Here is a 54,133-nt window from a genome sequence, read left to right as displayed (position 1 = left end):
CTTCGAGACAACAGTTCGTGACGCGTTCACCGACCGCTTCGGCGCCGACGAGGAGACGGCCGCGGCCGCCGCCGAGAAAGCCGCCGCCTACCGCAACGAGGAAGACGAGGACCTGACCGCCGAGGCGTTCCTCGACGCCGTCGAGGCGACGGACGACTACGATGGCTTCGCGCACCGCTACGACCTGGCCATCGGCGACCTGGCGGCCGAAAACGAGGACTGCACGGACTCGCGCGCCTACCGCCTCGCTGGCTTCGACGACTTGGCCGCCGACCCCGACATCGGCGCCTGAAAGAAACCGACCGCACGGGCACGGGGTAGCCCACTGTTTTTCGTCCCGTCACATCCCGTGGAGCCGCGCTACTCCGCGATGTGGTCGAGGATGGCCTCGGTGTCGTTCGGGACGCTCTCCGGTTTGTTGCCCGCAGCGAAGGCGGCGTCGGGGTCCTTGAGGAGGTGCCCCGTGGTGAGACAGACGACCTGTTCGTCGTCGTCGACGACGCCCTGTTCGCGGAGCTTTCGGAGGCCGGCGATTGAGGTTGCGGAAGCGGGTTCGACGCCCACGCCCTCGCTCGCGAGGGAGCGCTGGGCGTCGGTGATGGCCTCGTCGGTGACGGAGACGGCGGTGCCGCCGGTTTGTCGAATCCCCGGGAGCGCCTTCGGCGCGTTGACCGGGTTGCCGATGCGGATGGCGGTGGCGATGGTCTCCACGTCGGGCCAGCGACGCACCTCGTCGTTGCCCTCCTCGATTGCCTCGACCATCGGCGCGGCGCCCTCGGCCTGCACGCCCGTGAGCTTCGGCACGTCGTCGGCGTCGAGCGCGCCGCTCTGGACGAGTTCGCGGAAGCACTTGTAGAGCGCCGAGGTGTTGCCCGCGTTGCCCACGGGGAGGACGATGCGGTCCGGATACGTGCCGTGGTCGGCGTGGAACTCCTCTAAGATTTCGAGGCCGATGGTCTTCTGGCCCTCGAGGCGGAACGGGTTGAGCGAGTTGAGGAGGTACACCTCGCCGCGGGCGGCGAGGTCCTGCACGATGTCGAGACAGTCGTCGAAGTTGCCGTCGACTTCGAGGATGCGGGCGTCGTGAAGCGCCGCCTGCGCGATTTTGCCGGCGGCGACTTTCCCCGCAGGGAGCAAGACGAGCGTCGGCATGCCGCCACGGGCACCGTAAGCCGCGAGGGCGGCGCTCGTGTTCCCCGTGGACGCGCAGGCGAGGCGGTCGACGCCGAGTTCCTCCGCGACGCGGACGCCGACGGTCATGCCGCGGTCTTTGAAACTCCCGGTCGGGTTCATCCCCTCGTGTTTGACGCGGAGACGCTCGATGCCAATCTCCTCTTCGAGACGGGGGACGTGATGAAGCGGCGTGTCGCCTTCGGGGAGCGAGACGCCCATCTCGAAGGGGAGTGCGGCGGAATAGCGCCAGACGCCGCGACCCTCGAAGTCGTCGAAGGTGGGCGGGTCGTCGTACCGGACTTCGAGCAGTCCGTCGCAGTGGTCGCAGGTGTAGCGAATCGCCGAGAAGGGGGCGAACGTCTCACCGCACTCGATACACGCGAGCCAGACGCCGTCGTCGGCGACGGCCGGTGCCGAGGGAGTGTCCGCAGTCAGGTCGAGACTCATTAGCGGAGGGAGGGCCTACGGCGTGAAAAACGGGGGGGTTCCGCGTCACTCGGTACCGAAGTCGTCGATGGCGTCGTGGACGCGAACGACCCACGCGTCGAGGGTCTGGTGGAGCATCTCCTTGGCCTCGGGAAGCGGCGTCGCGGTGTACTGGTAGACGTAGCCGCCGGGGTCGAGTAGGCGGCGTTCGCGCTCGGCCAACCCCTTGTCGAGGAGCGTCGTCAGCGAGCGGTTGACGTTGCTCCGGTCGCGGTCGAGGGCGTCGGCGAGTTCGGCGACGGTACTGTCCGGCGCGTCGAGCAAGGCGAGATAGGCCCGACTCTCGTGGTCCTCGATACCGAAGACACAGCTGAGGACGTGCTGAAAGCTGGGTTCCTCGACACCGACGAGGTCCTCGATGTCAGGGGCGTCGGGGTCGGTCTCTGACATGCGTATCCGTTACCGCCGGGCGGGGTTAAACCCGCGGCTCGGCCGACCCCGACCCGACAGGTTAAACGCCGGGACGCGCCAAGGTTCGGTAGACGAAATGAACCCCGTGGACATCCCCGGCCTGCCGGCGGGCGTCCCCGACTTCCTCCGCGAGTCGGGCATCGAGGCGCTCTATCCGCCACAGGCCGAAGCGGTCGACGCCGGCGTCACCGAGGGCGAGAGCCTCGTCGCCAGCGTGCCGACCGCCAGCGGCAAGACGCTGATTTCGGAACTCGCCATGCTGTCGAGCGTCGAACGCGGCGGCAAGGCGCTCTACGTCGTCCCACTTCGCGCCCTCGCCAGCGAGAAGAAGGCCGAATTCGAGCGCTGGAACGAGTTCGGCATCGACGTGGGCATCTCCACCGGCAACTACGAGTCGAGCGAGGAGTGGCTGGCGTCCCGCGACATCGTCGTCGCGACCAGCGAGAAGGTGGACTCGCTGGTTCGCAACGGCGCGCCGTGGATAGAGGACCTCACCTGTGTCGTCGCCGACGAAGTCCACCTCGTCGACGACCCGAACCGCGGCCCGACGCTGGAGGTGACGCTCGCGAAACTCCGGCGCATCGCCGCCGACCTGCAGGTGGTCGCGCTCTCGGCCACCGTCGACAACGCCGACGAGGTGGCCGACTGGCTGGACGCCGAGTTGGTGAAATCGGACTGGCGCCCGGTCGACCTCCGGACCGGCGTCCACTACGGCGACGCCATCACCTTCGACGACGACAGCCAACGCGAGGTGCCGGTGGGGCGAGGCGAGCGACCGACCGCGGCGCTCGTGGACGACACCCTCGACGAAGACGGCTCCTCGCTCGTGTTCGTCAACTCGCGGCGGAACGCCGAGGCCGCGGCGCGCCGACTGAGCGACGTGACGGAGGCGCACCTGACCGACGACGAACGCGCCGAACTCGCGGACATCGCCGACGAGGTGGCGGCCGTCTCCGACACCGAGACGAGCGACGACCTCGCCGCAGTCGTACGAAAGGGGGCCGCGTTCCACCACGCCGGCCTCGCCGCCGACCACCGTTCGCTCGTCGAGGACGCGTTCCGCGACCGCCTGTTGAAGGCCATCTGCGCGACGCCGACGCTCGCCGCCGGCGTCAACACGCCGAGCCGACGGGTCATCGTCCGCGACTGGCGGCGCTACGACGGCGAGTTCGGGGGGATGAAACCGCTCGACACGCTCGAAGTCCACCAGATGTTCGGGCGCGCGGGGCGTCCCGGCCTCGACCCGTACGGCGAGGCCGTCCTCCTCGCGGACGACCACGACACGATGGACGAACTGTTCGACCGCTACGTCGAGGCCGACCCGGAGCCGGTCTCCTCGAAGCTGGCGCGCGAACCCGCGATGCGGACCCACCTGCTCGCGACGGTCGCCTCCGGGTTCGCCCGCACCCGCGAGGGCTTGCTCGAATTCCTCGACCGGACGCTGTACGCGACGCAAGCGAGCGACGACTCGGGGCAGCTGGCCTCGGTCGTCGATTCGACCATCGAGTATCTCGTCGCCAACGACTTCGTGGAGCGAGATGGCGAGACCATCACGGCAACCAACCTCGGTCACACCGTCTCGCGACTCTACCTCGACCCGATGAGCGCGGCGGAAATCGTCGACGGCCTCCAGGACGCCGACGACCCAACCCCCCTCGGCCTCTATCACCTCGTCTGCCGCACCCCGGACATGTACGAACTCTACCTGAAGTCGGGGGACCGCGAGACGTACACCGAACTCTGTTACGAACGCGAGACGGAGTTTCTCGGTCGTGTCCCCTCCGAGTTCGAGGACGTGCGCTTCGAGGAGTGGCTCTCGGCGCTGAAGACGGCGAAGTTGCTCGAAGACTGGACGCGCGAGGTGGACGAGGACCGCCTCACCGACCGCTACGGCGTCGGTCCCGGCGACATCCGGGGGAAAGTCGACACCGCGGAGTGGTTGCTCGGCGCGGCGGAGCGTCTGGCGACCGACCTTGACCTAGATTGCGTGGTCGCCGTCCGCGAGGCGAAAAAGCGCGTCGAGTACGGCGTCCGCGACGAACTCCTCGACTTGGCGGGGGTTCGCGGTATCGGCCGAAAGCGCGCTCGTCGGCTGTTCGAAGCAGGCGTGGAGAGCCGCGCGGACCTCCGAGAGGCAGAAAAGTCGACCGTCCTCGGGGCGCTCCGGGGGCGCGAGCGGACGGCCGAGCGAATCCTCGAAAACGCGGGGCGGCGCGACCCGTCGATGGACGACGTGGACGCGGACGGGGGCGTTGCGCCCGACGACGAGGCGGACGAGGCGACCGACGCCGACGCGCCAGCGGCGTCGGCGAGCGACCAGCAGGCCAGTCTGGGTGATTTCGAATGAGAGTCGTCGAGGGCGTCGCGGACATCGAGGACGTGGACGACTTCCTGTCGCGACTGGGGCAGGTCGCCGACGACCACGGCGTGACGATACAGGCGTTCGACGCCCGCTACGTCGTGGGGCGCGGACATTTGGAGCGCGCGGTCGAACTCGCGGACCGCGCCATCGCGCGCGGGGAGAACGTCGCCCGCGACCGCGGGGTCGAAATCATGCTGTACGCGGCGGGGCGTCGCCAAATCGACGACGCGCTGACGATGGGCGTCGGTGAGGGGCGGACGCCACTCGCCGTCGTCGTGAGCGGCGAGGGCGACGAGGACGCCGCGGCGGCGACCGTCGAGGGATGGCTCGACCCGGCGTCGACGCTCGACGACACCGACGCCGAGCGAGTGCGGGCGTTTTTCGACGTGACCGACGCGGAACTCGGCGTCACCGACGGTGACCTCGCCGACCTCGTGGCGGAACGCGTCGCGCTTCTGGATGTCGAAAAATGATGTGAAAATCGCCAGCGTCGGGGCTTACATATGCAGTGGTGGTGTAGCATCCGTAGATGACCTCGGACGACGCGGATAGCGAGGACGTACCGACGGACATGGAGATCGCGCAGGCGGCGGAGACGCGGCCCATCGAGGACGTAGCGGGCGACCTCGGCCTCGAACCGGACGACCTCGATCCGCAAGGGAACGGCATCGCGAAGATCGAACAGGACGCCATCCAGCGAACGCTCAGCGACGCCGACGAGGGGAAACTCATCCTCGTGACGGGGACGACGGCGACGCCCAAGGGCGCGGGGAAGACGGTCACGACCGTCGGCCTCGGGCAGGGACTCAACCACCTCGGCGAGCAGAGCGTCGTCGCGGTTCGCGAACCGTCGCTCGGGCCGGTGTTCGGCATCAAGGGCGGCGCCGCGGGCGGCGGCCACTCGCAGGTGCTCCCGATGGAGGACATCAACCTCCACTTCACGGGTGACCTCCATGCGCTGACGACGGCGCACAACCTCGTCTCGGCGACGCTCGACACCAAGGTCCACTACGGCAACGAACTCGACGTGGACGTGGACAACGTGAGTTGGAAGCGCGCGCTCGACATGAACGACCGGGCGCTCCGCGACGTAGTCGTGGGCCTCGGCGGCCAGACCAACGGCCCGCCGCGCGAGGAGGGCTTCCAGATCACCGCCGCCTCCGAAGTGATGGCGGTCCTCTGTCTCTCCGACTCGCTCGCAGACCTGAAAGAGCGCCTCGCGCGCATGATCGTCGCGTACGACCCGGACGGCAATCCGGTCACCGTCGACGACCTGGGCATCGAGGGTGCGATGGCGATGCTCCTCAAGGACGCACTCCGCCCCAACCTCGTCCAGACTATCGAGGGGTCGCCCGCGTTCGTCCACGGCGGTCCGTTCGCCAACATCGCCCACGGGACGAACTCCCTGCTCGCGGATAAACTCGGCCTCTCGCTCGGCGATTATCTGGTGACCGAAGCCGGCTTCGCCGCGGACCTCGGCTTCGAGAAGTTCGGCGATATTGTCTCGCGCCGTGGCGTCTCGCCCGATTCCGTCGTCCTGACGACGGCCGTTCGGTCGATGAAATACCACGGGCTGGACATGTGGCCGACCGACTACGAGAAGCTGAAAGAGCCGAACCCCGAGGCCGTCAGCGACGGGATGGTCAACCTCGACCACCACGCCGGCATCATCGAGAAGTTCAACGTCCCCTTCGTCGTCGCCATCAACCGCTTCCCGACGGACACGGACGCGGAGATTCAAGCGATTATCGACCACTGCGAAGAACAGGGATACCCGGTCGTCGTCAGCGAGGCGTTCGACAAGGGCGGCGAGGGTGCCGCGGAACTCGCGGAGACGGCAAAAGACCTCGCCGACAGCGACGAGGGCGGGTTCGAACCGCTCTACGACCTCGACGCGAGCCTGGAGGAGAAGATTCGAACCGTCGCGACGGAGGTGTACGGCGCCGAGGACGCCCACATCACCGATGACGCGCAGGACGACCTGGAGCGCCTCGAGGAACAGGGCTACGGCGACATGCCCGTCTGTCTCTCGAAGACCCAGCACTCGACGACAGACGACCCGACGCGGAAGGGCGCGCCGAAAGACGACTGGACGCTCACGGTTCGGGAGTGTTACCCGGACGCGGGCGCTGGCTTCGTCGTCGTCCTCACCGGCGACGTGCTGACGATGCCGGGCCTCCCCGCCGAACCCGCCGCGGAGGGGATGGACGTCGACGACGACGGTAATATCACCGGGCTGTTCTAACTCCCAGCCCACCGTCCGTCGATTACAGTCGTCTCGGCCCAGCGAAGACTGCGGCAGCGAATGAAAAACATTACCACGGGCGGATTCGAGTATTACCCCGTCCGCCGGTTAGTGGAGGCACCCCACACGTCGATTATCGTCGTGCCGGTGGACGATTAATCGCCGATTTCCGGGCCGTGGCTTCCCCCCCCTGCCATGGCCCACCCCCCTTTCGAGGTGGCACGTTCAAGAGCGTCGCGACCGTACCCCCGCGCGTGTCAGATACCGACCCAATCGTCACCTGTGAGCGGTGTGGACGCGAGTGGGAGCTCTCGTACGAACTCGACGAGTTGATGGCGGGGAATCGCGCCGTCGAACAGTTCGCTCTCGACCACGAACGCCACACGGGCCACTACCCCGACGACGTGTCGACGTGGCGCGCGACGTGTCGGAACTGCCCGGACGGCGTCGAGCGACTGTCGGAGAGCGCGGTGCGCCGGTGGGCGAAGACACACGCCCGCCACACGCGCCACGACGTGACGCTTCGCCACGCCGAGAGCGACGAGACGACGCTAATCGAGGGTTAACGCCGCGGGTCGCTCTCCCACCGGTAGTCGCAGGTCGAACACGCGGCGTGCTCCGTGTCGCGGCGTGTCTCGGGGTAGAAGGAGATATCGTCCATCCGCGAGCCACAGTCCGGACAGACCGCGGCGTCGGGCACGAGGACGCCCTTGAACGCCGTCTCGCAGGCCGGACAGGTCACTTGCTCGTCGGGGCCGGTGCCCTCGATGGTCGCCGAGCACTCCGGGCACGTGTAGCGTCGAGTGGGACCGTCCCCGCCGTATTCGACGTCGGGGTCGGCCCAGTCGAGGTCGGGGTCCGAATCGGCGTCGTCACCGACGCCGAACCACGCGAGCACGCGGCGGAACATACGTCCGGATACGGAGTCCACGACAAAACGATTCGGGAACGACCGACGGTTTTTCACGGCAGCCAGCGAGGTGTGGGTGTGTGATTCCGCTCGTTCACGACTTCGAGGGCGAAACGGTGCTTGTGTTCGGCGGCGGGAGCGTCGGCGCCCGGAAAGCCCGCCGGTTCGCCCGCGAGGCGCGCGTCGTCGTCGTCAGTCCGACCTTCGCGGACGCCGACTTCGGCGCGAGCGAGTTCGTCCGCGCGGCGCCGACGCCCGAAGACATCGAGGCGTGGGTCAACGCCGCGGACCCGATGCTCGTCGTCGCCGCCACGGACGACACGGCGCTCAACGCGGCCATCGAACGCGCCGCGACCGAGGCCGGGATTCTCGTCAACCGCGCCGACCAGAGCGGCGCGCGCGACCGGCGGAGCGTCGTCGTCCCCGCCACCGTCGAGGACGACCCCGTGAGCGTCGCCGTCACGACGGGCGGGTCCAGTCCGGCAGTGAGTCGCCACCTCCGCCGGGAACTGGAGTCCGTCGTCGCGGGCGCGGGCCTCGTCGCGACGGCGGTGAGTGAGGCACGGGAAGCCATGAAAGCCGAGGGCGTCGACCCCGAACGCCGCCGCGACGCGATTCGGGCCGCCGCCGAGGCAGAAGAGGTGTGGACGGCCGCGCAGACGGGCGACGAGGAGGCCGTCCGCGACGCCGTCGCGGCCGTCGTCGACGCCGAGCGCTGACTACCAGTCGACGCTCAGCGTGCCGTCGCCCTCGGGGTCGGGGGCGATTTCCTCGTCGGTCCGGCGGTCGATGACGTGGATGACGCCTTTTCCTTTCTTGGCGGGACAGATTTCCGCCGCGCGGACGTTGTGGTCGAGGTCGTCCTCGCCGACGTAGTACGTCTTCGGGCGGGCGAGCCCCGTCGAGAGGTCGAGGTCCCAGTTCGAAGAGACTTCGGCGCATTTCCCCGCTCCGAAGCACTTGTTCGCCTCGAAGATTATCTTGTAGGGCTTGTCCTCGACCGGCGGTGCATCGGAATCGCCGATGTCGCTCGGTCGGAGTACGTCGTCGCTCATGGACGAGAGTTGGGGCGGGCGAGTAAAAGGCGTGCGCTCAGCGCGTTCTCAGAACGACTGGAGGTCGTCGAGGACGGCGGCGGCGGAGCCGTCGTCGATGGCCGTCCGCGCGGCGTCGAGGCCGGCGTCAAGGGAGTCGGCGTCGCCGCCGGCGTAGATGCGGAACGCGGCGTTGAGCGCGACGGCGTCGCGCCAGTGGTCAGTCCGGTCGCCGTCGAGTACCTCGCGCGTGTAGCGCGCGCTGTCGGCGGCCACGCTGTCGACGTGGAGGTCCGCCTCCTCGAAGTCCATGCCGTACTCGGCCGTCTCGATTTCGAAGTCGTCGAAGGTGCCGTCGGCGGACCAGTCGGCGACCTTGGTGTAGCCGGGGCGGATGTCGTCGTACCCCTCCATCCCCTGGAACATGATGACGCGGTCAAGGTCGTGCGTCTCGCTCGCCTCGAACGTATCGACCACCTTCTTCGCGAAGGAGAGGTGGTAGAACGAGCCGAGGTGGACGCTCGCGCCGGCGGGGTTGGCGAGCGTCTCGACCGTGTTGACGAACGTTCGCACGCCCATCTGGTCGCGGCGGTCGAACAGGTCGGCGACGGCCGGGTTGAAGGCTGGCTGGTAGTAGAAGCCGAAGCCAGTCTCGTCGACCATCTCCGCGGAGTCCTGGGGCGTGAGTTCGGTCGCCACGTCGAGTTCGTCGAGGACGTGCTTGTACGCGTCCTGTTTCTGCGTGGGGACGCGGTCGCCCGAGTGGACGACGACGGGCGTGCCGGCCGCGGCGGCGACGACGCCGGCGGCGACGCCCAGGATTGCGGAGCGACCCTTGCCGTCGTAGTTGGCGCCGCAGTCGACGGGGTCGGCGTCGGGCGTGGCGTACTCCACCCGGTCACACATCTCGTCGGTGAAGGCGGCGAGTTCCTCGGCGGTGTTGTGCTTCCAGCGGTTAGCCAGCCAGAAGGCGCCCAGCGTCGTCGGGTCGGGGTCGTCGTCGAAGATGCGGCGCATGGCCTCGGCGGCCTGTTCGCGGGTCATGTCCTCCGCGGACTTGGTGCCGGAACCGACCACCTCGGTCATCAGGCGCTTGAGCGGCCACTCCTCGCTCATTGGCGATTCACCTCCACGACGCCCTCGGGGCTGGCGGAAACGGACACGTCCGCCAGCGCGTCGGACCCGCCGAGACAGTGCGCGACCGTCTCGCGGACGCCGACGACTCGTCCGACGACGGTGACGGCGGGCGGGTCGACGCTCGCTTCGTCCGCTCGCTCGACGATTGTGTCGAGGGTGCCGGTGACGACGCGTTCGTCCGAGAGCGTCGCGCGTTCGACCATCGCGACGGGCGTGTCGGCGGCGACGCCGTGTTCGCTGAGGGCGTCGACGTTGTCCGGAAGTCGACCCACGCCCATCAGGATGACGAGCGTTCCGCCGGCGGTGACGAGGTCAGACAGCGCACCCCAGTCGAGGGCGCTGTCAGCCTTCGTGGGGTCTTCGTGACCCGTCACGACGGCGAGCGTCGAGGCGTGGTCGCGGTGGGTCGCGGGGATGCCCGCGACGCCCGGCGCGGCGATGGCGCTGGTGATGCCGGGGACGACTTCGAAGGCGACGCCGTGGTTGGCGAGGTGTTCGGCTTCCTCGCCCCCGCGGGCGAAGATGGTGGGGTCGCCACCCTTCAGGCGCACCACGTCGCGCCCGGCGCGGGCCTCCTGCACGAGGCGGTCGTTTATCTCTGCCTGCGGCGTGCGTTCGCCGTCGGCGCGCTTGCCGACGTTCTCGACGCGCGTGCCGTCAGGAATCGATTCGACGACGCCGTCGCCCACGAGCGAATCGTGGAGGACGACGTCGGCTTCGTCGAGCAAGCGCCGGGCCTTGACCGTCAGCAGGTCGGGGTCACCCGGGCCGGCGCCGACGAGGTAGACGGTTCCGGTGGTGGTCGTACTCATCAGTGGGTTGGTTCGGGAGCGTCGCGTGCCTGCCGGTAGCGGACCCGATAGCGGTTGGCCGGGTCGGTCAGGTCGCCCGGCGGCACGTCGGAATCGGGGTGGTCGGGAGCCTGTTCGTCTGTGGGTTCGTCCACGAGGACTTCGCGGGCCGCGGCCACGAGGAACGAACACGGTTCGCGACAGGGGAGCTCGCCCTCGCCGCGTTCGACGGGGAGCGAGTCGTCGTCGGACTCGTCCCAGTCGCGGCGCTTGGCGCAGTTTCCACACACCGCAGTCGTCACGTCGACCAGTTCCTCGCGAGAGAGGTTCGAGACTCGCTCGTAGATGCCGGTCTGACGGGCCGCCGTCTCGCGGTAGGGGACGGCCTCGGGGTCGTCGTGCCACGTCTCGACGGCGGCCGGGTAGACGGTCGATACGGCGCGCAGGAGACCGGACGCGTCGAGGTCGGTGAGCACCCACCCGGTCGGGAGCGATTGCTCGCCCGCGAAGGGTCGGTATCGGCCGTCGTCGTCGGTGCGGACGAACTCGCGGAAGCCGTCGGGGGCGCGCCGTTCGAGTGCCGCGCGTCCGGCGTCGCGGTCGGTGCGGTGTCGGAGCTCGTAGCCCGCGTCCGTGTGGCGAATCGAGAGGTCGCCCCACGCCCGAGTCGGCGCGTCGTCGACCCACGAGCGGAACGCCTCACCGGCGTCGGGGCGAACGGGCGTCTCCGTCTCGACGGTGTGGTCGATATCCGCCCCGGCATCGGCGGCGCGTTCGAGGAGTACCTCGGGCATGAGGGGGTCGGTGCCCACCGCCGAGGTGTACCAGATTCGCCGCCCGGACACCTCGCCGGGGACGGGGTAGCCGGAGCGGGGGTCGTCGGTGATGCCGAGGAGTTCCGGAATCTCGTCTTGGGTGTGAAAACCGTCGGCGATGAAGAGGGGGACGACGGCGATGTCGTCGGCGTCGAAGACATCCAGTACGTCGTCGACGTACGGCGCTTCGTCCATGAAGAGCGCGTCGACCTCCGCGAAGTCAGTCGTCTCGCGGAGCGCGTCGACGTGATTGTAGATGGCGTCGGCGCTGTTAGGGTTGCGCTCGGTGCCGTGGCCGATGACGGCGAGTGCCGTCTCGGACTCGTCCACGTCGTCGTCGAGATAGCGACGGGCGCGCGCCGCGACCACGTCGGTCATCTCCGGGTGGGTTCCGACGGGGTCGGTGTAGATGATTTCGGACTCGTGGTCGGTGCCGGCGGCGTCGGTGATGCCGAGGGCGAACTCCCGGGGGAGCACCTGGTCGACGAAGTAGCCCTCGCTCACGAACAGCGGGACGATGTAGGTTTCGTCGGCGTCGACAGTGCGGAGCACGTCCCGGAACGCGGGTGCCTCCTTCCAGAACGCTTCGCGAACTTGTGAAAAACAGCCCCGTTCCCGGATGGCATCGACGTGGGCGTACGTCGGCGTCGCCGAATCGGGGTTGCGGTGGGAGCCGTGCGCCGCGACGATCAGCGCCTGATCGGTCATTGGTCGGTGTCGTCTACGCGCTCTGCGGCCTTCTGTAGTTCGGTCGCGAAGGTGCGCGCCTCGTCGGCCGAGAGCGTCACGCGGTCGGCGTGGGCCGGCACGTTCTCGAGTTGGGTGTTGTCGAGTTCGAGTTCGAGGGTAATCTCCTCGGGGTCTTCGCGGGCCGTGCGCACGTTGAGCGTGGCGAAGGCCTCCTCCTCGAAGCCGTGCCCCTCGACGCTGGCGTCGAGGAGGTCGAACGTCGTGAAGGCGTTGACCTTCATCACGCGGTCGGCCATGTTAGTCGTCCGAGGGGAGGGATTCGCCCGTCCCGTCCGTCGGGGCGGGGGAGGCGTCCATCGACGTGTCCTCGGCGTAGGGGTACCACGTCATCTTCGTGTTGCCGAGGTACGGGTCCTCGTAGCTCGTCTCCTCGCCGTCGGCGAGGGCCGCGAGTTCGTCCTCGTCGCGAGCGGCGACGAAGTCACGGAAGGACTCCTCGGGACTCTCACGCTCTGCCTCGTAGGTTTCGAGCAGGTTGGCGATATAGCCCGGAATCTCGTCGGCCGGGATGCGCATCTTCACCCAGTCGGCGAACTGCGGGTTCTCGCCGAGGCCACCGCCGAGGCCGACGTCGAACGCCTCGACTGCGTCGCCGTCCTTGCGCGTCTTCATGCCGCGCAGGCTGATGTCGGCAATCTGGGGCTGGGCACACGAGGCGGTACAGCCCGAGAGGTGGATGTGGAAATCGTTGACGCCCTCGGGGACGGGCACGTTGTCTCGGAGCCAGCGCCCGTAGCGAACCATCCGATTTTTCGTCTCGACGATAGAGAGCGAGCAGTACTCGGTGCCCGTACAGGCGATAGAGCCGCGCATGAACGGGTGCGGGTCGGGCGAGTAGTCGTCGAGGAGGTCCTCGCCGAGGAAATTGTCCAGGTCCTCGTCGGCGATGTCGCCGACAATGACGTTCTGACGCTGGGTCAGACCGATCATCTCGGAGCCGTACTCGTCGGCAAGGTCGGCGAGTTCGATGACGTCGTCGGCGCCCATGCGCCCGACGAGGACGGAGAGACCGACGAAGTTCTGGCCGTCGCTCTGGTCGTGGACGCCCACGTAGTCGCCGGGGGCGTCCGAGCGGCCGGCGTTGTAGTCGTACTCGTCGCGCAGGTCCTCGCCCGCGGTGGGGAGTTCGTAGTCCACGTACTCCTCCTGCAGGACCGAGCGGAGCTTCTCGGGACCCCACTCGTCGACGAGGAACTTGATGCGGGCGTTGAAGCGGTCTTCGCGGTCACCGTAGTCACGGAAGAGTGCAGAGAGACCGCCAGCAATGTCGGCGGCGTTCTCGGGACGGCAGAAGACGTCGATATCGCGAGCGAAACGCGGCTCTTTGCGGGCGAGGCCGCCGCCGACGTGGACGTTGAAGCCGACGACTTCCTCGCCGTCGATTTCCTTGGTCGCAGGCTCGAAGGCGAGGTCGTTGATGTCACCCTGTCCGGAGCCGCGGCGGTCGCCGGTCATGGCGACCTTCCACTTCCGGGGCAGGTTGGCGTAGAGGTCGTTGCCCTTGAACGTCTCGTGGAGTTCCTGGACGATGGGCCAGACGTCGATGAGTTCGTCGGCGTCGCGCCCGGCGACGGGCGAGCCGACGATGTTGCGCCACGAGTCACCACACGCCTGCATCGTGGAGAGGCCGACCGATTCGAGTTCCTCCCAGATGTCGGCGATGTCCTCGACTTTGATCCAGTGGAGCTGAATCGACTGGCGAGTGGTGAAGTCGGCGTACGCCTCGCCGAACTCGGGGTTGTCGACGGGGCCGGTGGCGTATTTCTTCGCGACTTCGCCCACGGTTCGAAGCTGTTCGGGGGTCATGCGGCCCATCGGCGTCCCGATGCGCATCATGAAGTAGCTCTCCTGACCCTTCCGCTGGTGGTACAGTCCCCACCATTTGAACCGCTCGAACCAGGCGTCGTGTTCGTCCTCGGGGATGGCGTCCCAGCCTTCCTCGGCGAATCGGAGGAGGTGGTCACGTACCTCCATCCCGTAGGCTTCGTCTTTCCAGCGCTCGACCTTAGACGGCATAACTAGCTAGTGCAGGCCTGCACATATACGGTCCGGCACCTCGTCAACCTTCCCCGGCTCTCCGGATAGGTGGCAATATTTGTCGCTATGTACGAGCCGTCAGGGCGGCGTCGCCAGACGGGAGCGTCGACCGGGGACGTGAACGCTCTCGGGGACGACAGGCCGGAACTCGTCGGTCTCCGGATCGACGCGGCCGAGCGTCAGCCAGTCGGTGACGCCGCTCGCACCGCACTGGATGCACCGCCCGGCGACCCGCGCCTCGACGTCGGCGCCGTCGGGCGCGACTTCGACGAAGCCCTCGACGAGGAAGTCGGCGAGTCGGCAACGGCAGAAATCGTGGCGTGCGAGCCGCCAGAGGTCGCTCACGTTCACTTCGCGGGAGTCGTTGACGCTGACCCAGGCGCCGTCGTCGAGCTGGTGAACCGAGGTCGTCATGTCGCATGCTAAGGGGCCAGGGTCGGTAAGGCCGTCGACACGCGTCGTGTTTGCCGGTCGTCAGACGCGGTTTCGGGACCGAGAGCGAACGAATCGACAGACTGCGACCGATTCACCCGAATCTCCCCCGTCACGGATACCGGAAAGGAGCGCCTCCATGCGGGAGAACGGGTAGTGATTACGTGCGAAGACGGCCTTATACGGGGGAGACACGTATGGAATATCGATGACCGAGAAAAGCGAGACCGCGACTGCGTCGGCGCAGGTCGACGCCGAGCGAGACGACGACGCCGAAGAGCACAACCACCTCTCCGACGTCGAGGCTGGGGCTGGCTGCACGGAAATCTGGGAACATCTGAGCGAGACGCGCGACGGCGCAGATTGATAGTTTTCCTGAAGAATCAGACGTCGCGACCGTCGTCGTCGCGAGCGAGATAGTCGATGCGGAACGGTTCTTAGAGACGAAACGGGTTATCGGAGCGACGCGTAAATCGAACAGCTGTCGAGCGGTGCGCGGAACATCGTGACGGCGACGACCGGCAGCATCGCCGCGGCGGCCTGCCCGGCGGCGGCCGGACCGAGGAACTCCCCGGCAGCGGCGACGGCGGCGATGGTGACCACCATCGCAGTGCCGAGAGCGACGCGGGCGTCGCTTACCTGTCCTCCCGTCTCGGTTCCCCACTGATTCAGATCGGATACGGCGGCCATCGTTCTGCTAGCAAGTTATGGCTGTACCCCAATATATTTAACGAGGTAATCAACGACCATGATTAAAATGAATGATACTGAAGAATACTGCCGGTAAAGTAAATGAACGTTACTGATAAATAGGGAGTGAGTCGACGGGCGGGGACTGGCCGGTCAGGGGTCGAACTGCGCCATGTAGGTCGTGTGGAGGTAGTAGAACAGGAGCATCCCACCCACCCAGCTCAAAATCCCGTAGGCGATAAAGACGATGTCGGGCGGTTTGAGATAGAAGTAGAGGTAGGAGCCGACCAGGAGATAGGCGACGACGAAGACACCTAGAATGCGGATACCACGGGACGAGACCTGCTGTTTCGGATCGTTCATAATTGGAGAGCGCCGCGGTGGCTGACGTGTTCTCTCTGCGTCCCTCATGGTTAAAGACGAAAGTTCATGCAAAATATGCGCAGTGCGTCGCCACTATATGGGGTTGAGGTCAACGACCGGTATGATACGCGTAGGCGTCAACGGCTATGGTACCATCGGCAAGCGGGTTGCCGACGCAGTAAATTCGATGCCCGACATGGAGTTAGTCGGCATCGGGAAAGCCAGTCCGAACCACACGGCGGACGCGGCCGCGGACCGCGGCTACGACATCTACGTCCCCGACGGTCGGCACGACCGATGGGAGGACGTCGGCATGGACGTCGCGGGCGACATCCACGACCTCATCGACGCGAGCGACATCGTCGCCGACGCGACGCCGGCGGGGATGGGCGCGGAGTATCGCCCCATCTACGAGGAACACGACACGCCCGCCCTCTTCCAGGGTGGCGAGGGCGCGGACGTGGCGGACGCGAGCTTCACCGCCCGAGCCAACTACGACGAGGCGACGGACAAGGACTACGTCCGCATCGTCTCCTGTAACACGACAGGGCTGAACCGGATGTTCGCGCCCCTGCACGAGGAGTACGGCGTCGACCGCGCGAGCATCACGCTCGTTCGCTGCCGAGGCGAGCACGCGGTCACGTCTGCAGACCCCGTCACGCTTCCTTCACACCACGGCCCGGACGCGCTGGAAGTGATTCCGGATATGGGCCCGATTACGACGATGGGGATGAAGGTGCCGACGGTGCGTCACCACTTCCACGGCATCAACGTAGAACTCGGCGAGGACGTGAGCGCCGAAGAGGTCCGTGACCTGCTCGCGTCCCAGTCGCGCATCCACGTCATCGACGGCGACCTCGGCATCGACTCGGGGTGGGAACTCCAAGAGTTCGCCCTCGACCGCGGGCGCGACCGCATGAACCTCTACGAGAACCAGATCTTCGAGGACTCCATCACCGTCGAGCAGGGCAACCAGCTCCACCTCTTCCAGTCCATCCACCGCGAGAGCGACGTGGTGCCGGAGAACGTGGACGCCATCCGAGCGATGATGGGCGACGCCGACGCGGAGGAGAGCATCGAACTGACGAACGAAGTCATGGGCATTGGCGAGATTTAAATGGCGAACGAAAGCGCGGCAGTCGACGAGGAGCAGGAACCGGGCACAGAACTGACTACGGGCTATGGGTCGAGTCCCGGCGTTGCGACGGGGCCGGTCAAGATCATCGAGGACATCGAGGAAGCCGACCGCATCGACGAAGGCGACGTCATCGTCACCGAGATGACGGCGCCGGACATGGTGCCGGCGATGAAGCGCTCGGCGGGTATCATCACCGACGAGGGTGGGATGACCTCCCACGCGGCCATCGTCTCGCGCGAACTCGGCGTCCCCGCCATCGTCGGCTGTGGTGACGCGACGGACGCCCTCACGGACGGCCAGCGCATCACGCTCGACGGCGAGAAAGGGACTGTCGTCGTCGCGGAACCCGAGGACGACTCGACGGACGTCGAAGAAGCCGACATCGACGAGGACCGCGAGGTGCCGACCGGGTCCGCGCCGACGACGGCGACGGAGGTCAAAGTGAACGTCTCCATCCCGGACGCGGCCCAGCGCGCCGCCGACACCGGCGCCGACGGCGTCGGCCTGCTCCGCTTGGAGCACATCCTGCTCTCGACGAGCAAGACGCCGGAGAAGTACGTCGCCGACCACGGCGAGGAGGCCTTCGTCGAGGAGATTTCCGAGGAGATTCGGAAGGTGGCCGACGCGTTCTACCCGCGCCCGGTACGCGCCCGAACGCTCGACGCCCCGACTGACGAACTCGCGGAGCTCGAAGGCGGCGAGAACGAACCCCACGAGCACAACCCGATGCTCGGCTACCGCGGCATCCGACGGAGCCTCAAGGAGCCGGAGATGGTCAAGCTCGAACTGCGGGCGTTCAAGCGCCTCCACGACATGGGCTACGACAACGTCGAGGTCATGTTCCCGCTTCCCAACGACGCAGAGGACGTGCGTCGGGCGCGAGAGCTGATGGACGAAGTCGGCATCGACCGGGACAAACACGATTGGGGCGCGATGATCGAGACGCCGGCCAGCATCCGGTCCATCGACGAAATCATCGACGAGGGCATCGACTTCGTCGCCCTCGGCACCAACGACATTGTCCAGTTCATGCTGGCGGTCGACCGCAACAACGCGCAGGTCGCCGACCGCTTCGACGACTTCCACCCGACCATCCTCGAAGCGATGGCGGAGGTCATCGAGGCGTGTAACGAACACGACGTGGACACGACCATCACGGGGCAGTCCGGTTCCCACCCCGACATGGCGAAGTTCCTCGTCGAGAAGGGCATCAGTTCGCTCTCCTCGAACATCGACGCCGTGGACGAGGTGCGCCGCGTCGTCGCCCGCGCCGAGCGGAAACTCCTCCTCGACTCGGCCCGGAAGAACCTCGACGACGTCGAACCGAACCTCGACTGAATCGCGGTCCCGAAGTCGCGGCTTCGTTTTTTCGACGCAGGCGGTGTGACTTAGGAAGCGGCGCGTGTCGGTGACGCCGATGACCCTCGCCGATATCGTCCTGACCGACGTGGACTTCGTCGTCTCCGACCTGGGTTTCAATCACGCCAACATCATCGACTACTGTCGCGACGAGCGGTTCGAGACGACACAGGCGGGGCTCGACGACATGAACTGGGCGCTGCTGGCGAACTGGAACCGTCGCGTCGACGCCGAGGATACGGTCGTCTTCGTCGGCGACTTCGCGTGGTTCATGGAGGGTGCGGCGGCCCAGCGGAAAGTGGACAACCTGTGGGACACGCTCAACGGCGAGAAGGTGTTCGTCCGCGGCGACCACGACCACGTGTATCCGTCGTCGGCCGACCGAGTCGTCTACACCGCCGAGATTCGACACGGTGACCGAGCCTTCTTCGTGAGTCACTTCCCAGGCGATACGCCGTCGTCGCTTCCGGGCGGGGGAATGCCGGAGGCGTTCGCAGAGCGGATGCCGGAGAATCTCGCCGACCGGTGGAACGGCTGGCGCATCCACGGTCACCACCACAACAACTGGCCGGAGCACTATCCGCTGGCGAACCCGGGGCGACGGACGGTCAACTGTTCGGTCGAACTGACCGGCTACGAACCGCTGTCGATGGCGCAGGTGGAGCGACTGGCCGCCCGCGACGAGTGGCGAGCGATGCGCTGAGCGGCGGAATATCGAAGAAAAGCGCGGGGCGCGAACGAGGCCGGGCTTACAGCCCGAGCAGCGTCTGAATCGTCTCGAGAGAGCTGCGCGCTTCCCAGACACCAGAGATAATCATCACGATGCCGGCGAACAGCGCGAGACCGACTGCCCACTTGCGCGTCGGCGAGAGGGAGTCGATGTCGATGTCGAACGACATGTACATCACGGCGAGGTACATGAGCCCGACGGCCGGAGCGAACAGCGCCCCCGAGAGCGCGAACAGGATGAGCGGCGCTTCGAGGAAGAGGTTCAGCGAGAGCGGGATGACTGCGAACAGGACGATGGTCATCCGGAAGACGGTGTCACGGGTGATGGGGTACTTCTCGAAGAGGCCGTGGAGCGCGAAGGCGTCCTCCCAGAGCCGCGACATGCCGTACATCGGACCGATGAGCGTCGAGAACAGCGCGGCGACGGTGGTCAGCAGGAACAGCGTCGCGGACCACTGGCCGAACTGCGTCGTGAAGATGGCCGCCATCTCGGGGATGACGGTGAAGCCGCTGGGCTGGATGCCCTGAACGTGCAGGGTCGCGGCTGCGGCCGTCCACATGAAGAACGAGAAGACGGCGAGGATGGTCGAGGAGAGCATGTTCTGCCAGAGGACGATGTCGCCCCAGCCCTTGAGGTGGCTAATCTCCTCGTCGGTCAGGTCGTACTTGTCGATCTCAATGCCCTTGTCGAGCGGTTCGAACATCCCCATGACCTTGTCCTTCGCGAACCAGACGTAGGAGACGGTCGGACCGAAGCCGGCACCGATCCAGCCGAACATCGTGAGGACGAACGCCATGCCGCCGACGCCCAGCCCTTCAACGCGGCCGGGCATGGACGGGACGAGACCGGAGGCGAGGTTCGGCCCCCAGACGTTCATCGTCGAGAGCGAGACGAAAGCGATGAGGACCAGGAAGATCCACAGCAGCGACGTCGCGAGCTTCTCGATAAGGTTGTACGAGCGCATGCCGACGACCAGCAGGCCCGCGACGACGGTGATGAGCATCCACCACGTGTTCGAGATGGCGGGAACGAGTGAGTTGAACGCACCGGCTGTCTCACCCAAGTGGCCGGAGAGGCCGATGGCGTATATGAGCCCGCCGAGGAACACGTAGTAGAAAATCCACTTCAGCGCCCAGCTACGCTCGTAGAGAGCGTCGAGGAACGTGTCCCCGGTCATGACGCCGTAGCGGACGAGGTAGTACTGGCCGAAAATCTTCGTGAACGTAATCAGGGGGATGAGCCAGATGCCCTCCATCCCGAGGTACGCGCCCCCGAGGGGAACGCTCAGGACCTCACCGCCACCGATCTGTGAGGCGGTGAACACCCAGGCCGGCCCCATGTAGCTCAGGAACTCCTTCAGGTTCGACGGCGGTTCGGAGATGCGCGTCTCCGACGCAGTCTCGGTACTCACGCACCATCACCCCGTGAGTGCGTGCCTGGCTGGAGTTGGTTGATGCGCCCCGGCGTGCCGAGATAACTCGGCGACGAAGTGAGTCGTGCTGGTCTCTGCCGCATGTTCAAATTCATGAAAGACCGTAGGGACGGTATAAATGAGGAAAGGTGCACTTTTTGCATGATTTATCATGTATACCATGTTATTTAAGGACATTTAAGACGCTTAAATGTTCGAGAATCAGCAGACAGCGTCGGGGTATCGTTCTCAGCAATCTGTCACGAGAGAAACGCCGAGTAATGATGACGCGGTCGAAAGCGATTTAATTATTGTTAGGAATTATTGATAGCATGGTGATACTGACAGCCATTGACAGAGACCCCGGTTGCAAGGGCGTCGTGGAGACTGCCTACGACCTCGCGACGAGCATGGACATGCAGCTCGTGATTCTCCATGTCGTGCCGGAGGACGGGGACGAGGAAGCGGCCCGACAGCAGGTCGAAGACATCGTCACGTCGGTCATCGGGGACCTGGAGGGCGTCGACCTCCGAATCATGCCCGAGCAGACGCGCCGCGACCTGCCCACGGGACGGACGGCGAATCACATCCTGCAAGTGGCCGAGGAGCTCAACCCGGACTACATCGTCATCGGGTCGCGCAAGCGAACGGGACTCGGCAAGATTCTGCTCGGAAGCGTCTCGAAACTCATCCTGGCCAACGCGGACGTGCCAGTCGTGACGGTCGAACAGACGCGGAAGGGTAAGGACTGAGGCGACGCGTCAGAACTGTTCGGCGGTGTCGATGCCGACGACGACCCCCACTTCGTTGGTGGCGAACCGGTCGTCGGCACCGACCGTCGTCGTGAACAGGTTTCTCGCCTGCTCGGTGTGCGTGAGGCGGACGGCCGCGGCCAGCGACTGGTCGAAGTCGAAGTCGTCGATGAGGTCATCCCACATCGCTCGCTCGATTCGGTAGGCGCGCGTCCCGTCGACGGTGACGTAGTCGGCGGCCCGTTCGAACTGGCCGTGCCGGCCGAGTAACTCCGCGTTGACCGCCAGGAGTGCGTCGACGATGTCCGTCGAGTCGGGGTCGACGCCCGTGGCCACGCGCTCAACGACTGCGCCGGTAATCGGTGCCTCGCCCGTGTCGACCGTCACGTCACTCGGCATATAACATATATTATTATGCAAGATCCTTCGGTTTTTCGGGGGCGAACGTTCATGCGGTGGGCGGAGGTAGGCAGCGTATGGGGCGGTCGCACGACCAATGACAGACGTACGCGCCGACCACCTGAGTTACGAAATCGACGGCGAGCGCATTCTGGACGGGGTATCGCTCGACGTGGGGAGCGGGGAGACGATGGCCATCGTCGGTCCGTCCGGTGCGGGGAAGTCGTCGCTGCTCCGCCTGCTCAACCGCCTCGACGAACCGACGGGCGGTACTGTGCATCTCGACGGGACCGACTATCGGACTATCGACCCGCAGGAACTCCGGAAGCGCGTCGGACTGGTGCCACAGGACCCCGCGCTCCGGTCGGGGACCGTCCGCGAGAACGTCACCATCGGCCCGCGTCTCCGCGGGGAAACTGTGTCCGAGGAGCGACTGGCGAACCTGCTCGACGCCGTGGGCCTCGCGGGGTACGCCGACCGAACGACGAGCGACCTCTCGGGCGGCGAGGCACAGCGAGTCGCCATCGCCCGGACCGTCGTCAACGATCCCGAAGTAATCCTCTTGGACGAACCGACGGCGAGTCTGGACAGCGCCGCGGAAGCCGAGGTGGAACGCCTGCTCGACGACCTTCTCGCCTCCGGTGAGCGGACGGCCGTCCTCGTCACGCACGACGAGCGACAGGCGGAGCGACTGGCCGACCGCGTGGCACGGCTCGACGACGGCCGAATCGTCGACGTGGGGCGGCCGAAGGAGGTGATCGCGTGATGGCGCTGCTCGACCGACTGACCGACCCCGTCGTGGTTCGCGGGCTGTATCAGGTGGCGGCGGCGACAGTGCTCGCGGCCGTCGTCATCGGAATCTCCTCACTCCGTGACCTCGGGCTAGAGCGCGAACTCGGCGGGTCGTTCGTCCGGGGATTCGTCCAAGTCATCGCCATGGGCGCGCTCATCGGCGCGCTCTTCGCCATCCCGCTGGCCTACTCGGGACTCTTGCTCGCGGCGATGGTGTGTTACGCGGCGTGGGAGTCGCGCAAGCGCGGCGACGGCGTCCCTCACGCCTTCCGTATCTCGATACTCGCGCTGGGTCTCGGGTCGGCCGTCGTCATCGTCACGATGGTCGCGGCGGGCGCCATCGAGCGGACGGTCCGGAATCTCGTCCCCGTCGGTGGGATGATTATCGCCAACGCGATGAAGACCAACTCGCTGACGCTGGACCGCTTCCAGAGCGAGGTGGAGTCGAACCGCGAGGAAATCGAGGCCGTCCTCGCACTCGGCGTCCCGCCGGAGCGCGCCATCTCCGAGTTCGTCACCGAGTCCGTCCGCGCGTCGCTCATCCCCGTCGTCGACGCGATGCGGACCCTCGGGTTGGTGTACATCCCCGGCATGATGTCGGGGATGATTCTCGGCGGCGCGAACCCCATCTACGCCGCGGAGTACCAGTTTGTCATCATGGGGATGATATTCGCGGCGGGGGGGCTGACCAGCATGACGGCCAGCCTCCTCCTCGGGCGGGCGGCGTTCACCGACGCCGCGCAACTCCGCCGGTTCGAGTCGAGCGACCCGACGCTGCTCGGAACGCTCCGGTCGCTCCGTTAGGCGTCGCGGACCGCGTCGAGAATCGCGTCGTAGTCCGGTTCGTTCGTCGGGTCGTCGGCCACCCAGCTGAACGTGACGACGCCGTCGTCGTCGAGGACGTAGACGGCGCGGTTCGCGATGCCGTGCAGGCCGAGGTCCGGAATCGACATCTCGAGGTCGTAGGCGCGGATGGCGTCGCCCCCCATGTCGCTCACGAGGTCGAACTCCAGACCGTGTTCCTCGCGGAACGCGCCCTGCGAGAACGGCGAGTCGGCGCTGATGCCGAACACCGTCGCGCCCGCGTCCTCGAAGTCGCCGAGGTGGTTCTGGAGGGCGATCATCTCGTTTCGGCAGGGCGGGGTGAACGCCCCGGGGAAGAACGCGAGGACGACGGGGCCGTCACCGAGGTGGTCGTCGAGGTCGAACGATTCGTGCTCTGCCGTGCCGAGCGTCGCCGTGAACGTCGGTGCCGTGTCACCAGTCGAAACCATAGACGGACGAACGGTCGCCGCGGGAATAAAACCAACCACGAACCGTGTGGCATGGTAGCAGTATTCAATGCTGCCGGCACTCGGCGAGTGGAGCCGTCGTGACTTTGGCCGAGAATATTAGTACGAGGTGGCCTGTTGTAGGACAATGGGAGCGTTCGAAGAGTCGGGAGTCGCGACGAGCGAACTGGACGCGCTCGTTCGGGACACCGAGTTCTTCCGCTCGCTGGTCGAGAACGGCTCCGACGCAATCGTCACCATCGACGAGGAGAGCACGATTCGCTACGCCAACGAGTCGGTCGAGCGCGTCTTCGGCTATCAGCCAGAGGAACTCATCGGGGAGCAACTGACGAAGATCATGCCCGAGCGGTTGCACGACGCGCATCTGGAGGGAATCGAGCACTACGTCGAGACGGACGAGCGAGCGCTCGACTGGAACGACATCGAGCTCCCGGCGAAGCGTCGCGACGGCGAGGAGATACCGCTCTCGGTCACGTTCGAGGAGCACCGCTACGACGGCGAACGCGTCTTCTCGGGCATCATGCGCGACATCTCCGGCCGGGTCGAGCGCGAAGAGGAACTCGAACGGCAGAACGAACGGCTCGAGCGGTTCGCGAGCATCGTCTCCCACGACCTGCGCGAACCGCTCCAGACCGCGCAAGCGACGCTCGCGGTGGCACAGGCGGGCGACGAGGAAGCGCTCGACGAACTCGATTCGGTGTTCGACCGCATGGAAACGCTCATCGACGACGTGCTGACGCTGGCGAAACAGGGCGAGACCGTCGGCGAACCCGAACCCGTCGACCTCGGCGCCGTCGCATCGGACGCGTGGGAGACCACCGACACGGCGGGGGCGACGCTCGTCGTCGACGACGACCTACCAGCGGTGACGGCAGACCCAGAACGCCTCCGGACGCTGTTCGAGAATCTCTTCCGGAATAGCGTGGAGCATGGCTCCACGAACAATCGGTCACGGGCCGATGATAGCGTTGAACACGGTTCAACAGATAGCCGGACGGAGTCCGGCGATAGCGTGGAGCACGCCGGAGTCCCGGCCGACTCGCTGACGGTTCGTGTCGACTCGCTCGACGGGGGCCGCGGTTTCGCCGTCGCGGACGACGGGACTGGCTTCGACGGCGCCGAGACGGACCACCTGTTCGACCACGGCTACACCACGAGCCAGACGGGGACTGGCTTCGGCCTGAGCATCGTCGACGAAATCGCCCGCGCCCACGGGTGGACCGTCACCGCGACGACGGGCGACGACGGCGGGGCACGCTTCGAGATAGAAACCAATGACTGAGACAGACAGCCGCGAGGAGGGGACGGACAGTTCGAAGCCGAGCGCAGACGAAAGCGAGAAAGCGTCGGTGTTGATCGTCGACGACGAACCGCGCGTCTGCGAAGCGTTCGAGCTCTGGTTACAGGACGCGTATCAGGTCGTGACCGCGACGGGTGGGGAAGAGGCGCTGTCGAAGATGGACGACGATATCGACGTGGTGTTGCTCGACCGGCACATGCCGGGGCTGTCCGGCGACGAAGTCCTCTCGCGGATTCGCGAGGCGGGCTACGACTGCCGGATTGCGATGGTCACGGCCGTCGACCCCGACTTCGACATCGTCGATATGCCCTTCGACCACTACGTCTCGAAACCGGTGGACGGCGACACGCTACAACGGGTCGTCGACCGACTGCTACAGATCGAACGCTACGGGGACAAACTGTCCGACCTGTACGGTGTCAGCCAGAAACTCGGGACACTGGAAGCCGAGAAAACACGGTCCGAGTTGGCCGAGAGCGAGAAGTACACCGACCTCGTGGAGCGCCGCGACACGCTCCGGCGCGAAGTCGACGACATCGTGGCGTCGCTCGACCCCGACGAAATAAACAATCTGTTCGAGACGATGGCTGGCCCCGACGAGTGGACGGGTTAAGCCCGGTCGGGCAGAACCTGCTCGATTCGCTCGATTGCCGTCTCGATGGCGTCGGCGTCGGTGGCGTACGAGAACCGGAGGTAGTCGGCCGCTTCCTCGCCGAAATCGACACCTGGCGTGACCGCGACGCCGGCTTCCTCCAAGAGGAGATTCGCCACGTCGCGGGCGTCGCCCGGCAGATGGCTCACGTCCGCGAGCAGGTAATACGCGCCCTGTGGCGTGTAGCCGAGGTCCAAGCCCCAGTCAGCGACGGCATCGACCAACAGGTCGCGGCGCTCGCGGTACGTCTCCCGAATCTCGTCGAGTCGTGACGGCGGCGTTTCGAGTGCCGCGACGCCCGCGTCCTGCACGAAGTTGGGGGCACAGATGAGGAGGTTCTGCGCGAGGCGGTTGACCGCGTCGACGTATTCGGGCGGGACGACCATCCAGCCGAGACGCCAGCCAGTCATCGCGAACCGCTTCGAGAAGCCGTTGAGGACGATGGCATCGTCGGTGTATTCGAGCATCGTGTGCTCGGCGGCGTCGTAAGAGAGGCCGTGATACACCTCGTCGACGACGGGGGTTGCGTCCGCGTCGGTAGCCACGTCGGCGAGGCCCGCGAGCGTCTCGCCGTCCATCACCGCCCCTGTCGGGTTAGCGGGCGAGTTGAGCAACAGGGCCGCGGTGTCGGCGTCGACGGCGGCGTCGAAGTCGCTGACCCGTGGCTGGAAGCCGCGTTCCGGGCGGAGGGGAACGGTCCGAACGTGCCCGCTGACCGCCCGCACGAAGTTGGGGTAGCAGGCGTAGTGGGGGTCGGTGAGCACCACCTCGTCACCGGGGTCGAGGAGCGCGGCCATCGCGAGGAGGAGGGCGGGCGAGGTGCCGGGCGTGACGACGATTCGGTCGGGATCGATGTCGACGCCGTACTCGCGGTCGTAGTGGGCGGCGATGGCCCGCCGGAGTTCGGGCTTGCCGCGGGCGGCGGTGTAGTTCGTGTGGCCCGCGCGGAGCGACTCGACTGCCGTCTCGATGACACGCTCCGGCGGCGAGAAGTCCGGTTCGCCGACTTCGAGGTGAATCACGTCGTCGAGTTCGTTCGCCCGTTCGAGCACGTCCATCGCCATGAACGGGGTCACGTCGGCGGCACGCTGAGAGACCATCGGTGGCGCGATACGGGAGCGGAACGGGAATACGCACCGGTCGGCGAAAACGAGAGCCGCGGCCCGCAGGGTGCGTTACTCGAGGTCGAAGCGGTCGAGCGTCATCACCTTGTGCCACGCGTCGGCGAAGTCCTGCACGAACTGCTCTTCGTCGTCGTCGGCCGCGTAGACGTCCGCGTAGGCGCGGAGGCGGGCGTTCGAGCCGAAGATGAGGTCGAAGCGGGTGGCTTCCAACTCCTGCTCGCCGGTGTCACGGTCGTAGCCCTCGAAGACTTCCTCGTCCTCGTCGACCGGTTCCCACTCGTAGTCCATGTCGAGGAGGGTCTGGAAGAAGTCGTTCGTGAGCGTGCCGGGGTCGTCCGTGAAGACGCCGCGGTCGGTGTCCTCGTAAGTGGCACCGAGAGCGCGCATCCCGCCGACGAGGACCGTCAGCTCGGAGACCGACAGGTCCAGCAGGTCGGCCTTGTCGACCATCCGCTCTTCGAGGGTGTCGTAGAGGTCGTCGAAGTCGCCGTCGCCGAGGTAGTTGCGGAAGGCGTCGACTTTCGGCTCCAGCGGTTCGAAGGAGTCGGCGTCGGTCTGCTCGGCCGTGGCGTCCGTCCGACCCGGTTCGAAGGGCACGTCCACGTCGTAGCCGGCGTCGGCCGCCGCCTGTTCGACGGCGACGTTGCCACCGAGGACGATGAGGTCCGCGAGCGAGACGCGGACATCGTCATCACGGTCGTTGAACGCCGCCTGAATCTCCTCGTAGGTGTCGAGGACGGCGGCGAGCTCCTCGGGTTCGTTCGCCTCCCAGCTGCGCTGGGGTTCGAGGCGAATCCGCGCGCCGTTCGCGCCGCCGCGCTTGTCGCTGTCGCGGTACGTCGACGCGGACGCCCACGCGGTCTTGACGAGCTGCGTGCGGGTGAGGTCGGAGTCGAGAATCGCCTCTTCGAGTTCGGCCACCTCGTCGTCGCCGACGATATCGTAATCGGCGTCCGGGACGGGGTCCTGCCAGATGAACGTCTCGTCCGGAACCTCGGGGCCGAGGAAGCGCTCTCGCGGACCCATGTCGCGGTGGATGAGCTTGAACCACGCTCGGGCGAACGCCTGCTGGAACTCGTCGGGGTTCTCCTGGAAGCGCTCCAGAACCTCTCGGTAGTCGTCGTCGTGCTTGAGGGCCACGTCCGTCGTCAGCATCATCGGCTCCTCAGTCTCGTCGGGGGCGTGGGGAGCCGGCGCCGCCTCGATGTCGTCGCCGACCGGTTCCCACTGCCACGCACCGCCGGGACCCTTGACCGAGGTCCAGTCGTGTCCCAGCAGGTTGTCGATGTAGCCCATGTCCCACTGAATCGGGGAGGAGTTCCACGGCCCCTCGATACCGCTAGTGATGGCGTCGGGGCCCTTGCCCTCGCCGAAGTCGTTGTCCCAGCCGAGGCCCTGCTCCTCGATGGGCGCGGCCTCGGGTTCGGCGCCGACGTGCTCCTCGGGGTCGGACGCGCCGTGGACCTTCCCGAAGGTGTGGCCGCCGGCGATGAGCGCGACGGTTTCCTCGTCGTCCATCGCCATCCGGGAGAACTCCTCGCGAATGTTCGCGGCGGAGCCCTCGACGTCCGGTTCGCCGTACGGGCCCTCGGGGTTCACGTAGATGAGGCCCATGACGGTGTTGGCGAGCGGGTCCTTGAGGTTGCCAACTTCCTCGTCCTCGAATCGCTCGGGCGAGGTGGTCTCCCAGTCGGTCTCGGGACCCCATTCGATGGCTTCGTTGGACTTGTACTCGTCCACGCGGCCGCCGGCGAAGCCCTGCGTCTCGAAGCCCATCGATTCGAGGGCGACGTTGCCCGCGAGGATGATCAGGTCGCCCCACGAGAGCTTGCGGCCGTACTTCTGCTTGACCGGCTGCAGGAGGCGACGGGCCTTGTCGAGGTTGACGTTGTCGGGCCAGCTGCTCTCCGGGGGGAGGCGCTGGAGGCCACCGGCGGCGCCGGCGCGGCCGTCGAGAGTGCGGTACGTCCCGGCGCTGTGCCACGCCATCCGGATGAACAGCGGTCCATAGTGACCGTAGTCCGCCGGCCACCAGTCCTGGGAGTCCGTCATTACGTCCTCGATGTCCGCCTTCACCGCTTCGAGGTCGAGTTTCTGGAACTCCTCGGCGTAGTCGAAGTCCTCGCCATAGGGGCTGAGGTCACCGGCATTGTCGTCGAGAATGTCGAGCCGTAGCAGATTCGGCCACCACTCCTGGTTGTGCCAGGTCATGTGCAACGGATACGTATCTGGCCTATTAAGATTGTCTTAATGCACTGTGTTCCCCGGTAAATCGAAATTTCGATTTGCTATCTGTAAACCGATTCTCGGGATGAGTGAGTCGGGGGACGAGCGCGGTGATTCGGCCGTGTTCCCAACGAACTACGTGTCAGACAGACATACAGACGGTTCGCACGCTACCCGGAGTTCGAGAAGGTGGCGTGGACACGGCACACCCGTGACTGGGCGACGAGAACGACGGTGCAAAAAGGGAATAGTCCCACCAGGATTCGAACCTGGGTCGAAGCCCCCAGAAGGCTTCAGGATTGGCCACTACCCCATGGGACTGCTACGACGCCGGTCTCCCGTCGTCACCAATCCATAACCGCGAATCGCATATGAGTGTTGCGAAGTCGGGATACGGCAGGGGTTACTCCCGGGTCGCAATGCCAAGCAGTCGGATCACGTGCGCGAACCCGAGGAGGTCGTCCGCGCGGTCGAGGTCGCCGTCACCGGGGTCCAGCGCCGCCACCGCGTCGCCGACGCGCGCGTCGAGTGTCGCCGCCGCATCCTCGCCGAGCCACCCGAGCGCCCGGTAGCGGGCGATAGCGTCACGGGTCGGCGCTTCGCCCGCCGTCCGGACGAGGTAGGCGATCCAGTCCCGGCCGACGCGGCGTCCCGCAGGTACGTCGGGAAAGGTCGGGAGATACGGTCGCTCGCCGAGCGCTTCGGGGTCGACACCGCCCAGCGCGACCAGTCGCTCGCACTGCCCGTGAGAGGGTTCGGCGTCCGTCGGCGGGCGGTAGGTCGACCCGTCGGCTCGCGGGAGGCTGACGCCGGTGTCGGCGGCCTCGGTGCCGGCGAGCGACCGGAGTTCGGACGGGTCGTAGTCCGACGGGTCGAGCACGCCTGCTGTATCGGCGGGCGCGGTCAAGGCTCTTTGGGCGGTCAGGTCGCCGACTCGGCGGCGTCGATGGGGACCCGAAGCGTGACGGCGGTACCCCGAGGCTCGCGGTCAGCGTACTCGACGGTGCCGCCGAGGGCGTTCACCGCCCAGTGGACGACCCACAGTCCCAGTCCGGAGCCGTGCTGGAGGTCCGTCTCCTCGCCGGCTTCGATGGCGGCGCGCTCGGCGTCGGGGATGCCCGGGCCGTCGTCGTCGACGCGCACGACCAGCGTTTCCTCATCGCGTTCGACGGTCACGCTGACCCACGGGTCGCCGTCGGGGCGTTCCACGCCCTCCCCGTCGTGGTGGCGGACGGCGTTCTCGACGAGATTCTCGACGGCCGCCTCGAAGGTGCGTTCAGGGAGCGTCGCCGTCACGTCGGCGCGAACGTCGAGCGATATCTGGGCGTCGGGGGCGTCGGCCCGCGCGTCGGCGACGACGCCGTCGACGAGCGGACCGACCGCGAGCGGCGCGGCCCGTTCCCCCTCCAAGAGCGTATCCACGGTGCGGGCCTTCTCGCCCAGCGATTCGAGGGCGGCGGACCGACGCTCGATGGCGTCGGCCATGCGGTGCAACTGGGGGTCGTCCAACCGGTCGACGAGCATGTCGGCGTAGCCGTGGACGACGCCCGCGTCGTTCCGGAGGTTGTGCCGGAGGATGCGGTTGAGGACTTCGAGTTGCTGGCGCTGGCGCTCCCGTTCGGTCACGTCCGAGCAGACGACGGTCCAGCCGACGTGTGTCTCCGCGGGGTCCGAGAGCGGCGACACCGAGACGGCGTAGGTTCGCTGCTCGCCGTCGACGGTGGCGGTGATGGGGCCGATGTCGTCGTCGTCGAGCGAAACGCCGAGCACCGAGTCGAGGGTTCGGTCGATGGCGCCGTCGGCGACGAACGCCCGGCGAGCCGCGGGGTTGAGGCGGACGATTCGCTCGTCGCGGTCGACGACGAGGATGGGGTCGGCCAAGTCGTCGATGGCGGTGCGCTCCGCCGCCCGGACCGTCGTCGGGTCGCGCTCGAACATCTCCGCGCGCCCGAAGGCGTAGGCGTCGAGGGCGACGTGGGGGATGAACATGATGGGCGCGAGCGACAGCTGGGGCACGGGGCCGAGGCCACCGGCCCACACGAGAAGCGCCAGTCCGGGCGGGAGCGCGCTGACGGCGACGGCGGCCGTCTCTCGGCGGTACAGCGGGCCGTAGTTGAGGAAAGTGTCCACGAGGAGGACGACGCTCACGACGACGGCGAGCGTCGACACGCCGATGAGGAGATACGCCGGCGGCAGGAGGGTGTAGCGGACGGTGGCGACGCCGAACACGGGGTCGAGTCGAAATCCCGTCCACAGCAGGCGATGAAGGGGGTTGGTGACGACGAGAATGGAGGCGGCGACGCCGGCGCCGAGAAACCACGCGAGCGCGCGCCCGGAGACGAGTCCGCCGCGGCCCGTGTACTCCAGCGCGAATGCGAGGAAGGTCAGCCCGGTCCAGACGATGCCGACCCACATCGCCAGTTCGAACGCGAGACGGAGCGCGGGGTCGAACAGCAGGAGGCCGACACCGTAGGCGAGACACCAGAGCGCCTGCGCGACGAGGACGCCCAGAAACCACAGGGCCCCGGGTCGGTCCCGGTAGTGATAGACGAACCGGAGGAGCGAGAGAGAGCCGACGCCGGCGGCGAGCGACCCGATGGCGGGCCAAGCGGGGAGCGCGGCGTCGATCATACGTCCCCGAAACGGGCGGCGGGTGGTAAAGAACCTCCCCTCAGACCAAGACGTTGATCAGGAGTTCGAGCGCCAGCGGAACGACAGCCGAGACGACGACGCGTTCCTCGGTCGCCGGGGTGAACGGAAAGGTGGAGGTGTCCTTGACCTTCTGGAGGCGGAGGTACTCGTATTCGAGACGCGGATACTCGGGGTCCGCGGGGTCGGTTTCGGGAAAGCCCCGGTCGTCGTCGCCGAACTCCCGGATTTCGGCATCGAGTTCGCGAATCTTCGCGAGTTTCTTCCGTTGCATGTAAGCGTGGAGCGTGAACGTCGCGTAGAGGACGAGGACGACGCCGACTGCCCAGACGACCACGAACTCGGCGGTGTGAAACGTCGTCGACGGGGAGGCGGTGGGGTCGAACGTCGAGGAGGCGGCCGACCCGTACTCGAAGGCGATGGCGAAGAGGAGGCCGACGGCGTAGATGTAGGTGGCTCGTTTGATGAGGTCACCCACGGGTTCGAGGCCGCCGGTGTCGAGGGGGTCATCGAACTGGAGTCGGTACTCCTTGGTGACGACGTAGCGCGGGAGGACGACGAGGGTGGCGAGGACGAGGCCGGCGAACTCCGCGATGACCGGGAAGTAGCCGAAGGGGATGATGAAACCGAACTTGAGGAAGCCGACGACGGTGCCGTCCATCCGAACCACCGCGGTCCACTCGCCGAGGAGGAGGTAAGTCGCCGCGTGAGCGACTAGGAGGAGGCCGAAGACGACGTGTTTGAGTCGGGTCGTCCGGAGGTCGTAGACCGACTCGGCGGTCACGTCGGGCGCGGCAAACTGCTGGTCGAAGTCGTACGTCGAGACGAGTCTGTCGTGCCCGCGGGCGAGCGAGCGGATACTCCAGACGGCGAACCACAGGCCGACAGGCGCGGCGTACCAGAACGGGTCCGTCAGGAGTGGGTGCGCGCGGTCGATGTAGAGCGTGGTGACCGTCGAGAGGACGACGCCGTCGAGGACGAGGAGGGCGGAGACGAACAGATACGGCGCGAGCGCCGGCCGACCGAGTGCTCGGGCCAGTCGGTCGGCGCCGGTGGCGTTCGCGAGGCGGGTACACCACAGGGGTGCGTAGGGGTCCGTCGCCTGCGCCATACAGTCACTCCGTCGCGCTCGATGTTAAATCTGTGAGGCGGGAGGGAAAGACGTAGGTAGCGGGTCGATGAACGTCGGTCCATGTACATCGGACGTTTCATCGTCGTCGGCCCGGGGGTCGGCGCCTACCGCGTCTCCTCCCGGTCGTTCCCGAACCGACAAATCGTCGAGCGCGACGGCACGCTCACCGTCACGCCGACGCCGGACGCCCCGGAGACGGACAATCCCTACATCGCGTACAACTGCGTCCGCGAGAGCGACGGGCGGGCCGTCCTCGGCAACGGCAGCCACGTCGACCCGATTACGGAGAAACTCGACATGGGCTACCCCGCCCGCGACGCGCTGGCGACGGCGCTCCTATCCCTCGACTACGAGAAAGACGACTATGACACGCCCCGAGTTGCGGGCGTCGTCGGTGCGGAGGCGGCGACGGTGGGCATCGTCCGCCGGGACGCCCTGCTGGTCGAGGAAGTGTCGGAACCGACGCTCGTCGCCACCTACGAAGAGGACGACCCGCGGGCGTTCGACTTCGAGGCGGCGACGGCCGACGCCGCGGCCCGCGAGGCGTACGACGCCGACTTCGAGCACGCGGTCTGTGCAGCAGGTATCAGCGTCGACGACACCGTCGAGACGAGCGTCGTGAACGGCGACGACGCCTAGCTAGTCTCGCGCTGGCGGCGGACGGCCGGCACCGACCAGACAACGCCGAAGAGGAGCCGATTGACGGCGTAGCCGACGCCCACTCCCAGCAGCGCGGGGGGTAGGTATCTGGCTCCGGAGTCGGTGGCGATGACGGCCCAGACGATGGCGGCCATGCCGAGGATGCCGACGCCGAAGAGCGCCCACAGACCGTTCCGCGAGCGGTCGGACGCAGCGAACAGGAGGGCAGACCCGAGGGCAGCGAGCGGGGTGAGCCACCACCACGCGGTGGCGACGGCGACGGTCGACAGCATCCCCGCGACACCGACGTTCGACGCCGCGATTGTCAGGTCGAAGCGAACGATTCGGCGGTCGGGGTCAGTCACAGCGGGAGATGGTGAGAGAGCGAAGTAAGCGTTGGGCACACGACAACACCTAACCGACCCGACCGACAAGCGAGCCCATGCGACTGGGCGTCATCTCCGACATTCACGGGAACCGAATCGCCCTCGATGCCGTCCTCGACGACATGCCGACGGTGGACCGACTGGTCTGTGCGGGCGACGTGGTGGGGTACAACCCGTGGCCCGCAGCGTGCGTGGCTGCGGTGCGCGAGCGGTCGATACCGACGGTGATGGGCAACCACGACCGGGCCGTCGCGAGCGAGACGCCGTTCCGCTTCAACTCGATGGCGGCCGCGGGTGTCGACTACGCCCGCGAGCAACTGGACGAGGACGCCCTGGGGTGGCTGGCCGACCTGCCGCCGACGCGGACGGTGGCCGACGGGCGGGTGAAACTCGTCCACGGCCACCCGGACGACCCGGACCGCTACACCTACCCCGAGGAGTTCTCGGCGCGGATGCTGGACGGCGAGGACCTCCTAGTGACCGGGCACACGCATGTGCAAGGCCACCGCGTCTTCGACGGGGGCGTCGTGATGAATCCGGGAAGCGTCGGCCAGCCACGGGACGGCGACCCGGACGCGGGGTATGCGGTAGTGACGCTGGACGAGGGGACGGGCGGCGACGCGGTGACGGTCGAGGAGCGACGTGTCGGCTACGACATCGACGAGGTAATCGGCGCCGTCGACGACGCGGGGTTGCCGTCCCGAATCGGGACGCGGTTGCTCGACGGGCAGTAATCAGATCGACTGGTTTTGGACGATATCGAGCGTCTCCTCTCGGTCGTCCCACTCGACGAAGATGGCGACGGAGGTGGCCGACGTGATGAGGTCGTGGATGTTGATGCCGGCCTCGGAGACGGGTTGGACGATGTCGAGGATGATGCCGGGTCGGTTGGGGAGTTCGCCGCCGGTGACGCGGATGACGGCGAAGTCGTCCTCGACGGTGACCGAGGAGAGCGTCTCGTCTTCGACGACGCGTTCGTGGAGGATGAACTCGGCGTCCTCGGCCAGGTCGGCGTTGACGTAGAAGGTGATGGAGTCCATCCCGCTGGCGACGGCGTCGATGTTGATGTCCTCGCTCCGGAGCGCCTGCGTGAGGTCGGCGAGGATGCCCGGACGGTTGCGGAGTGCGCGCCCCGCGACGGTGATGCAGGCGAGTGGTTCGTCCTGCATGTCGATGAGGTTCTGGAACTGGCCCTCGATTTTCGTCCCGCCGGTCAGCAGGTCGCCGTGCTGGTAGTGGACGACGCGGACGGTGAGGTCCTCGTCCTTGTAGGAGAGCGCACTCGGCGCGACCACCTCGGCGCCACGGAACGAGAGGTTCCGGAGTTCGTCGACGGTGATGTTGCCGACGTTGCGCGCGCCTTCGACGACGCGGGGGTCGCCGGTCATGACGCCCTCCACGTCGGTCACGATGACCACCTCGTCGGCGTGCATGAATTTGCCGAGCATGACCGCGGTGGTGTCGCTCCCGCCGCGGCCGAGCGTCGTCACCTTGCCGTCGATGGTCTGGGCGAGAAAGCCCGTGATGACGGGGACGACGTTGTCGAGCTCGTCGGCGAGCGCCTCGGCGCGTTTCAGCGTCTCTTCGGCGTCGACTTCGCCGTACTCGTCGGTGATGATGGGCCACGCTTCGGTCCCGGGTTCGACGAACGTGGCGTTGACGCCGCGGGCGGCGAGTGCGGCCTTCAGCATGCGGACGCTCGTCCGTTCGCCCATGCTGACGATTTCGGCCCGGTCGGCGTCCTCGGCCTCGAAGGTTATCTCTTCGAGGAGTTCGTCGGTCGTCGACCCCATCGCGCTGGCGACGATGGCGATTTCGTGACCCGCTTCGACTGCTCTCGCGACCGTGTCGGCGGCACGTTCGATCCGGTCACCGCTCCCGAGCGACGTCCCACCGAACTTTGCGACTACGCGCATCGCGGGCCCTCCGCGGAATCGAACGGGTGTTCAGGCATGGCAGAGGATAGCGAGAGGGACGGTAATAACTGTGTTCACTTGCCCACGTCGGGGACGAAAGTGGGGTAAGCGGCCCTGCACGGAGCGAGCGTTTAAACGGCTGCCGTGAGTACGGCGACTATGAAAGTGCGCGACGCGGTCGAGGCCGACGCCGACGCGCTCTCGGCCATCGCGGACGTGCCCGCGGACGTCGTTCGCAATCTGATTCACGACCGGACGGTCCGCGTCGCCGAACGCGACACGACCGACGCCGGACCGAACGCCGACGCCGGCGAGGACGACGAGAGAGACGTAGCCGGGTTCGTCAGCTTCGACGTTCGGGAAGGGACGGTCCACGTCACCCAGCTCGCAGGGACGACCGAGGCCTGTGAACGACTACTCGGCGAACCCGTTCGCTTCGCTACGAGCGAGGGCATGACCGTCGAACTCCTCGCCATCGACGACGACAAGGTGGTCACCGACGCGGCGACGGCCGCCGGCTTCGAACGCGCAGGGTCCGGTCCGCAGTTCGACGGGAAAGCCACCGCGCGGTATCGGTTCGACCCGACGAGTTAGGCGAACTTCCGGACGGTCAAATCGAGCGTATCGAGGTCGACAATGGGGGCAAAGCCGGCGTCGGGGTCGATGTTGACGCTCTTCTGGAACGCCGTCTGCGCCTGCCAGCACCCGCTGTTGACCGAGAGGACGTTGTGGTACTTGCCGTAGCCCAACTTGTGGACGTGGCCCGTGTGGAACACGTCGGGCACGTCCTCGATGACGAGGTAGTCCTCCTCCTCCGGTGCGAGGCGCATGTGGCCGCCGTACTTCGGTGCGACGTGACGCTTCTTCAGCAGGTGGTACATCGCGTGGTGGGGGTCGTCGTAACTCGCCTTGTCCTCGGGGAGTTCGGCGATGACCTCGTCGAGCGAGACGCCGTGGTACATGAGGATGGAGACACCCTCGACCGTGACGGTGGCGGGGTTGCCGACGATTCGGGGGTCGTGGGCGGACATGATGTCGCGAAGTTCCTCGTCGAAGCCGGGTTGTGGCTCCGCGAGGCGGACGGCGTCGTGGTTACCCGGAATCATGACGATGTCCAAGTCGCCGGGGACTTCCTTCAGGTACTCCGAGAAGCGGTCGTACTGGTCGTAGATGTCGACGATGTCGAGCTCCTCGTCCTGGTCAGGGTAGACGCCGACGCCCTCGACCATGTCGCCCGCGATGAGGAGGTATTCGACCGCCTCGGCCTCGTCGGTGTGGAGCCAGTCGGCGAAGCGATGCCAGGCGTCGGCCATGAACTCCTGACTCCCGACGTGGACGTCGGAGATGAGCGCCGCCTGCACGTGGCGGTCGGCGGTCGAGGGCTTGTACGTCCGGGGCACGTCCGGGAAGTGAAGCGAGTCGACGAAGACGATGCCCGCGTCGTCGGAGAGGGTCCCCTCGATGGCGATACACTCGTCCAGGAGGAGCTCGTCGACGAGGCCGGCGATGTCGCGGTCTTTCGTGACGAGGCAGGGAAAGGTCCCGGTCGTATCTTCGAGTTCGACGATCCAGTGACCGTTCGCGGAGGAGCGCACGTCGTTCACTAGGCCGATCATCGCCACGTCGCTGCCGCCGGTCATGTCCGCGACGGCGGACGCCGGACGGTGGTTCACCCGCCCCCGGAGCTTCCCCGAGAGCTTCTCGTAGCGGTCGCGAAAGACGGAGACGAAGTCGCCGTACTCGCCGGTTCCGGTGCTTCGCCCAGTGATGTCGCCAGCGATGTCGATAGCGCGGTCGACGGCCTCGGCTGTGGTGTCCGAGTCGGCGCCGACCGCCTGCGTCTCCGCGGCGTTCCCCTTCGTTTCGAGTGGAGCGTTTTTAGCCTGATTCCCCGAGTTGGATGGGGACGATGGAGTCGAAACGGAGGGGTGTTGGTCTGCGGTGTCGGTCGGAGTCGGAGACGGCCCGTCGGTCGCGGCGGTGGCCACTCGCTCGACTGCCGTCCGAGCGTGGTCGGCGGTGAGTCGGAGGGCGTCATCCGGCGCCGCCTCGACGGCGGCGTCAAGGGCGGCCGCCGAGTCGTCGGCGCCCGCGAGGAGCGTCACGGCTTCGCGTTCGGCGTTGTAGCCCCGCTGGGCGAGTTCGCGGACGATGCGGGCGGGGGTCTCCAGAGGCACAAGGGAGCCAGGATAGGTGCGGGCAAAAGCGTGCCGGAAGTCCAGAACCTTCAACTCACCCGACAATCAATTCAGATTGATGAGTTCTGACGACGGTTCTCGCTCGCCAGACGAACGCCCGTCGGACTCCGGGTTCGGCGACGGTGACGCCGTCGAGACGGAGCGTTCGGGTGACGGCGAGGAACCAGCGGGGCCGATTCGCCGGGTCGCCACGGCGACCGACGGCCTGTTGCTCGTCGTGCGCGAGACGACGCTGAGCGTGGGCGCCGTCGTCGCCATCGGTCTCCTCCTCTTCGCCATCAGCGGCGTCTGGCCCCCGATGGTCGCCGTCGAGAGCGGGAGCATGGAACCCCACATGCAGAAGGGTGACCTGGTGTTCATCACCGACACCGGTCGGTTCACGCCCGACGCCGCCCACAACGACACCGGGGTCGTCACCCGCGACGCCGCCCGAGAGACGGGCTACTGGAAGTTCGGCGCCCACGGGTCGGTGGTCGTCTACGACAACCCCACGAGGGGCGGGCCACCCGTCATTCACCGGGCGCAGTTCTGGGTCAGCGAGGGCGAGAACTGGTATGACCGCGCGAACCCCGAGTACGTGACCGCGCCCGACTGCGACGCGATGCCGAACTGCCCCGCGCCGAACGCCGGGTTCGTCACCAAAGGCGACGCCAACGGGCAGTACGACCAGGTCAACGGCATCAGCGAACCCGTCAAACCCGAGTGGATAGTCGGGGTCGCGCGCGTCAGAATCCCGTATCTCGGCTGGGTCCGACTCGGCGTGTCGAGTCTTGTCCTCGACACGACGCCGATGGTGACAGTCGACGACGGCCGGGCCGCCGTCGGCGGACCGACGGCCGCGTAGCGTTTCGACTGGAGAGTAGGCTGGACGAGGAGTACGGACGCGTTTGTCAGTTGTCGAAGCGCGCCTGCACGAAGGGTTGGGCGTTCTCGATGTCGCCCAGTCGCGAATCGGAGAGGAGGACGGCCTCCGTCTCTTCGACTGGAACCGAGAGGCTGATTTCCTTGGTTCGGCCGTAGCGACCCTTGCTCACGACGACGGCGTTGACGATGCCGAGCATGTCGAGTTCGGAGATGAGGTCCGTGACGCGGCGTTGGGTCAGTACGTCGGCGTCGATTTCCTCGCACAGGCGCTTGTAGATGTTGTACACCTCGCCCGTGTTGATGTTGTGGACGCCGTTTTTCTCGAGGAGGATGATGGCGAAGAGGACGATTTTCGACTGGGTGGGGAGCGTGCGTACCACCTCGACAACCCGGTCGAGTTCGATTTTGTCCTGGGCTTGCCGGACGTGGCTCTCCTCGACGGTGTCGGCTTGGCCGCGCTCGGCGAGTTCGCCGGCCGTCCGGAGCAAGTCAAGTGCGCGGCGGGCGTCCCCGTGTTCCTGCGCCGCGAAGGCGGCACAGAGCGGGATGACGTCCTCGGTGAGTGCGTTGCCCTTGAACGCCACGTCGGCGCGATGCTGGAGGATGTCCCGGAGCTGGTTGGCGTCGTACGGCGGGAAGACGATTTCCTCCTCGCCGAGACTCGACTTGACGCGGGGGTCGAGGAAGTCGGTGAACTTCAGGTCGTTCGAAATCCCCATGATGGAGATGCGGGAGGTTTCGAGTTCCGAGTTCATCCGCGAGAGGTTGTAGAGCGTGTCGTCGCCCGATTTCTCGACGAGTTTGTCGATTTCGTCGAGCATGATGACGACCACGCGTTCGTGGTAGTCCACGGCCTCGAAGAAGGAACTGTAGACGCGGTCGGTTGGCCACCCGGTCATGGGGACCGGTTCCATCTCCTCGCGGTCCGTTTCGAGTGCGTCGATTCGGTCGTCGACGGCGTCGAGGGAGCCGTACTCGGTGTCGGTCAGCGTCGCCTCGTCGTCGACGACACGGGAGCGCAGGTCGCGCAAGTCGTCGAGTCGGTCGTCGATGACGTCGTGATTCTTCTCGATGAACTTGTTGGCGAGTTGCGCAAGGACGCGATACTGCGTGTCGGTCACCTCGCAGTTGATGTACTCGACTTCACACGGGACATCGTACTTCTGGGAGGTGGATTCCAGCTCCTTGCTGACGAACTTCGCACTCGCCGTCTTACCCGTCCCGGTCTTCCCGTATATCAGGATGTTCGACGGCGTATCGCCTCGGAGCGCCGAGACGAGGATGGTCGCCATCTGATTGATCTGTTCGTTGCGGTGGGGGAGTTCGTGTGGCGTGTACGAGGGGCGGAGAACCTCCTTGTTCTCGAAGATAGGCTCGCCAGAGAGCAAGTCGTCGAAGAGGCCCTGGTTGTCGTCGTCCTCGTCGTCGAGGACGTCGTCGATGTCGACGTCGCGGGAGATATCCGTCGTCCGGTCACGCGCGGGTGCACCATGTAGATCGGTCTCGTCCGGGTTCTCGGTGTCGGCGTGGTCGTCCGGCGGTGTGTCGTTCGAATCCATTCGTTGAACCCCGTCGTTTCGGGTGGAGGACGCGACGCGTACCGGGGTAACGCGAGTGCCCCAACCCCTGGTACTGGCTCAGTACGTCCAGATGATCCAGGGGAAACAGAGGGGGAGGTAGTAGAAAAACCTTCCCCTCGGAACCGAACGAACCCGAACTCGGCCCGATTTCGAGCGACGAACCGAGCCCCAGAGTGAGTGACATCAAGGGTGGGTGGTGTTCGACGGGAAGCGGGCGGGGGTTGTGGTTCCCACGCGATGGGGGAGTGCGTTCACACGAACTGTGCCGACCGAGCGTGTCAGTCCGCGAACCGGCTGGGAGACGGTTACCGATAGTGTCGAACGGTACCACGACCCATCCGACCCCCCCACCCCTTCGTTTCGGGTGGAACGGCAGAGAGGCGGGGGTGGGGTGTCGCCGGTTGTTCTAGGAGGGAAATCTATAATACATAGTATACAAAACAACACCCGCACAGCGAACAAAACAGTTATTTTAGTTGTCGTTGTCGGGGAATACTAGCCTAGCTCGCTCCGATTTCTACTCGCCCACCGGCCCGATGAACGGTTCCACTCGAAACGAAGGGGTGGGGGGCGAGGTAGTGGCGTGTTCACTCCCTGCACGGTCGCGACTGTCGGTGAAGCCCGCCCGTTCCCGTGCCGTCGATGCCGTCCGCTTCGACTCCACAGTGCCGCCGACCGGCACCTACTGACAGGCCCTTTATGGTTGTCTGACGCACACTTAAGTGAACGGCGCAACCTTCATCGCGCATACGCTCCTCTCGCGGCGGTAGACGGGAGGTGCGGGAGGATAGGATGGGACTGCTCACAGGACTCAGAGACAGCATCGGACGAGTTACAGAACGACTGTTCTCGGCCAGCGACCCGAAACGCATCGGGATCTATGGCCCGCCGAACGCCGGGAAAACTACGCTCGCGAACCGTATCGCGCGCGACTGGACGGGTGACGCCATCGGCCCGGAGAGCCACGTCCCCCACGAAACCCGGCGCGCACGGCGCAAGGAGAACGTCGAAATCGAACGCAACGGTCGCACCGTCACCATCGACATCGTCGACACGCCGGGGGTCACGACGAAAGTCGACTACAAGGAGTTCCTCGAACACGACATCGACGAGGAGGACGCCGTTCGGCGTTCGCGCGAGGCGACGGAGGGTGTCGCCGAGGCGATGCACTGGCTTCGCGAGGACGTCGACGGCGTCATCTACGTCCTCGACAGCACGGAGGACCCGTTCACGCAGGTGAACACGATGCTCATCGGCATCATCGAGAGCCAGGAGCTGCCGGTGCTCATCCTCGCGAACAAGACGGACCTTGAGGATTCGAACATCAAGCGCATCGAGGACGCTTTCCCGCAACACGAGACGATACCGCTGTCGGCGCTCGAAGGTGACAACATGGACGAAGTGTACGACCAAATCGCGGAGTACTTCGGGTGATTGAGTTGCCGGAAGCCACTCCAACAGACGTCGACGGTGTTCAAATCGACCTCATCAGCGGCGCGCGGATGGAGAACCTCGCGAGCATGGAGAAAATACGGCTCATCCTCGACGGGGTCCGCGACGGCAACATCGTCATCCTCGAGGAGGGACTCTCCCCCGACGAGGAATCGAAGCTCATCGAGGTGACGATGACCGAAATCAGCCCCGACGAGTTCAACGGCATCGAAATCGAGACCTATCCCCGCTCCGAGACGGCGGACCGAAGCTTCCTCGACCGGCTGATGGGTCGCGAATCGACGAAGAAACTCACCGTCATCGGTCCGGCCAACCAGATTCAGACACTTCACAAGGACGAAAATCTCATCAGCGCGCTCGTGTCGCGCAAATAGATCGATGCCCCACCAGTGTACGAACTGTGAGCGGGTGTTTGAGGACGGCTCCAAGGAGATGCTCTCGGGCTGTCCCGACTGCGGGGGCAACAAGTTCCAGTTCAAACCCGATTCGGCGACGCCGACGCCGACGCTCGACGACCAGTCGACCACGGCCACCGCGTCCGACCCAGCCGACGCGACGGCGACGAACGCAGATTCACCCTCGGCAGACGGCACGTCGTCCTCATCGGGATGGACCCCGTGGCCCGATACCCAGTCGGCCGACACCGCGGACACCGACACCGACTACATCGAGGCCGAGTCTGACCCGAGCGTCCTCGAGGAGGATACCGCGCAGGCGGACGCACGCAGTGGCGTCGTCACGAACGACGAACTCGACGACGCCGCGTCGCCACCACCGTCCGCCGCCGACGCCGCCCGGGCCATCCCCCCGGACGAGGACTCGGACGATGGTCCCGACATCGAGGACCTGCGCGCCGAACTCAACGACCAGTTCGAGAGCATCAAAATCCTCGAACCGGGACAGTACGAGCTCAACCTGATGGAGCTGTACGACCGCCAGGAGTGCATCATCTCGCTCCAAGAGGACGGTCACTACGTCATCGAAGTCGCCGACACTTGGCGCGACGACGACACGTAACGCCTTTTACCTTCCCGCCGCGCTACTCGTTGTCCGCCGCGTTCGACGGGCGCCGTCTCTCACCCGTCGAACCCTCGTCCACACGTCTTCGCCCACCGGTATCTCCCGTCCCTTCGTCAGACATACCCCTTTGCTTCTAGTGCAAACTCTCCGAATTTGTGGCTCAAACCTGCTCAAACGAGATATTCCTGTGGACGTGAAACGATGGGTTGGTACGCGGACTCGTGCCAGTCGGGTCGCGGAGCGACCACATTTATGCGCTGCCGTCCCGAGATGTTGGGCATGAGCAAGGCGACACAGGTCGTAGTCGGGACGGTGGGCATCTCGGCGGTCCTCGCGGCCGCCCTCGCGGTCAGTATCCTCCTCGCCTGATGTTCGAGCGACGGTCTATCTCGGGCGAACTCGAGGCGGTCCGCGCCGACCACGCCCCCGACGCACTCGTCTTGGACGTCGAGAACGACTTCGGGACGCTCCCGCCAGCGGCGGCGGAGGACCTCGGCCTCTTGGTCGAATCCCTCGACCCCGCGGCCTACACCACCGAGTGGGTCCCCGACGACGCGCCGAGCCAACTCCATCGCTACGCGGGGCCCGATTTCACCATCGGCCTCCCGGGCGACGGAACCGTCACGTGGACGCGACAGACCGACCCGCCTATCGTCTTCTGTAAAGCGCGCGCGGAGGGGACGCCGGACCCCTTCCTCGACTTCTTGATTGCGGAAGCGTTGGTGCAGGTCGGCCTCGACGTGCCCGAGTCGTTTCTGCCCTTCTTCGGGGAGCGGTACCCCGACCTCGACGCCGCGATTCCGCTCGACGCCGCGGCGACGTACCAAATCGGCGCGGCGCTGTACGACGCGTGGCTAGGACTCCAGACGCGGCCGATTTTCGAGAGTTGGCAGGAAGACGCTCCCGACCTCTACGACGCGTGGGTCGACGCCGGGGACCGTCTCCGCGACCGAGTCGACGGACTGCCCGGTGCCATCGCTCGCGACGAGACTGACTTCTCCGACGCGACGGAACTCGCCTGCGCCGCCATCAAACACGGACTCGACCTCCCGGCGCCCTTCGCCGCACTCGATACGTCGGCCTACGTCGACTACGGCGCCGACTACGCGGTGCAGTGGGCGAGCAAGACGTTCGAGAGTGCCGACTGACTCCGCCTCGTTACTCCGTCTCGAAGTCGACGGTCACGCCGCCGTCGACGCCCAAATCGAGGACGCCATCGAACAGGTCGCGGAAGCGGTCCAGCGTCTCCTCGTCGTGCACCTCTTTCGAGAGGTGGAAGAGGCCGACGGCGTCGTACTCGGCCAGTAAGTCGAGCAGCTGTTTCGTCGCCTCGTAGACGCGTTCCTCGTCGGCGTAGTACGCCATCTCGGTGAGCGAGTCGACGCTCACCCGCCGCTTGCCGCCGTGAGAGTCGAGGAAGGCCTCCGTCTTGGCGACGATGCCGTCTAGGTCGTCCGGCGAGGCGACGTAGTGGACGCGGTCCGAGGGGCGTCGGGAGTAGCCGCGTTCGACCGAGAGTGTATCGAGGATATCCGCGCGCGACTCGTCCACGTCGTAGTGTTCGAGCTTTTGCTCCACCTCGCGGGCGGTGGTTCGCGTCGAGATGACGAGGAAGTTGTCGGTGTCGGTCTTCAGGAAGTCGGTGTCGATGCGGTCCGTCTCGCCGATGCTCGGGTGCAACAAGAGCACACCCGTTCCGCCGGGGATTGTCTCCGGCGCACCGTCGATGGCGAGCGTGTAATCCATATCCGTCCCTCCGACCGAACGGACTTAAGACTGCGGGTGAGTGCGAGCGTCGTCCGGCGGTCAGAACAGCGAGTCCGCCGTCGCCGCGCCGACGACGCTGAAGACCGCACCGACGCTCACCGCCTTTACCGTCACCCTGACGGTTCGAATCGGCACGTCGACTCCCAGCAGCCTGGCCCTCTCGCCGCCCCCGCCGACGAAGGTGTTCGGCGCGTTGAACGCGAGTGCGAGAGCGAGGACCGAACCGTACGCGACGAGGACGAGCGAGACGAACCGAACGGGAATCCCGCCCACCTCACTCTCGGCATCCGGGTCGCGGTCGTCGGCCTTGTAGAGCGCGCCGTAGCCGATGCCGACGACGATGAAGACGGTCGACAGCGTCTGCAGTAACGACATGCTCGCCGCCAGCGTCCACACCTCTTCGGTGACGACGAACGGCCCCGCGAGCAGGAATCCGCCCACAATCTGCTGTGCGGTGTCGGCGAGTTTGAAGCGACGGCGCACTCCGACCATGCCGAAGCGGAGTGCCCCACCGACCGTAAAGGCGCGTGGTCTGGGCCTGGGGAATCGTTTTGCCTGCGGCCGTCCCACGTCATTCCGTGACACTGGACCGTCGATACGTGCTCGGAGCGCTGTTCGGCCTGCTGACCCTGGCCGCGGCGCTTCTCATCGCCGACGTTCTCGCCACCGTCTTTTTCGCGGTGACGGTGGCGTACCTCCTCTTCCCGCTTCGGGAGGAACTCACTCGGCGTGGCCTCTCGCCGTGGGGGGCGAGTTTCGTCTCGACGGTGACTGCCGTCGCCGCCGTCGTCCTCCTCGCCTCTCCGCTCGCCTTCGTCGTCGTCCGGCGATTGGACGCCATCATCGCCTTTCTCGCGTCGCTCCCACCGACAGTCTCGCTCGATCTGTACGGCTTCTCGACGACGGTATCCCTCACCGACACCCGCGCCCTCGTCGTCGCTTTCGGCCGTCGACTCGCTCGCGCGTCCGCTCTCGCTGCGCCCGTCCTCTCGCTCAAACTCACCGTGTTCGTGATGGTCGTCTTCGCCCTCCTCTCGCGGACGGCCGACACGCACCGTGCGATGATAGCCATCGTTCCGCACGGCTACCGCGACGTTGCACGGGCGCTGAATCGTCGCACTCGGTCGACGCTCTTCGCGATTTACGTCCTTCAGGCGGCGACGGCCGCTGGCACCTTCGTCGTCGCGCTGGTGCTCTTTTTCCTCCTCGGCTACCCCTACTTCCTCACGCTGGCCGTTCTCTCGGCCATTCTACAGTTCCTCCCCGTGGTCGGACCGTCGCTCCTCGTCGGCTTGCTCGCCGTAGCGCACTTGGCCGTCGGCGACCCGACGCAGGCCGCCCTCGTCTTCGTCCTCGGTGGCCTCTTCGTCGCGTGGCTCCCCGACATCGTGATTCGCCCGCGCCTCGCCCGCGAGACGGCCGACCTGCCCGGGAGCCTCTACTTCGTCGGCTTCGTCGGTGGCTTGCTCACGCTCGGCACCGTCGGCATCATCGCCGGACCGCTCGCTATCGCGCTCGTCGTCGAGATGGGTCGGATTCTCTCCTCGGAACTCAATCGCGTCCCCGTCGCAGAAGATTGAGCTACGCGTCTGCCTCGGTTTCCAGTGGACCGCCTCGCTCGCGCCACTCCGTGAGACTCCCCTCGTAGAAGTCGACCCGCTCGTAGCCAAGGTGCTTGAGGACGACGTACGTGTGACTGATGCGGCGGGCGGTGTTGCAGTAGAGGATGACCCGTCTGTCGGGCGTGATTCCGCGCTCGGTGAGAATCGATTCGAGTTCGGCGTCGGGTTTCAGGCCCCGAGTCTCGCTGTCGACGAGTTCGCGCCAGTCGAGTTGGACGGCGCCCGGTAGGTGTCCTTCAGCGTACTCCTCGGGTTCGCGGGTATCGACGATGGTGGCATCGGTGTCGAGGGCCGCTTCCACGTCCTCGAAGTCCACCAGCGGCGACGCCTCCGGCTCTCGAACGTCGTAGGTGGCCGACGGCGTTGACGGCGCGTCGCTCGTCGTTTCGTGACCTCGGTTCCACGCGCTGAAGTCGCCGTCGAGCAGGTGCACATCGCGGTGGCCGTACAGCATCGCGGTGACGAGGAATCGGGCGGCGAACACGCCGTGTTCGTCATCGTACGCGACGAGTCGGTCGTCAGAGTCGATACCCGCCTCCTCCATCAGCGTCTTCCAGCGCTCGGCGCCGGGCAGCATCCCCGCATCGCCCTCGCTGCTTCGGAAGCGGTCGAAGGGGACGTTAACCGCCCCCGGCACGTGTCCGATGCCGTCGAACTCCCACGCGTCGCGCACGTCGACGACGCGCACCTCGTCTAAGTGGGCCGCGAGCCAATCGACAGATACGACGATGTCCTCAGTCATGCGCGTGGATACGACTGCGCGGGCTTTAGTGACGGCGTTTCGCCCCGCCGTCTCATCCGGGGACAATATTTGCCGGATATTCGCCATCTGGCATCGGAGCGGCCGGAGAAGTCGCCGCCAGCGACGACACATCTCCGACAGTAGTGGCAATATTGTCTGGTTCGGGCGAGGGTTGGCCGCCTCTGCCGTCACTATGGGGATTATAGGGCCGGCTGTCGTAGGGGTAGTTGCTATGTCAGATTCAGCGTACGCGAAGGACGTCCTCGTTTCCGCGGATTGGGTGGAGAACCACCTCGAGGACTTCCAGAGCGACGACCCGGACTATCGCCTCGTGGAGGTCGACGTCGACACCGAGGCCTACGACGAGGGCCACGCCCCCGGCGCCATCGGCTTCAACTGGGAGACGCAGCTGCAGGACCAGACGACGCGCGACATCCTCACGAAGGGGGACTTCGAGAACCTGCTTGGCAGTCACGGCATCACGGAGGATTCGACCGTCGTCCTCTACGGTGACAACTCCAACTGGTTCGCGGCGTACACCTACTGGCAGTTCAAGTACTACGGTCACGACGACGTACGCCTGATGGACGGTGGCCGCGACTACTGGCTCGAACACGACTACCCCCTCTCCGAGGAGGTTCCGGACTTCTCGCCCGTCGACTACGAGGCGTCCGGTCCCCGTGAGAGCATCCGCGCCTACCGAGAGGACGTGGAGAACGCCATCGAGCGCGAACTGCCGCTTGTTGACGTTCGTTCGCCCGAGGAGTTCACGGGCGAGATTCTCGCACCCCCGGGACTGCAGGAGACCGCCCAGCGCGGCGGCCACGTCCCCGGCGCGAAGAACATCTCGTGGGCGGCCGTCACCAACGACGACGGCACCTTCAAAACCCGCGACGAAATCGCACAGCTCTACGCCGAGGAAGGCATCGACGGCGAGGGTACGACCGTCGCCTACTGCCGCATCGGCGAGCGCTCCTCGGTCGCGTGGTTCGCGCTTCACGAGCTCCTCGGCTACGAGGACACCATCAACTACGACGGCTCCTGGACCGAGTGGGGCAACCTCGTCGGCGTCCCCATCGAGAAGGGCGAGGCTGAGTAACACGAAGCCTCGACGCGGAACGGCGAGTGGTAGCCGTGAAGCAGGGCGAAGCCGAATAACGCGAGGCTTCGACGCGGAACGGCGAGCGTACTGTGAAGCAGGGCAACACGCCCCTCTGTTCTCATCTTCTTTTGACGACCGACCAGTCACGTCCCGATGCATACAAACGAGGGGCTGTCGTACCGCGGAGCATGGACGGGACGACGCTCGTCGACACGCTGACTGACGACTTGGAGACCGAGCTCTCGCGGCTCGGCTCCTCGAAGTGGCTCTACGCACTGACTGACGGCGACATGACCGGCGAGGCGATTCGGGCCGCGGCGGCCGCAGACGCCGCCGCCGCCGCCGAGACGTTCGCGGACTGGGACGGCGACCTGTTCGACACGCTCGCGGCCGACGCCGCCGACCGGCGCGACGCCCTCGACGCCGACGCCGACGCCGCCGACCGCGAAACCTACGACGCCCTCGCGTCGTTCGACGACCCCGTCGAACGCGCCGGCGGTGCGCTCGGTTACGCACTCGTCGTCGACCGCACGCTCGGCCAGATGGTCGGCTTCTTCGTCGGCGACGCCGACCCCTCGACGGCCAACGACTTCCGCGGCTTCCGCGACGACCACGACGCCGTTCAGGAAGCAATTCTCGACACGCTCGAAACGCGCTGCGATTCGGACGACGCGTGGGAACGCGCCGAGGACGCGGCCACGACGGTCATCGACGCGACGTACGACGACTACGTCGAGACGCTCGAAGCAATGGGCGTCCAGCCCAAAAACGTCTGCTGACGCGGTCCCGACCTCCACCTGAAATCAGGGGGGTTCGGGAACGCCTCACACGCCCTCGATTGTCTCGCGGTACGCGGTGATGGCCGACATCGCCTCGTCGATTTTCTCGACAACCTCGTCGCTTGCCGACGATTTGATTTCGCGGAGCGCGTTCTCGTGGCGGGCGAGTCGCCCGTGGTCGGCGCCCGTTTCCGCCAGCTCTTCGAACTGGTCGGCCTGTGTGGTGAGGCGTTCGGCCGCGTCGCCCGTCGCCAGGTCCGCCGCGCTGTGCAGTGTGTCACTCGCTCGTTCGAGTTGCTCGTGTCCCATGCGCGACGCTACGGACGGGGGGGTCAAGTTAGTATCCACTCGCCGCCGGGCGTCCCGTCGGGCGGCCAGTCACCCACCCAAGCGAATCCGTCAAGTCCTTCGAGCGACGAGTACGCGTGTGAGCGACGCGAACTCGGGTCCGCTCCAGCCGGACCGTCCCGACGCCGACCGACCCTTTCGGGTGGACGCCCCCTTCGACCCCGCGGGCGACCAACCCGACGCCATCGAGGAACTCGTCGCCGGCTACGACGCCAGCATGGACAAGCAGACGCTCCTCGGCGTGACCGGGTCGGGCAAGACGAACACCGTCTCGTGGGTGGTCGAGGAACTCCAGCAGCCGACGCTGGTCATCGCCCACAACAAGACCCTCGCCGCCCAGCTGTACGAGGAGTTTCGCACTCTGTTCCCGGACAACGCCGTCGAGTACTTCGTTTCCTACTACGACTACTACCAACCAGAGGCCTACGTCGAACAGACGGACACCTTCATCGACAAGGACGCCTCCATCAACGACGAAATCGACCGCCTGCGCCACTCGGCCACGCGGTCGCTTCTGACCCGCAACGACGTCATCGTCGTCGCCAGCGTCTCCGCCATCTACGGGCTGGGTGACCCCGCCAACTACGTCGACATGGCGCTCCGCCTCGAACGGGGGCAGGCAATCGACCGCGACGAACTGCTCGCCCGCCTCGTCGACCTGAACTACGACCGCAACGACGTGGACTTCACGCAGGGCACCTTCCGCGTCCGCGGCGACACCGTCGAGGTGTTCCCGATGTACGGCCGCTACGCCGTCCGCGTGGAGTTCTGGGGCGACGAAATCGACCGCCTGACCAAACTCGACCCGCTGGAGGGCGAAGTGAAGAGTCAGGAACCGGCGGTCTTGGTCCACCCGGCGGAACACTACTCCATCCCCGAGAATCGCTTGGAGAACGCCATCGAGGAAATCGAGGCCCTGATGGACGACCGAGTCAGCCACTTCGAGCGACAGGGTGACCTCGTCGCCGCCCAGCGAATCGAGGAGCGGACCACCTTCGACCTCGAGATGCTGCGCGAGACGGGCTACTGCTCGGGCATCGAGAACTACTCCGTCCACCTCTCGGACCGCGACTCCGGCGAGGCACCCTACACCCTCCTCGATTACTTCCCCGACGACTTCCTCACCGTCATCGACGAGTCCCACCAGACCCTGCCCCAAATCAAGGGCCAGTACGAGGGTGACAAGTCACGCAAGGACTCGCTGGTCGAGAACGGTTTCCGCCTCCCCACCGCCTACGACAACCGGCCGCTCACCTTCGAGGAGTTCGAGGACAAGACCGACCGGACGCTCTACGTCTCCGCGACGCCCGGCGACTACGAGCGCCGGGAGTCGGAGCAGGTGGTCGAGCAAATCGTCCGCCCCACGTATCTCGTCGACCCCGCGGTGGAGGTGGCCGACGCGACGGGGCAGGTGGAGGACCTGATGGACCGCATCGACGAGCGCATCGAACGCGACGAGCGCGTCCTCGTCACGACGCTCACAAAGCGGATGGCCGAGGACCTCACCGAGTACCTCTCGGAATCGGGCGTCGCCGTCGAGTACATGCACGACGAGACGGACACGCTGGAGCGTCACGAACTCATCCGCGGGCTTCGCCTCGGCGAGTTCGACGTGCTCGTCGGCATCAACCTCCTCCGCGAGGGACTCGACATCCCCGAGGTGTCGCTGGTCGCCATCCTCGACGCCGACCAAGAGGGCTTCCTCCGCTCCGAGACGACGCTCGTCCAGACGATGGGGCGGGCGGCCCGCAACGTCAACGGCGAAGTCGTCCTCTACGCCGACGAGATGACCGACTCGATGCAGTCGGCCATCGACGAGACGCGTCGCCGTCGCGAGATTCAGCAGTCCTTCAACGCGGACCACGGCCACGAGCCGACGACCATCCAGAAGGAAGTCGGCGAGACGAACCTCCCCGGCAGCGAGACGGACACCTCGGGTGTCACCGGCGACGCCCCCGAGAGCGAGGACGAGGCCCGCTCCCGCATCGAGGCCCTCGAAGAGCGCATGCAGACCGCCGCCGACAATCTGGAGTTCGAACTCGCGGCCGACATCCGTGACCGGATTCGAGAGCTCCGCGAGGAGTTCGAGTTCGATACCGACGACGACGGCGTCGCGCCCGAAATCGACTCCGAGTTCCGCTGACGCCGTCTCGGCGGACTCTGTCCGCATCCTGCGAACTGTCACCAAGGTTTATTAGGACAGGAAGGATGGTATTATGTGTCACAGATGAGCCACGAAACTGACCCTCGTCTTCGTGGAGACGACCGGTCCACTCCCGAAGACCCGACGTCGCACAGCCTCCTCGGACGTCTCGAACAGCATCTCGCCGAGTGGCCGCGACGGTACGTCGAGCAACAGGTTGAGGCGCTCGACCCCGAGCGCTGAGTCACCGCTGTCTTTCTGCGGTCCCGATTACCACGGCCCCGCCGCCATCAGGAACAGCGCGATGGCGATGATTCCGAACAGCCCGGCGACGAACCGCTTGATGGTCCGCGTGCTGAGCGCGTTCGAGACGTAGGGGGCAATCTGGCCGCCAGTCACCGTCGCCGGGACGGTGAAGACGACCATGTTCCACGGCGTCGAGGCGAGGCTGAGCGAGTGCCCGCCGACGAGGCCGCCGCCGAAGACGTGGACGAGCGACGCCAGAATCGCCGTCAGCGCGACGACGATGTGGTTCGTCCCGATGGCAATCCGGACGGGCACCTTCGTCCCGAGCATCGAGATGAGGCCGAGTTCGCCGATGCCGAAGCCGGCCAGCCCTTGGAAGGTGCCGCCGATGCTGTAGTTCGCGGCGCGACGCAGGTAGCCACCGCGGGTGTAGGTGTAGTCGTCGCCGTCGCGGTCGACGCGCGTGACCGTCCCTTCCTCGTCGGTGTGGACGCCCGCCGGCCCGAGTTTGCCGCTGTCGTTCGGGAGGCCGGCCGACGCCGTGCCGCCGTCAGCTGTCGCGCCGTCACTGTCGCCGCTGTGGTCGAGGTTCGTCTTGAACAGGAGATACGCCGCCGCCAACAGCGCAATCCCGAGGAGTGCGTGAAACACCGCTTCGGGAATGATAAACGAGAGCAGGGCGCCGCCGATGACGAACGGAATCGACCCGCCGACGAGCGTCAGCGCCAGTCGGCGGTCGACGAGGCCGTACTGGATGAACGCCACGGAGGAACTCGACAGCCCGAACGCCTCGCTGATGAGGCCGACTTTCACCAGCGTCTCCGGTTCGAGTGGCTGAGCGAACAGCGGGAAGATGAAAATCAGGAAGGGGACGAATATCGCCGACCCACTGATTCCCACCGTGTTCACGATGGTCGCTCCGGCCAAGAAGGCGGGGAAGAGCCACCAGTATTCGAGCCAGTAATCCGTCCCCGGATTACTCATCTCCGTCGGTGCTCCGACGACCACGCCAACGACGAACAGCACGGGCGCCGCGAACACGAAGAAATGCTGATACTTCAGGAACCACTTCTGGATGCGGCTGTATGGCGGAATGCTCATCTATCCAAGAAATTCAGTGTGTGGTGGTGACCGTCACTCGCGCCCCCGAAGACGGCGGCGAGGAATCGAAACGTGACTGCTTCGTTCGGGTGAGTACCGCCTCAACTACCGCAGTACGACTCATTCTTGGGATTCCCGTACCCCACCGCCCATAAAAAGTCTTGAGGTTCGTCGTACCGCATGGGTTTCGTCCACACACCGGCCACTATCCTTTTGCACTGCCACCCCGCACTATACACTATGAATCGCGCAGCCATCGACGTCGAGGACTTGCTGAAGCTCGTCCTCCTCCTCATCATCGTCTGGCTCGTGCTCGAAATCGTCGGGGAGCTGTTTGGCGTCCTCTTCGGCCTGCTCAACTTCGCTGGCCCCGTCATTGGCCTCCTCATCGCCGTCCTCATCGTCCTCTGGTTGCTCGACTGGGTCTGATTGTCTCGACGTACGGTCGACAGTACGAGCGCGCAACGCTCTTCTCCCCGGCGTGCGACAGCCCGTCGTGTACAGTCTCAACGTTCCCGTCCCGGGCACGGTCGAACGCCTCGCTGCCGACCTCCATCCACGGCTCGTGGTGTTCGACCAGATTCGCGAACGACACTCCTTGGTCTGCAAGCGCTTCGACGTCGACGAGACTGCGTACGACCACCTGCGCGAACGCCTCCGCGTCGCCCTCTCGCCGACGCCCGCGTTCGAGATTCGCATCACCGGCATCGACGCCTTCGACACGCCGGTCCGTGGGCCCGGGCCGGTCGTCTATCTCTCCGTCGAGAGCCCCGGGCTCTACGATTTGCACCGTCGGCTGGTCGAGGAGTTCGACATCGTCCACGACGAGTTAGAGGGCGAAGGGTACGTCCCCCACGTCACGCTCGCTCGCGGCGGCGACAGTCTGGACGCGGACCGACTCCGTGACCTCGACATCGACCCCGTCACGTGGACCGTCTCGGAGCTCGACCTCTGGAGTCAGGTCCACCACGAGAAGGCGTGGACCGTGTCGCTCCCGCGGCCCTAGTTACGGCGCCGGCGGGTCGCCGTCGTAGGCGTCCAGGTCGGCGTAGAAGTTCAGCATCGCGAACTTCAGTTTCTCGGGGTCGATGTCGATGAGTTCGTCCCGTTCGCCCGGTGGGAAGGCGTCGCGCACACCGTACTGTCCCATGTCGCGCCCGGCGCGCGTGTAGCGCTTATCGAGTAGGATGCGCACCCCGAAGTCGTCGGGGGCGCGAATCACGCGCCCGAGCGCCTGTCGCGTCTTGCGGATGGTCGGAATCTCGACGGCGTAGCGCCACCCCGCGTTCGGCCGGTCGGCGTAGACGCGGTCGTAGGCGGCCTGGACCGCCTCCATGCGCTCCGAGAGGTTCGGATACGGCACCCCGAGGACGATGACCGTCCGAGCGTCGTCGCCGTCGAAACTCACCCCCTCACCGAGGGTGCCCCAGAGCGAGGTGAAGAGGGTGGCGCCGTCGGCGCCGCTGGCGACGAACCGCTGTCGCAGGTCCTCGGTCGATACGTCCGACCCGTCGAGATACGTGTCCGGGAGGTCGAGGCGGTCGTGATACCGCTCTGCCTCCGCGTAGGAGGGGCAGAACACGAGCGTGTTCCCGGGCGTCATCCGTATCGCGTCGGCGAGGGTGTCCGCCACCGT

Annotated in this window: 59 protein-coding genes, 1 tRNA gene and 3 pseudogenes (2 of these 63 cut by a window edge); 31 read left to right on the top strand and 32 right to left on the bottom strand. The window is 66.2% G+C overall.

Annotated elements, in window-relative coordinates:
- Window positions 1–292, top strand: the 3' portion of a protein-coding gene (locus tag BLU18_RS10480; protein WP_092634792.1) for a hypothetical protein. Its footprint begins 11 nt before the window's first position; the window shows 292 of its 303 coding nt (coding positions 12–303); its start codon lies beyond the left edge, outside the window; its stop codon occupies window positions 290–292.
- 68 nt (window positions 293–360) lie between these two features.
- On the opposite strand, the gene thrC is transcribed toward BLU18_RS10480, so the two are convergent.
- Both thrC and BLU18_RS10470 read right to left on the bottom strand, forming a co-directional pair.
- Window positions 361–1,620: a threonine synthase gene (gene thrC, locus BLU18_RS10475; RefSeq protein WP_092634790.1), complete on the bottom strand. Its 1,260-nt coding sequence runs from the start codon at window positions 1,618–1,620 to the stop codon at window positions 361–363.
- Between the two features lie 45 nt (window positions 1,621–1,665).
- Window positions 1,666–2,049 (bottom strand): helix-turn-helix domain-containing protein, encoded by a 384-nt coding sequence (locus BLU18_RS10470; RefSeq protein WP_092634788.1) that lies wholly within the window; start codon window positions 2,047–2,049, stop codon window positions 1,666–1,668.
- A gap of 97 nt (window positions 2,050–2,146) precedes the next feature.
- Here BLU18_RS10470 and BLU18_RS10465 point away from each other — a divergent pair, with 97 nt between their 5' ends.
- The 4 genes from BLU18_RS10465 (at window position 2,147) to BLU18_RS10450 (ending at window position 7,243) form a co-directional block, all read left to right on the top strand.
- Window positions 2,147–4,417 (top strand): ATP-dependent DNA helicase, encoded by a 2,271-nt coding sequence (locus BLU18_RS10465; RefSeq protein ID WP_092634786.1) that lies wholly within the window; start codon window positions 2,147–2,149, stop codon window positions 4,415–4,417.
- Window positions 4,414–4,905: a KEOPS complex subunit Cgi121 gene (gene cgi121 / locus BLU18_RS10460; protein WP_092634784.1), complete on the top strand. Its 492-nt coding sequence runs from the start codon at window positions 4,414–4,416 to the stop codon at window positions 4,903–4,905. Before BLU18_RS10465 ends, cgi121 begins: the two co-directional genes overlap by 4 nt.
- 56 nt (window positions 4,906–4,961) lie before the next feature.
- Window positions 4,962–6,677 (top strand): formate--tetrahydrofolate ligase, encoded by a 1,716-nt coding sequence (locus tag BLU18_RS10455; protein ID WP_092634782.1) that lies wholly within the window; start codon window positions 4,962–4,964, stop codon window positions 6,675–6,677.
- 254 nt (window positions 6,678–6,931) lie between these two features.
- Window positions 6,932–7,243, top strand: coding sequence for a DUF8062 family protein (locus tag BLU18_RS10450; RefSeq protein ID WP_092634780.1), 312 nt, complete (start codon window positions 6,932–6,934; stop codon window positions 7,241–7,243).
- Here BLU18_RS10450 and BLU18_RS10445 read toward each other — a convergent pair.
- Complete coding sequence (locus tag BLU18_RS10445) at window positions 7,240–7,587, bottom strand: YfgJ family double zinc ribbon protein (RefSeq protein WP_092634778.1); 348 nt, start codon at window positions 7,585–7,587, stop codon at window positions 7,240–7,242. The genes BLU18_RS10450 and BLU18_RS10445 overlap by 4 nt on opposite strands.
- A gap of 80 nt (window positions 7,588–7,667) precedes the next feature.
- Between BLU18_RS10445 and BLU18_RS10440 the strand changes: the two genes are divergently transcribed.
- Window positions 7,668–8,306 carry a precorrin-2 dehydrogenase/sirohydrochlorin ferrochelatase family protein gene (locus tag BLU18_RS10440; protein ID WP_092634776.1) on the top strand — a complete coding sequence of 213 codons (639 nt, stop codon included), beginning with the start codon at window positions 7,668–7,670 and terminating at the stop codon, window positions 8,304–8,306.
- Here the strand turns inward: BLU18_RS10440 and BLU18_RS10435 are convergent, their stop codons facing one another.
- From BLU18_RS10435 to BLU18_RS10405, 8 genes and pseudogenes are all read right to left on the bottom strand, one after another.
- On the bottom strand, window positions 8,307–8,642 hold the full coding sequence (locus BLU18_RS10435; RefSeq protein WP_092634774.1) for a ferredoxin: 336 nt from the start codon (window positions 8,640–8,642) through the stop codon (window positions 8,307–8,309).
- 48 nt (window positions 8,643–8,690) lie between these two features.
- Window positions 8,691–9,737: an anthranilate phosphoribosyltransferase gene (locus BLU18_RS10430; RefSeq protein WP_092634772.1), complete on the bottom strand. Its 1,047-nt coding sequence runs from the start codon at window positions 9,735–9,737 to the stop codon at window positions 8,691–8,693.
- Entirely contained in the window at window positions 9,734–10,570 is an 837-nt protein-coding gene (cobA, locus tag BLU18_RS10425) for a uroporphyrinogen-III C-methyltransferase (RefSeq protein WP_092634769.1), read from the bottom strand. Before cobA ends, BLU18_RS10430 begins: the two co-directional genes overlap by 4 nt.
- A pseudogene (locus BLU18_RS15260) lies at window positions 10,570–10,932 on the bottom strand (CbiX/SirB N-terminal domain-containing protein); the annotation flags it as partial. The pseudogene BLU18_RS15260 and the gene cobA, both read right to left, overlap by 1 nt.
- A gap of 24 nt (window positions 10,933–10,956) precedes the next feature.
- Window positions 10,957–12,072, bottom strand: a pseudogene (locus tag BLU18_RS15115) (CbiX/SirB N-terminal domain-containing protein); the annotation flags it as partial.
- Complete coding sequence (locus BLU18_RS10415; protein ID WP_092634765.1) at window positions 12,069–12,350, bottom strand: DUF6360 family protein; 282 nt, start codon at window positions 12,348–12,350, stop codon at window positions 12,069–12,071. The pseudogene BLU18_RS15115 and the gene BLU18_RS10415, both read right to left, overlap by 4 nt.
- A 1-nt stretch (window position 12,351) precedes the next feature.
- Window positions 12,352–14,130 (bottom strand): nitrite/sulfite reductase, encoded by a 1,779-nt coding sequence (locus tag BLU18_RS10410; RefSeq protein ID WP_092634763.1) that lies wholly within the window; start codon window positions 14,128–14,130, stop codon window positions 12,352–12,354.
- A gap of 99 nt (window positions 14,131–14,229) precedes the next feature.
- A complete protein-coding gene (locus tag BLU18_RS10405) occupies window positions 14,230–14,565 on the bottom strand; it encodes a DUF8134 family protein (protein WP_092634760.1) in 336 nt (111 codons plus the stop codon).
- 226 nt (window positions 14,566–14,791) lie between these two features.
- Between BLU18_RS10405 and BLU18_RS14915 the strand changes: the two genes are divergently transcribed.
- Complete coding sequence (locus tag BLU18_RS14915; RefSeq protein WP_176791229.1) at window positions 14,792–14,950, top strand: hypothetical protein; 159 nt, start codon at window positions 14,792–14,794, stop codon at window positions 14,948–14,950.
- Window positions 14,951–15,036: 86 nt separating this feature from the next.
- On the opposite strand, the gene BLU18_RS10400 is transcribed toward BLU18_RS14915, so the two are convergent.
- On the bottom strand, window positions 15,037–15,273 hold the full coding sequence (locus BLU18_RS10400; protein WP_092634758.1) for a hypothetical protein: 237 nt from the start codon (window positions 15,271–15,273) through the stop codon (window positions 15,037–15,039).
- Window positions 15,274–15,426: 153 nt separating this feature from the next.
- On the bottom strand, window positions 15,427–15,636 hold the full coding sequence (locus tag BLU18_RS10395; protein ID WP_092634756.1) for a hypothetical protein: 210 nt from the start codon (window positions 15,634–15,636) through the stop codon (window positions 15,427–15,429).
- 121 nt (window positions 15,637–15,757) lie between these two features.
- Between BLU18_RS10395 and BLU18_RS10390 the strand changes: the two genes are divergently transcribed.
- The 3 genes and pseudogenes from BLU18_RS10390 to BLU18_RS10380 all read left to right on the top strand — a co-directional run bounded on the left by BLU18_RS10390 (window position 15,758) and on the right by BLU18_RS10380 (window position 18,836).
- The gene (locus tag BLU18_RS10390; RefSeq protein WP_092634754.1) at window positions 15,758–16,753 is read left to right on the top strand and encodes a type II glyceraldehyde-3-phosphate dehydrogenase; all 996 of its coding nucleotides are present in this window, start codon (window positions 15,758–15,760) and stop codon (window positions 16,751–16,753) included.
- 15 nt (window positions 16,754–16,768) lie between these two features.
- Window positions 16,769–18,112 (top strand): annotated as a pseudogene (locus BLU18_RS10385) (putative PEP-binding protein); the annotation flags it as partial.
- A 79-nt stretch (window positions 18,113–18,191) separates the two neighbouring features.
- Window positions 18,192–18,836: a hypothetical protein gene (locus BLU18_RS10380; protein ID WP_143025258.1), complete on the top strand. Its 645-nt coding sequence runs from the start codon at window positions 18,192–18,194 to the stop codon at window positions 18,834–18,836.
- Between the two features lie 46 nt (window positions 18,837–18,882).
- Here BLU18_RS10380 and BLU18_RS10375 read toward each other — a convergent pair whose 3' ends face one another.
- Window positions 18,883–20,274, bottom strand: coding sequence for an Nramp family divalent metal transporter (locus BLU18_RS10375; protein ID WP_092634748.1), 1,392 nt, complete (start codon window positions 20,272–20,274; stop codon window positions 18,883–18,885).
- Between the two features lie 332 nt (window positions 20,275–20,606).
- Here BLU18_RS10375 and BLU18_RS10370 point away from each other — a divergent pair, with 332 nt between their 5' ends.
- Complete coding sequence (locus BLU18_RS10370) at window positions 20,607–21,026, top strand: universal stress protein (protein ID WP_092634746.1); 420 nt, start codon at window positions 20,607–20,609, stop codon at window positions 21,024–21,026.
- A 9-nt stretch (window positions 21,027–21,035) separates the two neighbouring features.
- Here the strand turns inward: BLU18_RS10370 and BLU18_RS10365 are convergent, their stop codons facing one another.
- Entirely contained in the window at window positions 21,036–21,413 is a 378-nt protein-coding gene (locus tag BLU18_RS10365; protein WP_245697945.1) for a DUF8048 family protein, read from the bottom strand.
- A 109-nt stretch (window positions 21,414–21,522) separates the two neighbouring features.
- Between BLU18_RS10365 and BLU18_RS10360 the strand changes: the two genes are divergently transcribed.
- Together BLU18_RS10360 and BLU18_RS10355 are read left to right on the top strand one after the other, a co-directional pair.
- Window positions 21,523–22,191 carry an ABC transporter ATP-binding protein gene (locus BLU18_RS10360; protein ID WP_092634741.1) on the top strand — a complete coding sequence of 223 codons (669 nt, stop codon included), beginning with the start codon at window positions 21,523–21,525 and terminating at the stop codon, window positions 22,189–22,191.
- Window positions 22,191–23,021 carry an ABC transporter permease gene (locus tag BLU18_RS10355; RefSeq protein ID WP_092634739.1) on the top strand — a complete coding sequence of 277 codons (831 nt, stop codon included), beginning with the start codon at window positions 22,191–22,193 and terminating at the stop codon, window positions 23,019–23,021. The genes BLU18_RS10360 and BLU18_RS10355 overlap by 1 nt, the downstream gene beginning before the upstream one ends.
- Here the strand turns inward: BLU18_RS10355 and BLU18_RS10350 are convergent.
- A complete protein-coding gene (locus BLU18_RS10350) occupies window positions 23,018–23,491 on the bottom strand; it encodes a redoxin domain-containing protein (protein WP_092634737.1) in 474 nt (157 codons plus the stop codon). The genes BLU18_RS10355 and BLU18_RS10350 overlap by 4 nt on opposite strands.
- A 145-nt stretch (window positions 23,492–23,636) precedes the next feature.
- Between BLU18_RS10350 and BLU18_RS10345 the strand changes: the two genes are divergently transcribed.
- Both BLU18_RS10345 and BLU18_RS10340 read left to right on the top strand, forming a co-directional pair.
- On the top strand, window positions 23,637–24,791 hold the full coding sequence (locus tag BLU18_RS10345) for a PAS domain S-box protein (protein ID WP_092634735.1): 1,155 nt from the start codon (window positions 23,637–23,639) through the stop codon (window positions 24,789–24,791).
- Window positions 24,784–25,422, top strand: coding sequence for a response regulator (locus tag BLU18_RS10340; RefSeq protein WP_092634733.1), 639 nt, complete (start codon window positions 24,784–24,786; stop codon window positions 25,420–25,422). The genes BLU18_RS10345 and BLU18_RS10340 overlap by 8 nt, the downstream gene beginning before the upstream one ends.
- On the opposite strand, the gene BLU18_RS10335 is transcribed toward BLU18_RS10340, so the two are convergent.
- The 6 genes from BLU18_RS10335 to BLU18_RS10310 all read right to left on the bottom strand — a co-directional run bounded on the left by BLU18_RS10335 (window position 25,419) and on the right by BLU18_RS10310 (window position 32,571).
- A complete protein-coding gene (locus BLU18_RS10335; RefSeq protein ID WP_092634731.1) occupies window positions 25,419–26,561 on the bottom strand; it encodes a pyridoxal phosphate-dependent aminotransferase in 1,143 nt (380 codons plus the stop codon). The two genes, BLU18_RS10340 and BLU18_RS10335, sit on opposite strands and share 4 nt — an antisense overlap.
- A 75-nt stretch (window positions 26,562–26,636) precedes the next feature.
- Window positions 26,637–28,796: a catalase/peroxidase HPI gene (katG, locus tag BLU18_RS10330; protein ID WP_092634729.1), complete on the bottom strand. Its 2,160-nt coding sequence runs from the start codon at window positions 28,794–28,796 to the stop codon at window positions 26,637–26,639.
- Window positions 28,797–29,059: 263 nt separating this feature from the next.
- A tRNA-Gln gene (locus BLU18_RS10325) sits at window positions 29,060–29,132 on the bottom strand.
- An 82-nt stretch (window positions 29,133–29,214) separates the two neighbouring features.
- Window positions 29,215–29,691 carry a FlaD/FlaE family flagellar protein gene (locus BLU18_RS10320; RefSeq protein WP_176791228.1) on the bottom strand — a complete coding sequence of 159 codons (477 nt, stop codon included), beginning with the start codon at window positions 29,689–29,691 and terminating at the stop codon, window positions 29,215–29,217.
- Between the two features lie 41 nt (window positions 29,692–29,732).
- Window positions 29,733–31,442 (bottom strand): sensor histidine kinase, encoded by a 1,710-nt coding sequence (locus BLU18_RS10315; RefSeq protein WP_092634725.1) that lies wholly within the window; start codon window positions 31,440–31,442, stop codon window positions 29,733–29,735.
- A gap of 40 nt (window positions 31,443–31,482) precedes the next feature.
- Window positions 31,483–32,571 (bottom strand): hypothetical protein, encoded by a 1,089-nt coding sequence (locus BLU18_RS10310; RefSeq protein ID WP_092634723.1) that lies wholly within the window; start codon window positions 32,569–32,571, stop codon window positions 31,483–31,485.
- 81 nt (window positions 32,572–32,652) lie between these two features.
- Between BLU18_RS10310 and BLU18_RS10305 the strand changes: the two genes are divergently transcribed.
- The gene (locus BLU18_RS10305; protein ID WP_092634721.1) at window positions 32,653–33,231 is read left to right on the top strand and encodes an IMP cyclohydrolase; all 579 of its coding nucleotides are present in this window, start codon (window positions 32,653–32,655) and stop codon (window positions 33,229–33,231) included.
- On the opposite strand, the gene BLU18_RS10300 is transcribed toward BLU18_RS10305, so the two are convergent.
- A complete protein-coding gene (locus tag BLU18_RS10300; protein ID WP_092634719.1) occupies window positions 33,228–33,596 on the bottom strand; it encodes a hypothetical protein in 369 nt (122 codons plus the stop codon). The two genes, BLU18_RS10305 and BLU18_RS10300, sit on opposite strands and share 4 nt — an antisense overlap.
- 77 nt (window positions 33,597–33,673) lie before the next feature.
- On the opposite strand from BLU18_RS10300, the gene BLU18_RS10295 reads away from it, so the two are divergent.
- On the top strand, window positions 33,674–34,351 hold the full coding sequence (locus BLU18_RS10295; RefSeq protein ID WP_092634717.1) for a metallophosphoesterase family protein: 678 nt from the start codon (window positions 33,674–33,676) through the stop codon (window positions 34,349–34,351).
- Here the strand turns inward: BLU18_RS10295 and BLU18_RS10290 are convergent, their stop codons facing one another.
- Window positions 34,352–35,533 (bottom strand): aspartate kinase, encoded by a 1,182-nt coding sequence (locus BLU18_RS10290; protein WP_092634715.1) that lies wholly within the window; start codon window positions 35,531–35,533, stop codon window positions 34,352–34,354.
- Window positions 35,534–35,692: 159 nt separating this feature from the next.
- Here BLU18_RS10290 and BLU18_RS10285 point away from each other — a divergent pair, with 159 nt between their 5' ends.
- Window positions 35,693–36,127 (top strand): hypothetical protein, encoded by a 435-nt coding sequence (locus tag BLU18_RS10285; protein ID WP_092634713.1) that lies wholly within the window; start codon window positions 35,693–35,695, stop codon window positions 36,125–36,127.
- Here BLU18_RS10285 and BLU18_RS10280 read toward each other — a convergent pair.
- A complete protein-coding gene (locus tag BLU18_RS10280; protein WP_092634711.1) occupies window positions 36,124–37,710 on the bottom strand; it encodes a DNA-directed DNA polymerase II small subunit in 1,587 nt (528 codons plus the stop codon). The two genes, BLU18_RS10285 and BLU18_RS10280, sit on opposite strands and share 4 nt — an antisense overlap.
- A gap of 79 nt (window positions 37,711–37,789) precedes the next feature.
- On the opposite strand from BLU18_RS10280, the gene BLU18_RS10275 reads away from it, so the two are divergent.
- Complete coding sequence (locus BLU18_RS10275; protein ID WP_092634709.1) at window positions 37,790–38,575, top strand: S26 family signal peptidase; 786 nt, start codon at window positions 37,790–37,792, stop codon at window positions 38,573–38,575.
- Between the two features lie 46 nt (window positions 38,576–38,621).
- Here BLU18_RS10275 and BLU18_RS10270 read toward each other — a convergent pair whose 3' ends face one another.
- On the bottom strand, window positions 38,622–40,154 hold the full coding sequence (locus BLU18_RS10270; RefSeq protein WP_092634707.1) for a Cdc6/Cdc18 family protein: 1,533 nt from the start codon (window positions 40,152–40,154) through the stop codon (window positions 38,622–38,624).
- Window positions 40,155–40,967: 813 nt separating this feature from the next.
- On the opposite strand from BLU18_RS10270, the gene BLU18_RS10265 reads away from it, so the two are divergent.
- The 5 genes from BLU18_RS10265 (at window position 40,968) to BLU18_RS10250 (ending at window position 43,795) form a co-directional block, all read left to right on the top strand.
- Window positions 40,968–41,609, top strand: coding sequence for an Era-like GTP-binding protein (locus BLU18_RS10265; RefSeq protein ID WP_092634705.1), 642 nt, complete (start codon window positions 40,968–40,970; stop codon window positions 41,607–41,609).
- A gap of 5 nt (window positions 41,610–41,614) precedes the next feature.
- Window positions 41,615–42,001 carry a DUF2073 domain-containing protein gene (locus BLU18_RS10260; RefSeq protein ID WP_092635311.1) on the top strand — a complete coding sequence of 129 codons (387 nt, stop codon included), beginning with the start codon at window positions 41,615–41,617 and terminating at the stop codon, window positions 41,999–42,001.
- Between the two features lie 4 nt (window positions 42,002–42,005).
- A complete protein-coding gene (locus tag BLU18_RS10255; protein ID WP_092634703.1) occupies window positions 42,006–42,644 on the top strand; it encodes an OapC/ArvC family zinc-ribbon domain-containing protein in 639 nt (212 codons plus the stop codon).
- 282 nt (window positions 42,645–42,926) lie between these two features.
- Window positions 42,927–43,016 carry a hypothetical protein gene (locus BLU18_RS15330; protein WP_449272129.1) on the top strand — a complete coding sequence of 30 codons (90 nt, stop codon included), beginning with the start codon at window positions 42,927–42,929 and terminating at the stop codon, window positions 43,014–43,016.
- Window positions 43,016–43,795, top strand: coding sequence for a DUF7089 family protein (locus BLU18_RS10250; protein ID WP_092634701.1), 780 nt, complete (start codon window positions 43,016–43,018; stop codon window positions 43,793–43,795). Before BLU18_RS15330 ends, BLU18_RS10250 begins: the two co-directional genes overlap by 1 nt.
- Window positions 43,796–43,805: 10 nt before the next feature.
- Here BLU18_RS10250 and BLU18_RS10245 read toward each other — a convergent pair whose 3' ends face one another.
- Together BLU18_RS10245 and BLU18_RS10240 are read right to left on the bottom strand one after the other, a co-directional pair.
- Window positions 43,806–44,393: a DUF7090 family protein gene (locus tag BLU18_RS10245; protein WP_092634699.1), complete on the bottom strand. Its 588-nt coding sequence runs from the start codon at window positions 44,391–44,393 to the stop codon at window positions 43,806–43,808.
- A 60-nt stretch (window positions 44,394–44,453) separates the two neighbouring features.
- A complete protein-coding gene (locus BLU18_RS10240; protein WP_092634697.1) occupies window positions 44,454–44,906 on the bottom strand; it encodes a DUF2391 family protein in 453 nt (150 codons plus the stop codon).
- 86 nt (window positions 44,907–44,992) lie between these two features.
- Here BLU18_RS10240 and BLU18_RS10235 point away from each other — a divergent pair, with 86 nt between their 5' ends.
- Window positions 44,993–45,994 carry an AI-2E family transporter gene (locus BLU18_RS10235; protein WP_092634695.1) on the top strand — a complete coding sequence of 334 codons (1,002 nt, stop codon included), beginning with the start codon at window positions 44,993–44,995 and terminating at the stop codon, window positions 45,992–45,994.
- A 1-nt stretch (window position 45,995) separates the two neighbouring features.
- Here the strand turns inward: BLU18_RS10235 and BLU18_RS10230 are convergent, their stop codons facing one another.
- Complete coding sequence (locus tag BLU18_RS10230; protein WP_092634693.1) at window positions 45,996–46,778, bottom strand: sulfurtransferase; 783 nt, start codon at window positions 46,776–46,778, stop codon at window positions 45,996–45,998.
- A gap of 232 nt (window positions 46,779–47,010) precedes the next feature.
- Here BLU18_RS10230 and BLU18_RS10225 point away from each other — a divergent pair, with 232 nt between their 5' ends.
- Entirely contained in the window at window positions 47,011–47,877 is an 867-nt protein-coding gene (locus BLU18_RS10225; protein ID WP_092634691.1) for a sulfurtransferase, read from the top strand.
- A gap of 191 nt (window positions 47,878–48,068) precedes the next feature.
- The gene (locus BLU18_RS10220; protein ID WP_092634689.1) at window positions 48,069–48,659 is read left to right on the top strand and encodes a hypothetical protein; all 591 of its coding nucleotides are present in this window, start codon (window positions 48,069–48,071) and stop codon (window positions 48,657–48,659) included.
- A 45-nt stretch (window positions 48,660–48,704) separates the two neighbouring features.
- Here BLU18_RS10220 and BLU18_RS10215 read toward each other — a convergent pair whose 3' ends face one another.
- On the bottom strand, window positions 48,705–48,968 hold the full coding sequence (locus BLU18_RS10215) for a DUF7553 family protein (protein ID WP_092634687.1): 264 nt from the start codon (window positions 48,966–48,968) through the stop codon (window positions 48,705–48,707).
- Between the two features lie 118 nt (window positions 48,969–49,086).
- On the opposite strand from BLU18_RS10215, the gene uvrB reads away from it, so the two are divergent.
- Together uvrB and BLU18_RS14910 are read left to right on the top strand one after the other, a co-directional pair.
- Window positions 49,087–51,150: an excinuclease ABC subunit UvrB gene (gene uvrB / locus BLU18_RS10210; RefSeq protein WP_092634685.1), complete on the top strand. Its 2,064-nt coding sequence runs from the start codon at window positions 49,087–49,089 to the stop codon at window positions 51,148–51,150.
- A gap of 84 nt (window positions 51,151–51,234) precedes the next feature.
- On the top strand, window positions 51,235–51,393 hold the full coding sequence (locus BLU18_RS14910; protein ID WP_176791226.1) for a hypothetical protein: 159 nt from the start codon (window positions 51,235–51,237) through the stop codon (window positions 51,391–51,393).
- A 27-nt stretch (window positions 51,394–51,420) separates the two neighbouring features.
- Here BLU18_RS14910 and BLU18_RS10205 read toward each other — a convergent pair whose 3' ends face one another.
- Window positions 51,421–52,497 carry a sulfite exporter TauE/SafE family protein gene (locus BLU18_RS10205; RefSeq protein WP_092634683.1) on the bottom strand — a complete coding sequence of 359 codons (1,077 nt, stop codon included), beginning with the start codon at window positions 52,495–52,497 and terminating at the stop codon, window positions 51,421–51,423.
- A gap of 240 nt (window positions 52,498–52,737) precedes the next feature.
- Between BLU18_RS10205 and BLU18_RS10200 the strand changes: the two genes are divergently transcribed.
- Window positions 52,738–52,926 carry a DUF7554 family protein gene (locus tag BLU18_RS10200; RefSeq protein ID WP_092634681.1) on the top strand — a complete coding sequence of 63 codons (189 nt, stop codon included), beginning with the start codon at window positions 52,738–52,740 and terminating at the stop codon, window positions 52,924–52,926.
- Window positions 52,927–52,993: 67 nt separating this feature from the next.
- Complete coding sequence (locus BLU18_RS10195) at window positions 52,994–53,503, top strand: 2'-5' RNA ligase family protein (protein WP_092635309.1); 510 nt, start codon at window positions 52,994–52,996, stop codon at window positions 53,501–53,503.
- Here BLU18_RS10195 and BLU18_RS10190 read toward each other — a convergent pair whose 3' ends face one another.
- Window positions 53,504–54,133 carry the 3' end of an ATP-dependent DNA helicase gene (locus BLU18_RS10190; RefSeq protein ID WP_092634679.1) on the bottom strand. 1,539 nt of this gene lie beyond the right edge of the window, so the window shows 630 of its 2,169 coding nt (coding positions 1,540–2,169); its start codon lies beyond the right edge, outside the window; the stop codon is at window positions 53,504–53,506. It abuts the gene before it with no gap.

The sequence above is a fragment of the Haloplanus vescus genome, assembly GCF_900107665.1.
GTDB classification, from domain to species: Archaea; Halobacteriota; Halobacteria; order Halobacteriales; family Haloferacaceae; genus Haloplanus; species Haloplanus vescus.
The sequence above is the reverse complement of the archived record's forward strand: the minus strand, read 5'-3'. Positions and strand labels throughout refer to the sequence as shown.

Bases quoted from the DNA above. Each gene is read 5' to 3' on its own strand.
- BLU18_RS10245 (WP_092634699.1), bottom strand. From the start codon at position 44,393: ATGGATTACACGCTCGCCATCGACGGTGCGCCGGAGACAATCCCCGGC.
- BLU18_RS14910 (WP_176791226.1), top strand. From the start codon at position 51,235: ATGAGCCACGAAACTGACCCTCGTCTTCGTGGAGACGACCGGTCCACT.
- BLU18_RS10250 (WP_092634701.1), top strand. From the start codon at position 43,016: ATGTTCGAGCGACGGTCTATCTCGGGCGAACTCGAGGCGGTCCGCGCC.
- BLU18_RS10435 (WP_092634774.1), bottom strand. From the start codon at position 8,642: ATGAGCGACGACGTACTCCGACCGAGCGACATCGGCGATTCCGATGCA.
- BLU18_RS10270 (WP_092634707.1), bottom strand. From the start codon at position 40,154: ATGGATTCGAACGACACACCGCCGGACGACCACGCCGACACCGAGAAC.
- BLU18_RS10390 (WP_092634754.1), top strand. From the start codon at position 15,758: ATGATACGCGTAGGCGTCAACGGCTATGGTACCATCGGCAAGCGGGTT.
- BLU18_RS10400 (WP_092634758.1), bottom strand. From the start codon at position 15,273: ATGGCCGCCGTATCCGATCTGAATCAGTGGGGAACCGAGACGGGAGGA.
- BLU18_RS10285 (WP_092634713.1), top strand. From the start codon at position 35,693: ATGAAAGTGCGCGACGCGGTCGAGGCCGACGCCGACGCGCTCTCGGCC.
- BLU18_RS15330 (WP_449272129.1), top strand. From the start codon at position 42,927: ATGAGCAAGGCGACACAGGTCGTAGTCGGGACGGTGGGCATCTCGGCG.
- cobA (WP_092634769.1), bottom strand. From the start codon at position 10,570: ATGAGTACGACCACCACCGGAACCGTCTACCTCGTCGGCGCCGGCCCG.
- BLU18_RS10225 (WP_092634691.1), top strand. From the start codon at position 47,011: ATGTCAGATTCAGCGTACGCGAAGGACGTCCTCGTTTCCGCGGATTGG.
- cgi121 (WP_092634784.1), top strand. From the start codon at position 4,414: ATGAGAGTCGTCGAGGGCGTCGCGGACATCGAGGACGTGGACGACTTC.
- BLU18_RS10230 (WP_092634693.1), bottom strand. From the start codon at position 46,778: ATGACTGAGGACATCGTCGTATCTGTCGATTGGCTCGCGGCCCACTTA.
- BLU18_RS10340 (WP_092634733.1), top strand. From the start codon at position 24,784: ATGACTGAGACAGACAGCCGCGAGGAGGGGACGGACAGTTCGAAGCCG.
- BLU18_RS10275 (WP_092634709.1), top strand. From the start codon at position 37,790: ATGAGTTCTGACGACGGTTCTCGCTCGCCAGACGAACGCCCGTCGGAC.
- BLU18_RS10200 (WP_092634681.1), top strand. From the start codon at position 52,738: ATGAATCGCGCAGCCATCGACGTCGAGGACTTGCTGAAGCTCGTCCTC.
- BLU18_RS10395 (WP_092634756.1), bottom strand. From the start codon at position 15,636: ATGAACGATCCGAAACAGCAGGTCTCGTCCCGTGGTATCCGCATTCTA.
- BLU18_RS10370 (WP_092634746.1), top strand. From the start codon at position 20,607: ATGGTGATACTGACAGCCATTGACAGAGACCCCGGTTGCAAGGGCGTC.
- BLU18_RS10315 (WP_092634725.1), bottom strand. From the start codon at position 31,442: ATGATCGACGCCGCGCTCCCCGCTTGGCCCGCCATCGGGTCGCTCGCC.
- BLU18_RS10380 (WP_143025258.1), top strand. From the start codon at position 18,192: ATGACCCTCGCCGATATCGTCCTGACCGACGTGGACTTCGTCGTCTCC.
- thrC (WP_092634790.1), bottom strand. From the start codon at position 1,620: ATGAGTCTCGACCTGACTGCGGACACTCCCTCGGCACCGGCCGTCGCC.
- BLU18_RS10335 (WP_092634731.1), bottom strand. From the start codon at position 26,561: ATGGTCTCTCAGCGTGCCGCCGACGTGACCCCGTTCATGGCGATGGAC.
- BLU18_RS10355 (WP_092634739.1), top strand. From the start codon at position 22,191: ATGGCGCTGCTCGACCGACTGACCGACCCCGTCGTGGTTCGCGGGCTG.
- BLU18_RS10405 (WP_092634760.1), bottom strand. From the start codon at position 14,565: ATGACGACCTCGGTTCACCAGCTCGACGACGGCGCCTGGGTCAGCGTC.
- BLU18_RS10295 (WP_092634717.1), top strand. From the start codon at position 33,674: ATGCGACTGGGCGTCATCTCCGACATTCACGGGAACCGAATCGCCCTC.
- BLU18_RS10345 (WP_092634735.1), top strand. From the start codon at position 23,637: ATGGGAGCGTTCGAAGAGTCGGGAGTCGCGACGAGCGAACTGGACGCG.
- BLU18_RS10465 (WP_092634786.1), top strand. From the start codon at position 2,147: ATGAACCCCGTGGACATCCCCGGCCTGCCGGCGGGCGTCCCCGACTTC.
- BLU18_RS10430 (WP_092634772.1), bottom strand. From the start codon at position 9,737: ATGAGCGAGGAGTGGCCGCTCAAGCGCCTGATGACCGAGGTGGTCGGT.
- BLU18_RS10415 (WP_092634765.1), bottom strand. From the start codon at position 12,350: ATGGCCGACCGCGTGATGAAGGTCAACGCCTTCACGACGTTCGACCTC.
- BLU18_RS10470 (WP_092634788.1), bottom strand. From the start codon at position 2,049: ATGTCAGAGACCGACCCCGACGCCCCTGACATCGAGGACCTCGTCGGT.
- BLU18_RS10220 (WP_092634689.1), top strand. From the start codon at position 48,069: ATGGACGGGACGACGCTCGTCGACACGCTGACTGACGACTTGGAGACC.
- BLU18_RS10455 (WP_092634782.1), top strand. From the start codon at position 4,962: ATGACCTCGGACGACGCGGATAGCGAGGACGTACCGACGGACATGGAG.
- BLU18_RS10445 (WP_092634778.1), bottom strand. From the start codon at position 7,587: ATGTTCCGCCGCGTGCTCGCGTGGTTCGGCGTCGGTGACGACGCCGAT.
- BLU18_RS10255 (WP_092634703.1), top strand. From the start codon at position 42,006: ATGCCCCACCAGTGTACGAACTGTGAGCGGGTGTTTGAGGACGGCTCC.
- BLU18_RS10205 (WP_092634683.1), bottom strand. From the start codon at position 52,497: ATGAGCATTCCGCCATACAGCCGCATCCAGAAGTGGTTCCTGAAGTAT.
- BLU18_RS10350 (WP_092634737.1), bottom strand. From the start codon at position 23,491: ATGGTTTCGACTGGTGACACGGCACCGACGTTCACGGCGACGCTCGGC.
- katG (WP_092634729.1), bottom strand. From the start codon at position 28,796: ATGACCTGGCACAACCAGGAGTGGTGGCCGAATCTGCTACGGCTCGAC.
- BLU18_RS10360 (WP_092634741.1), top strand. From the start codon at position 21,523: ATGACAGACGTACGCGCCGACCACCTGAGTTACGAAATCGACGGCGAG.
- BLU18_RS10410 (WP_092634763.1), bottom strand. From the start codon at position 14,130: ATGCCGTCTAAGGTCGAGCGCTGGAAAGACGAAGCCTACGGGATGGAG.
- BLU18_RS10305 (WP_092634721.1), top strand. From the start codon at position 32,653: ATGTACATCGGACGTTTCATCGTCGTCGGCCCGGGGGTCGGCGCCTAC.
- BLU18_RS10215 (WP_092634687.1), bottom strand. From the start codon at position 48,968: ATGGGACACGAGCAACTCGAACGAGCGAGTGACACACTGCACAGCGCG.
- BLU18_RS10240 (WP_092634697.1), bottom strand. From the start codon at position 44,906: ATGGTCGGAGTGCGCCGTCGCTTCAAACTCGCCGACACCGCACAGCAG.
- BLU18_RS10310 (WP_092634723.1), bottom strand. From the start codon at position 32,571: ATGGCGCAGGCGACGGACCCCTACGCACCCCTGTGGTGTACCCGCCTC.
- BLU18_RS10290 (WP_092634715.1), bottom strand. From the start codon at position 35,533: ATGCGCGTAGTCGCAAAGTTCGGTGGGACGTCGCTCGGGAGCGGTGAC.
- BLU18_RS14915 (WP_176791229.1), top strand. From the start codon at position 14,792: ATGACCGAGAAAAGCGAGACCGCGACTGCGTCGGCGCAGGTCGACGCC.
- BLU18_RS10265 (WP_092634705.1), top strand. From the start codon at position 40,968: ATGGGACTGCTCACAGGACTCAGAGACAGCATCGGACGAGTTACAGAA.